53 protein-coding genes (2 of these 53 cut by a window edge) are annotated in these 57671 nt (G+C 36.1%); 18 read left to right on the top strand and 35 right to left on the bottom strand.

All coding sequences use genetic code 11. The features are described from left to right. A protein-coding gene (locus ACMAZI_RS13860) for an NADP-dependent isocitrate dehydrogenase (protein ID WP_412474336.1) crosses the window boundary here: on the bottom strand, window positions 1–2135 show its 5' portion. 82 nt of this gene lie to the left of the window's left edge; the window shows 2135 of its 2217 coding nt (coding positions 1–2135); it begins with the start codon at window positions 2133–2135; its stop codon lies beyond the left edge, outside the window. Between the two features lie 187 nt (window positions 2136–2322). Between ACMAZI_RS13860 and ACMAZI_RS13855 the strand changes: the two genes are divergently transcribed. Beyond that, window positions 2323–3228, top strand: coding sequence for a DUF6607 family protein (locus tag ACMAZI_RS13855; RefSeq protein ID WP_114706472.1), 906 nt, complete (start codon window positions 2323–2325; stop codon window positions 3226–3228). Between the two features lie 124 nt (window positions 3229–3352). After that, window positions 3353–4198 carry a hypothetical protein gene (locus tag ACMAZI_RS13850; protein ID WP_412474335.1) on the top strand — a complete coding sequence of 282 codons (846 nt, stop codon included), beginning with the start codon at window positions 3353–3355 and terminating at the stop codon, window positions 4196–4198. Here ACMAZI_RS13850 and ACMAZI_RS13845 read toward each other — a convergent pair. The 4 genes from ACMAZI_RS13845 to msrB all read right to left on the bottom strand — a co-directional run bounded on the left by ACMAZI_RS13845 (window position 4186) and on the right by msrB (window position 8443). Continuing rightward, the gene (locus ACMAZI_RS13845; RefSeq protein ID WP_114706474.1) at window positions 4186–5424 is read right to left on the bottom strand and encodes a hypothetical protein; all 1239 of its coding nucleotides are present in this window, start codon (window positions 5422–5424) and stop codon (window positions 4186–4188) included. The two genes, ACMAZI_RS13850 and ACMAZI_RS13845, sit on opposite strands and share 13 nt — an antisense overlap. Next, the gene (locus ACMAZI_RS13840; protein ID WP_334679165.1) at window positions 5417–5782 is read right to left on the bottom strand and encodes a DUF333 domain-containing protein; all 366 of its coding nucleotides are present in this window, start codon (window positions 5780–5782) and stop codon (window positions 5417–5419) included. Before ACMAZI_RS13840 ends, ACMAZI_RS13845 begins: the two co-directional genes overlap by 8 nt. Before the next feature lie 4 nt (window positions 5783–5786). Continuing rightward, window positions 5787–7307: a hypothetical protein gene (locus tag ACMAZI_RS13835; RefSeq protein ID WP_412474334.1), complete on the bottom strand. Its 1521-nt coding sequence runs from the start codon at window positions 7305–7307 to the stop codon at window positions 5787–5789. Window positions 7308–7381: 74 nt separating this feature from the next. Then, window positions 7382–8443, bottom strand: a complete 1062-nt coding sequence (msrB, locus tag ACMAZI_RS13830; protein ID WP_412474333.1) for a peptide-methionine (R)-S-oxide reductase MsrB — start codon at window positions 8441–8443, stop codon at window positions 7382–7384. A 125-nt stretch (window positions 8444–8568) separates the two neighbouring features. On the opposite strand from msrB, the gene ACMAZI_RS13825 reads away from it, so the two are divergent. From ACMAZI_RS13825 to ACMAZI_RS13810, 4 genes are all read left to right on the top strand, one after another. After that, entirely contained in the window at window positions 8569–11682 is a 3114-nt protein-coding gene (locus ACMAZI_RS13825) for an efflux RND transporter permease subunit (RefSeq protein WP_412474332.1), read from the top strand. Window positions 11683–11808: 126 nt separating this feature from the next. Next, a complete protein-coding gene (locus ACMAZI_RS13820; RefSeq protein ID WP_412474331.1) occupies window positions 11809–14085 on the top strand; it encodes an outer membrane protein assembly factor in 2277 nt (758 codons plus the stop codon). A gap of 9 nt (window positions 14086–14094) precedes the next feature. Beyond that, window positions 14095–15831 (top strand): phosphatase PAP2 family protein, encoded by a 1737-nt coding sequence (locus ACMAZI_RS13815; protein WP_412474330.1) that lies wholly within the window; start codon window positions 14095–14097, stop codon window positions 15829–15831. Between the two features lie 3 nt (window positions 15832–15834). After that, window positions 15835–17634 carry a hypothetical protein gene (locus ACMAZI_RS13810; protein ID WP_412474329.1) on the top strand — a complete coding sequence of 600 codons (1800 nt, stop codon included), beginning with the start codon at window positions 15835–15837 and terminating at the stop codon, window positions 17632–17634. Here the strand turns inward: ACMAZI_RS13810 and ACMAZI_RS13805 are convergent. Next, window positions 17631–18212 (bottom strand): DNA-3-methyladenine glycosylase I, encoded by a 582-nt coding sequence (locus ACMAZI_RS13805; RefSeq protein ID WP_334679159.1) that lies wholly within the window; start codon window positions 18210–18212, stop codon window positions 17631–17633. The two genes, ACMAZI_RS13810 and ACMAZI_RS13805, sit on opposite strands and share 4 nt — an antisense overlap. Window positions 18213–18288: 76 nt before the next feature. On the opposite strand from ACMAZI_RS13805, the gene ACMAZI_RS13800 reads away from it, so the two are divergent. After that, the gene (locus ACMAZI_RS13800) at window positions 18289–19563 is read left to right on the top strand and encodes a dicarboxylate/amino acid:cation symporter (RefSeq protein WP_114706483.1); all 1275 of its coding nucleotides are present in this window, start codon (window positions 18289–18291) and stop codon (window positions 19561–19563) included. Window positions 19564–19637: 74 nt separating this feature from the next. Here the strand turns inward: ACMAZI_RS13800 and ACMAZI_RS13795 are convergent, their stop codons facing one another. Then, the gene (locus ACMAZI_RS13795; protein ID WP_412474328.1) at window positions 19638–20177 is read right to left on the bottom strand and encodes a YceI family protein; all 540 of its coding nucleotides are present in this window, start codon (window positions 20175–20177) and stop codon (window positions 19638–19640) included. A gap of 112 nt (window positions 20178–20289) precedes the next feature. Between ACMAZI_RS13795 and ACMAZI_RS13790 the strand changes: the two genes are divergently transcribed. From ACMAZI_RS13790 to ACMAZI_RS13775, 4 genes are all read left to right on the top strand, one after another. Beyond that, window positions 20290–21156, top strand: coding sequence for a LysR family transcriptional regulator (locus ACMAZI_RS13790; protein WP_412474327.1), 867 nt, complete (start codon window positions 20290–20292; stop codon window positions 21154–21156). A gap of 98 nt (window positions 21157–21254) precedes the next feature. After that, window positions 21255–21635 (top strand): RNA recognition motif domain-containing protein, encoded by a 381-nt coding sequence (locus tag ACMAZI_RS13785; RefSeq protein WP_114706486.1) that lies wholly within the window; start codon window positions 21255–21257, stop codon window positions 21633–21635. An 8-nt stretch (window positions 21636–21643) separates the two neighbouring features. After that, on the top strand, window positions 21644–22006 hold the full coding sequence (locus ACMAZI_RS13780; RefSeq protein WP_412474326.1) for a DUF1456 family protein: 363 nt from the start codon (window positions 21644–21646) through the stop codon (window positions 22004–22006). After that, window positions 21954–22799 carry a S1 RNA-binding domain-containing protein gene (locus ACMAZI_RS13775; protein WP_412474325.1) on the top strand — a complete coding sequence of 282 codons (846 nt, stop codon included), beginning with the start codon at window positions 21954–21956 and terminating at the stop codon, window positions 22797–22799. Before ACMAZI_RS13780 ends, ACMAZI_RS13775 begins: the two co-directional genes overlap by 53 nt. A 58-nt stretch (window positions 22800–22857) precedes the next feature. Here the strand turns inward: ACMAZI_RS13775 and ACMAZI_RS13770 are convergent, their stop codons facing one another. The 5 genes from ACMAZI_RS13770 to ACMAZI_RS13750 form a co-directional block, all read right to left on the bottom strand. Beyond that, window positions 22858–23052: a cold-shock protein gene (locus tag ACMAZI_RS13770; RefSeq protein ID WP_115360793.1), complete on the bottom strand. Its 195-nt coding sequence runs from the start codon at window positions 23050–23052 to the stop codon at window positions 22858–22860. A 105-nt stretch (window positions 23053–23157) separates the two neighbouring features. Then, complete coding sequence (locus tag ACMAZI_RS13765; protein ID WP_120404497.1) at window positions 23158–23559, bottom strand: HIT domain-containing protein; 402 nt, start codon at window positions 23557–23559, stop codon at window positions 23158–23160. Beyond that, entirely contained in the window at window positions 23552–24769 is a 1218-nt protein-coding gene (locus ACMAZI_RS13760) for an NAD(P)/FAD-dependent oxidoreductase (RefSeq protein ID WP_115360797.1), read from the bottom strand. The genes ACMAZI_RS13765 and ACMAZI_RS13760 overlap by 8 nt, the downstream gene beginning before the upstream one ends. A 36-nt stretch (window positions 24770–24805) precedes the next feature. Then, window positions 24806–25267: a BLUF domain-containing protein gene (locus ACMAZI_RS13755; protein ID WP_120404495.1), complete on the bottom strand. Its 462-nt coding sequence runs from the start codon at window positions 25265–25267 to the stop codon at window positions 24806–24808. A 95-nt stretch (window positions 25268–25362) separates the two neighbouring features. Next, window positions 25363–26328 carry an alpha/beta hydrolase family esterase gene (locus ACMAZI_RS13750; protein WP_412474324.1) on the bottom strand — a complete coding sequence of 322 codons (966 nt, stop codon included), beginning with the start codon at window positions 26326–26328 and terminating at the stop codon, window positions 25363–25365. A gap of 178 nt (window positions 26329–26506) precedes the next feature. Here ACMAZI_RS13750 and ACMAZI_RS13745 point away from each other — a divergent pair, with 178 nt between their 5' ends. Continuing rightward, window positions 26507–28105: an ABC-F family ATP-binding cassette domain-containing protein gene (locus ACMAZI_RS13745; RefSeq protein ID WP_120404493.1), complete on the top strand. Its 1599-nt coding sequence runs from the start codon at window positions 26507–26509 to the stop codon at window positions 28103–28105. Window positions 28106–28320: 215 nt separating this feature from the next. Next, a complete protein-coding gene (locus ACMAZI_RS13740; RefSeq protein ID WP_412474323.1) occupies window positions 28321–29115 on the top strand; it encodes a hypothetical protein in 795 nt (264 codons plus the stop codon). A gap of 43 nt (window positions 29116–29158) precedes the next feature. On the opposite strand, the gene ACMAZI_RS13735 is transcribed toward ACMAZI_RS13740, so the two are convergent. Genes ACMAZI_RS13735 through ACMAZI_RS13725 form a run of 3 tightly spaced genes read right to left on the bottom strand, consistent with a single transcriptional unit; the run spans window position 29159 to window position 32905 of the window. Beyond that, window positions 29159–31648: an ABC transporter permease gene (locus ACMAZI_RS13735; RefSeq protein WP_412474322.1), complete on the bottom strand. Its 2490-nt coding sequence runs from the start codon at window positions 31646–31648 to the stop codon at window positions 29159–29161. Further along, window positions 31638–32315, bottom strand: coding sequence for an ABC transporter ATP-binding protein (locus ACMAZI_RS13730; protein WP_199506625.1), 678 nt, complete (start codon window positions 32313–32315; stop codon window positions 31638–31640). The genes ACMAZI_RS13735 and ACMAZI_RS13730 overlap by 11 nt, the downstream gene beginning before the upstream one ends. Continuing rightward, window positions 32315–32905, bottom strand: a complete 591-nt coding sequence (locus ACMAZI_RS13725; protein WP_334679152.1) for an arylesterase — start codon at window positions 32903–32905, stop codon at window positions 32315–32317. The genes ACMAZI_RS13730 and ACMAZI_RS13725 overlap by 1 nt, the downstream gene beginning before the upstream one ends. 131 nt (window positions 32906–33036) lie before the next feature. Here ACMAZI_RS13725 and recQ point away from each other — a divergent pair, with 131 nt between their 5' ends. After that, window positions 33037–34923 carry a DNA helicase RecQ gene (recQ, locus tag ACMAZI_RS13720; RefSeq protein ID WP_199506626.1) on the top strand — a complete coding sequence of 629 codons (1887 nt, stop codon included), beginning with the start codon at window positions 33037–33039 and terminating at the stop codon, window positions 34921–34923. On the opposite strand, the gene ACMAZI_RS13715 is transcribed toward recQ, so the two are convergent. The 13 genes from ACMAZI_RS13715 to ACMAZI_RS13655 form a co-directional block, all read right to left on the bottom strand. Next, window positions 34907–35422 carry a hypothetical protein gene (locus ACMAZI_RS13715; RefSeq protein ID WP_115360814.1) on the bottom strand — a complete coding sequence of 172 codons (516 nt, stop codon included), beginning with the start codon at window positions 35420–35422 and terminating at the stop codon, window positions 34907–34909. The genes recQ and ACMAZI_RS13715 overlap by 17 nt on opposite strands. Before the next feature lie 33 nt (window positions 35423–35455). Further along, entirely contained in the window at window positions 35456–36565 is a 1110-nt protein-coding gene (locus ACMAZI_RS13710; protein WP_412474321.1) for a hypothetical protein, read from the bottom strand. Window positions 36566–36686: 121 nt separating this feature from the next. Further along, a complete protein-coding gene (locus ACMAZI_RS13705; RefSeq protein WP_334679149.1) occupies window positions 36687–37244 on the bottom strand; it encodes a hypothetical protein in 558 nt (185 codons plus the stop codon). Between the two features lie 134 nt (window positions 37245–37378). After that, window positions 37379–38164, bottom strand: coding sequence for a hypothetical protein (locus ACMAZI_RS13700; RefSeq protein ID WP_412474320.1), 786 nt, complete (start codon window positions 38162–38164; stop codon window positions 37379–37381). A gap of 164 nt (window positions 38165–38328) precedes the next feature. Beyond that, entirely contained in the window at window positions 38329–41448 is a 3120-nt protein-coding gene (locus ACMAZI_RS13695; RefSeq protein WP_412474319.1) for an efflux RND transporter permease subunit, read from the bottom strand. Window positions 41449–41462: 14 nt separating this feature from the next. Further along, window positions 41463–41975 carry a hypothetical protein gene (locus tag ACMAZI_RS13690; protein WP_115360821.1) on the bottom strand — a complete coding sequence of 171 codons (513 nt, stop codon included), beginning with the start codon at window positions 41973–41975 and terminating at the stop codon, window positions 41463–41465. Further along, window positions 41972–43195 carry a TolC family protein gene (locus ACMAZI_RS13685; protein ID WP_412474318.1) on the bottom strand — a complete coding sequence of 408 codons (1224 nt, stop codon included), beginning with the start codon at window positions 43193–43195 and terminating at the stop codon, window positions 41972–41974. Before ACMAZI_RS13685 ends, ACMAZI_RS13690 begins: the two co-directional genes overlap by 4 nt. A 47-nt stretch (window positions 43196–43242) precedes the next feature. Next, the gene (locus ACMAZI_RS13680; protein ID WP_133296909.1) at window positions 43243–43575 is read right to left on the bottom strand and encodes a hypothetical protein; all 333 of its coding nucleotides are present in this window, start codon (window positions 43573–43575) and stop codon (window positions 43243–43245) included. Window positions 43576–43608: 33 nt separating this feature from the next. Beyond that, window positions 43609–43950 (bottom strand): hypothetical protein, encoded by a 342-nt coding sequence (locus tag ACMAZI_RS13675; RefSeq protein WP_158536825.1) that lies wholly within the window; start codon window positions 43948–43950, stop codon window positions 43609–43611. 45 nt (window positions 43951–43995) lie between these two features. After that, window positions 43996–44556 (bottom strand): YceI family protein, encoded by a 561-nt coding sequence (locus tag ACMAZI_RS13670; protein ID WP_412474317.1) that lies wholly within the window; start codon window positions 44554–44556, stop codon window positions 43996–43998. A 12-nt stretch (window positions 44557–44568) separates the two neighbouring features. Then, a complete protein-coding gene (locus ACMAZI_RS13665; RefSeq protein WP_115360832.1) occupies window positions 44569–45723 on the bottom strand; it encodes an NAD(P)/FAD-dependent oxidoreductase in 1155 nt (384 codons plus the stop codon). Continuing rightward, a complete protein-coding gene (locus ACMAZI_RS13660; RefSeq protein ID WP_120404487.1) occupies window positions 45713–47728 on the bottom strand; it encodes a hypothetical protein in 2016 nt (671 codons plus the stop codon). The genes ACMAZI_RS13665 and ACMAZI_RS13660 overlap by 11 nt, the downstream gene beginning before the upstream one ends. Window positions 47729–47734: 6 nt before the next feature. Then, the gene (locus ACMAZI_RS13655; protein ID WP_412474316.1) at window positions 47735–48790 is read right to left on the bottom strand and encodes a type III polyketide synthase; all 1056 of its coding nucleotides are present in this window, start codon (window positions 48788–48790) and stop codon (window positions 47735–47737) included. A gap of 128 nt (window positions 48791–48918) precedes the next feature. Between ACMAZI_RS13655 and ACMAZI_RS13650 the strand changes: the two genes are divergently transcribed. Then, on the top strand, window positions 48919–49428 hold the full coding sequence (locus tag ACMAZI_RS13650) for a helix-turn-helix transcriptional regulator (RefSeq protein ID WP_115360837.1): 510 nt from the start codon (window positions 48919–48921) through the stop codon (window positions 49426–49428). Here the strand turns inward: ACMAZI_RS13650 and ACMAZI_RS13645 are convergent. After that, window positions 49425–49961: a DUF924 family protein gene (locus tag ACMAZI_RS13645; protein WP_120404486.1), complete on the bottom strand. Its 537-nt coding sequence runs from the start codon at window positions 49959–49961 to the stop codon at window positions 49425–49427. The two genes, ACMAZI_RS13650 and ACMAZI_RS13645, sit on opposite strands and share 4 nt — an antisense overlap. 71 nt (window positions 49962–50032) lie before the next feature. On the opposite strand from ACMAZI_RS13645, the gene ACMAZI_RS13640 reads away from it, so the two are divergent. From ACMAZI_RS13640 to ACMAZI_RS13630, 3 genes are all read left to right on the top strand, one after another. Beyond that, window positions 50033–50791, top strand: a complete 759-nt coding sequence (locus ACMAZI_RS13640) for a hypothetical protein (RefSeq protein ID WP_334679143.1) — start codon at window positions 50033–50035, stop codon at window positions 50789–50791. Window positions 50792–50869: 78 nt separating this feature from the next. Further along, complete coding sequence (locus ACMAZI_RS13635; protein WP_334679142.1) at window positions 50870–51475, top strand: FKBP-type peptidyl-prolyl cis-trans isomerase; 606 nt, start codon at window positions 50870–50872, stop codon at window positions 51473–51475. Between the two features lie 119 nt (window positions 51476–51594). Beyond that, window positions 51595–52752 carry a lipocalin family protein gene (locus ACMAZI_RS13630; protein ID WP_412474315.1) on the top strand — a complete coding sequence of 386 codons (1158 nt, stop codon included), beginning with the start codon at window positions 51595–51597 and terminating at the stop codon, window positions 52750–52752. Between the two features lie 44 nt (window positions 52753–52796). Here ACMAZI_RS13630 and ACMAZI_RS13625 read toward each other — a convergent pair whose 3' ends face one another. The 6 genes from ACMAZI_RS13625 to ACMAZI_RS13600 all read right to left on the bottom strand — a co-directional run. Then, window positions 52797–52973, bottom strand: coding sequence for a hypothetical protein (locus ACMAZI_RS13625; protein ID WP_412474314.1), 177 nt, complete (start codon window positions 52971–52973; stop codon window positions 52797–52799). 33 nt (window positions 52974–53006) lie between these two features. Next, window positions 53007–53327, bottom strand: coding sequence for a hypothetical protein (locus ACMAZI_RS13620; protein WP_412474313.1), 321 nt, complete (start codon window positions 53325–53327; stop codon window positions 53007–53009). Continuing rightward, entirely contained in the window at window positions 53317–53868 is a 552-nt protein-coding gene (locus ACMAZI_RS13615; protein ID WP_334679138.1) for a hypothetical protein, read from the bottom strand. Before ACMAZI_RS13615 ends, ACMAZI_RS13620 begins: the two co-directional genes overlap by 11 nt. Before the next feature lie 15 nt (window positions 53869–53883). After that, window positions 53884–54909, bottom strand: coding sequence for a fatty acid desaturase family protein (locus tag ACMAZI_RS13610; RefSeq protein ID WP_412474312.1), 1026 nt, complete (start codon window positions 54907–54909; stop codon window positions 53884–53886). 65 nt (window positions 54910–54974) lie between these two features. Continuing rightward, complete coding sequence (acs, locus tag ACMAZI_RS13605) at window positions 54975–56870, bottom strand: acetate--CoA ligase (RefSeq protein WP_412474311.1); 1896 nt, start codon at window positions 56868–56870, stop codon at window positions 54975–54977. A 63-nt stretch (window positions 56871–56933) separates the two neighbouring features. Then, a protein-coding gene (locus ACMAZI_RS13600) for a serine/threonine protein kinase (protein WP_412474310.1) crosses the window boundary here: on the bottom strand, window positions 56934–57671 show its 3' portion. 294 nt of this gene lie beyond the right edge of the window; the window shows 738 of its 1032 coding nt (coding positions 295–1032); the start codon falls outside the window, past its right edge; its stop codon occupies window positions 56934–56936.

Here is a 57671-nt window from a genome sequence, read left to right as displayed (position 1 = left end):
CCACCCATATCAACGGCAACACCTTGTGCACTATTTAATTCTTCAACGATCTTAGCTTCATTTTCAACTAGGTTTGAAGCAATTGGAGTAAAGATCTCTTTAAGCTCAGCATCGTCATTTTGATCAGCAAGTGCCTTTGCCCAGTACTGAGCTAAATAGTAATGAGAACCACGGTTATCGAGTTCACCAACTTTTCTTGATGGAGACTTATCATTCTTAAGGAATGCACTATTTGCTTCATCAAGAGTTTTAGCAAGAACCTTAGCTTTTGAGTTACCAGTTTTAATTGCAAGATCTTCAAGAGAAACACCAAGTGCTAAGAACTCCCCTAGAGAGTCCCATCTTAGGTGATTTTCAGCTGTGAATTGTTGAACATGCTTTGGAGCTGATCCACCAGCACCAGTTTCAAATAATCCACCACCAGCAAGAAGAGGAACAATTGAAAGCATCTTTGCAGAAGTTCCAAGCTCTAAAATTGGGAAAAGATCTGTTAGGTAATCACGTAATACGTTACCTGTTACAGAAATTGTATCTTCACCCTTAATGATTCTCTCCATTGAGTAACGAATTGCTTTAACTGGATCAAGAATCTTAATTTCAAGCCCATCTGTATTGTGATCTTTTAAGTACTCATTAACTTTCTTTATTAAGTTAGCATCATGGCCACGGTTTTCATCAAGCCAGAATACGGCCGGAGTATTTGTTAGACGAGCACGTGTAACACCAAGCTTAACCCAGTCACGAACTGCAACGTCTTTAGTTTGACACATTCTCCAAATATCACCTTCTTCTACTGTGTGAGTAAAGATAGTGTTCCCTTCAGAGTCAGTAACAACGACTTCACCTGCTGCAGGGATTTTGAAAGTTTTATCATGTGATCCATATTCTTCAGCTTTCTTTGCCATAAGACCAACGTTAGGAACTGTTCCCATTGTCTTTGGATCAAAGGCACCATTTTCTTTACAGAAAGTAATAACTTCTTGGTACATCTGAGCATAACTTCTATCTGGGATACAGAATTTAGTATCTTCAGTTTTATTATCTTTATTCCACATTTGTCCTGAAGTTCTAATTGCTGCAGGCATAGATGCATCGATAATAACATCAGATGGTACGTGAAGGTTTGTAATACCTTTATCTGAATCAACCATAGCTAGACGAGGTCCATTTGCAATGGCTGCGTCTAATGCACCTTCGATCTCTGCTTTCTTTTCAGCTGGAAGGCCAGCAAGTTTTGCATAAACTGAACCTAGTCCGTTTGCCGAATTAACACCAAGTTCTTTAAACTCAGCTGCATATTTTTCGAAAACATCTTTGAAATATACTTCTACACAGTGACCAAACATAATTGGATCACTAACTTTCATCATTGTTGCTTTTAAGTGAACAGAGAAAAGAATGTCTTTCTCTTTTGCATCTTGAATATTCTTTGCAAAGTATTCTCTAAGTGCTTTTGCACTCATTACACCTGCATCAATGATTTCATCTTTAAGAAGTGAAACTTTTTCTTTTAAAACAACTTCTGAACCATCATTTTGCTTAAGTGTGATTTTTACATCAGTAGCATTTGGCATAATTGCTGACTTTTCAGAACCATAAAAGTCATTTGCTTCCATGTGTGCAACATGTGACTTTGAATCACTCTTCCACTCACCCATTCTATGTGGATTAGCTTTTGCATATTCCTTTACAGGACCAGCAACACGACGATCAGAATTTCCTTCACGTAAAACAGGGTTAACGGCAGAACCAAGAACTTTTGCATAACGAGCTTGAATATCTTTTTCTTCATCAGTTGAAGGTGAATCTGGGTAATTAGGAACTTTAAAACCGTGATCTTGAAGCTCTTTAATTGCAGCAGATAATTGTGGAATAGATGCTGAGATATTTGGAAGCTTAATAATATTAGCTTCTGCCTTCTTTGCTAACTCACCTAAGTAAGCAAGGTCATCTGATTGCTTTTGCTCATCTGTTAAAAACTCTGGAAAATGAGCTAAGATTCTTCCAGCAAGAGAGATATCACGAGTCGTAACATCGATACCTGCATGCTTTGTAAAAGCTTTTACGATTGGAAGAAGTGACTGTGTAGCAAGAGCTGGCGCTTCATCAGTAATAGTGTAAATAATTTGTGACATTTTACATCCCGTGTTATTTGTTATGAAGTGATTATAAAACGCCTTATCCTATAATAAAACCAGCTACTTCGTCCACGATCTATGCGTCACACCCATAAAACTAGACTTGTTTACTTTATTTTAGTTTGACACTTCAAACATTATTTCCAACAATCAACCTAATGAAAATTACTAAGGGAGATAAATAATGAAAGTATTTTTACTTCTCGCACTTGCACTTCCAGCATTTGCAGGAATTACTATCGATAAAAATAAAGACATCCAAGAAATTAAGAAAATGACAGGGTGTTACGAGATTAAGTTTCAGTCGGCCGAGACTTTTGCTTACAACAGTGGCTATGACTTTTATGACCGCTACGCTTCTGGAGCTCTTGAGTGGATCTTTGTTGATTCTGAAGATAAAGACTCAGTTAATATTCAACACATTCTTGTTACTCCACACGCTATTGTAAAGCATTGGCGACAGCAATGGGATTGGGAAGCTTCAAATGCACTAGATTATAGAGGCTTTTCAAACTGGAATAACCGTACAGTAAAGAACCCACAAGGTAATTGGGTACAAAGAGTATATCAAGTGGATGACTCTCCAAGATATGAGTGCTCTGCACCTTGGATTCATACTGATAAGAAATCATTTTGGGAATGTACGGCCAACGCACCTCTACCAAGAAGAGAATTCTCTATTCGTTCAGATTACAATGTACTTAGGAGAACAAATCGTCACGAGCAAACTTCATACGGGCACGTTCATGATCAAGATAATGTAAAAGTTAATATGCTTGAAAATGGAATGGAGCTGAAACTTGCTATGGAAAAGAGCTACAATACTTATGTAAAAGTTGATGATAAGAGATGTCAGCCAGCACGTGATTGGTGGAAAGAGCATAAATTATTTTGGCGTGACGTAGTCAAAGTATGGGATGCTACACTTTACTCTCGCCCATCAATTCGTTTTGACTTCAAAAAAACAGGGGCACCAATGTGGTCAAGACTTTTCGCCCTTGATGATAAGTTCTCTACAATGCCTGGTTATAATTCAGAACTTGCGACTCAAGAAATCAAGGACTTAATTGAGTCTCATATCGTAGAATAATTTAATTACAATATTATCGAATAAAAAAGGGCCTGTTTTTCACAGGCCTTTTTATTTACTCTCCCCGTGGTATAATTAGTTTATCTTATTAATCACCTTAATCACCGATACTTTACGGGAAAATATGCTTAAAAACGTTTATCTTTTAGTCTTTTTAACTTCATCAATGGCCCATGCTTCTACATACCAAGCTTCAAATGGGATTGAATTTGAAATTGATCAATGTTTAAAAGACTCAGATTGTAAGCAGCAACTTATAAAAGAGTCTCCCGTAAAAATTGCAAAAATTTTGAATGATTCAAAAAACCAGGGACAAACGAAGTTAGTATTAACTTCATTATTAGATGAAGAAAACTTAGCTAAATTTGATTCTCTTTATCGTTTAAGAACAGTAAATGATCAAAACCTTTTAAATAAACGAGACGCTAAGAAAGTCGAAATAAGTCTAAATAGGATGTCAGACACATATAAGTTTAACTATGCGACAGACTATATCCGCAATAACCATGACCAATTTAAAAACAATTCATATATTAATATCTTAATTAATAATGTAATTAGAGATGAAATTAAGAATTCATCACCCCTATCAGATCAGAAAAAAGAAAAATTAAATCAACTTCATAAAGAAGGCCTAATAAACCTTTCTCATTACTCTCAAGATATCGATTTAGAAGATAATAAATCAGATGAATGTTACGACTGTAGTGTACAAACAGCTTCAACAAGTGAGTATATGTCAGTTACAAATCTTGTAAAGGTTGCAGAGCAAATGATAAAAGTTACAAGTACATGGTCTTCTGAATGTAATCTCGATGCAAAGAAAATAGAAGATGATGTCTTCTTCTATAATAAAACACGTAGGGCCAAAAGAGACTTACAACGTTACAAGAATACAACTTATATTAATCAAGAAACGTTTGAAGATGGTTGTACTAAAAAGATTGAGGCAAAAACTTATCGCAAGTAACAACGATGTCCTGCTCGTTGCATTTTATTTGCCCAAACATTATCACCGGCACCCCTAACACCATCACAATAGTATATTCCTGACCTTGAGAAATCACTTCTTTCTATTTTCTTAGGTTCGCTTTCCACATAAGTGACAAGTTGATTGCTGAAGTCTTTATAGGCATCAAAAAGAGGGCCTTCTTCTACCCAACCATTATCATTGAATACATTAAAATGAGTCCCCCAACTATTGTGGACTTTATATTGATTACGACATTCACCATTGCTATCACAGATAGTTCTAAATCCGCTTAAAAGATAGGCATGACCGCCACACGAACGCTTTCTCTTCTCTTGAGGACACATTGACATATCACTAATATCATCCTCTCCTTCACAATAGCGTTGCCAAGTACAGCTTGATATCGCAGCTGATTGGTCATTCTCAAATAACTCAATCATTTTCTTTCTAAATTTATCTTTATCAGAAATATGTTCTTGATGAAACTTTACTCCTGGTATCTTAACCTTCTCTTTTTCATCTCGACATTTTTTAGGTATCAGTACTTCATTTAAGAACTCTTCAAAAGCGTTGATTGAAGCGATTTTAGTAGCTGCCCTCGATAAGTTTTCAATCATATCCGTACTAAATGGATAGTACTTCTTAAAAAACTCTTCATTACAAGGCCTACAAAACCCATCACTCTCAGTTTCTTTTTTTACCTGATAATAAATATCATTCATGGCCTTTAATTGGGGATGCTCTTCGATATCAAAGTCCCCATTTGCTTGGCCATTGTAGTTTTCAATTTGTTGATAAGGTGCACATTCTTCAGTTGAAAATGATAAATCAACTTTTTTACCATTTGTTAATGATCTAGTAACTTGAGGAATATTTCCACCATTTAGTCCTAAGAATTCTTTAGAATTACCATTTTGTAATTGAGTCTTCCCAAGTACATCTAGAACGGAAATTTGTTTGTCCTCATCACAAGCTCCACTTTTAATACAAGCCTGATCTAATAAAGAAGTGGTAGCAAATAAGTAACATGAACCAAATCCATCTTGATCACGAATGATTGGCTTACTCTTCACCTCTAGCTGACTTGTCACTCTTTCACTCCCCATAGGAGGAAGTTGTTGATAAGCAGCATGATTATATTCATTCCACTTCATTTCTTCAGTAATTTCAAGCTTTGCAAAGGTTGTTAATGAAAGAATAGAAAAGATAAATATTTTAATCACGTAGCAAACTCCACGCACTAATCATACTTCCATCTGAAAAGCGGCAAAAGCCGATTTGATTACCATTTTCCATTTTTAAAATTTTATATTCAGAATTACCTATTGCTTTACATGCTTTTGAGCCAGGGTGGCCCGCTAGTCCACGAGTTTTCTTTTGCTTTACCCTTCGCTTAAGACAGTCTTTTGATTTCTTACAAGTATCATTCATAAATACGGTATTTTTACCGCTGCCTTCTTTATAGATTTTTACTTCTTTGAATTTATCTTTTTCATAAATTTTCATAATTTGAAAATCTTTTGCAAAGAGATCAAAGGTAAAGAAAATTGTAAATGTAGATAGTATTATCATCTTAAACATCGACCTATCCTTTGGCCTTGAAAAATTGTTTGATACGATAAAAGAACTTCTCTACCCAATTACCCTGTACAGATGAAGGATCACGAGTAGTATCACTTGTTTCTTGTGCAATAACTTCAGCTACTTCTTCTAATGTTTTATCCATTTCATCGCCGTGCTCAATTTCTACAATAACCTCTTCAACCTCAACACTTCCATCATCATTTGATTCGATAACTTCACCATCTTCATTTACTTCTTCAACAGTTGCCCTTTCTTCAAGCTTTGATCTTTGATAGAGGTAAATAGGAGTTGAAGCTGGTATAAATTGTACAAGTTGTCCAATTACAGAACGACGATGAGTGATACTAATATCACCACGTGCATATGCCTTCTCTTCAGCGGCCAGCATTCTCTCATAAAATTTAGGATCATTTTCTTTTGCATACTGCTTGAGAAGCTTATACTTCTTCACAGCAAGAGCATCAACCATTCGAGCAAAAGTCACGAGAAGTTCATCTTTAGGAATTGTCGTATTTACTGTTTTTAAATTTGAATAACTCTTTACTAAGTCATTACTGAAACTTTTTACAATATTATTAATCTTTGGAAAGTGTAGTCTTCTTGCTCTAGCATTATAGAAAGCTTGGAATAAGCGTACTGCACGATACTTACCGATATGTTTTGACTTATAAATAAGGCCCATAAAGGTATCAACTATTTCTGGTTGTAATAATAGTGAATATAGCCAATTGACAACTTCAGAGTTTCTTTCCTTCTTTAGTTTTGTAATTAAGGCCATTGGATTTTCGTGAACAATTCGAGTTATATCATCTAACTCTGGACGACTCTCTCCTTTGAAAAATATTGGAAGAGTACTTTTTTCTCTATCACTTGCAACACCAAGGTTTGCCATAAGTTTTTTAAGCTCTACTTGGCATTCCTTATTACATAGATCACTATTTTCAAGGTCTCTAATATGCTCACGAACTAAGCGGTATTCATAGTAATCATTACCTATATTAATAATATTTCTTTCTGCTTCCTTATCAACTTCAATCTTAAATAAGTCGGCATTCGGTGAATTATCAAACTTTGATAAAATAAACTCATTGAATTCATCCGAGTACTCTTTTTCTTTCAAATATTTTTTAAGCTTTGTTTTTGTGACATCAGTAGATGAAAGAAAGTCAGATATATCTTTCATACGTTTAAAAGAGATAAAGTTTACTTCAAAGTCTCTAAAGAATACTCTCCAGTCTCTTACATTCACTGAATAATGCTTAGTAAATAAGTTATTATCGAGTTTCTCAATCTTCTTCCATACAGAAAGAGACATTGCAGGCTCTTTGTGTTCACTAGTATTACGAAGACGACGATTTAAGGTCTCTAGTTTGTTAATCTTCTCCTTTAATTCAAATTCAGGAGTGTCATAGAATGAGTTTTTCTTTATACCAAGAAACGATTTAAATGCTCCTCCACAAGAAGCATAAATCTGAAAGTGAATAATTGAAGATAGAATTATTAAAGTATTTAGTCTTTTCATAGGCCCTCGTCCTCATATCGGATACTTGGGCCTAATCTTTAGAGTGTTTAGCTAAAGAATATATGTAATTTTAGCTATTTAAACAGTTTTTGATACTCACCATAACCTTCTTTCTCTAAATCTTGTTTAGGAATAAAGCGCAAAGATGCTGAGTTGATACAATAGCGCTTCCCTTCAGGGCCTGGGCCATCATCAAAAACGTGACCGAGGTGGGCATCTCCAGACTTCGATCGTACCTCGATTCGAGTCATAAAGAGTTTATTATCCTCTTTCGTTTTAACTAAGTCTTTATCTATTGGTTTAGTAAAGGCTGGCCATCCTGAACCAGAATCATATTTATCAAGAGAACTAAAAAGTGGCTCACCTGTTGTTATATCAACATAGATTCCTTCTTCTTTATGATCCCAATACTTATTAGCAAATGGACGCTCAGTCCCTTCTTTTTGAGTTACTTCATATTCTAATGAAGATAGCTTTTCCTTTAATTCTTTTTCGCTTGGTTTCTTATACACTTTATTATCCTTTTTTGTTTCTTCGCATTTCAGAGGTTTTGAAGAATTGTTTCGAATAAATTGTCCTCGGCCAGATAGCTCTTTATAAGTCTTATATCTAATTGGGTTTTTCTTGTAATAGTCTTGATGATACTCTTCAGCTGGATAGAAAGTCGATCCCTTTTCTATTGCCGTAACTATTGGTGAATCATACTTCTTACATGCTTCAAGATTATTCTTCGAGTTTTGCGCTATATTCTTTTGTTTTTCATTTTCATAAAAGATCACAGTACGATATTGATTTCCCCTATCTGCAAATTGTCCTCCTTCGTCAGTTGGATTTATATTATTCCAATAGATATCTAAGATTTGTTCGAGTTGAACTTTGTTATCATCATAAACAATTTGGACAACTTCAACATACTCGCTTTTACCTGATGATACGATTTGGTAAGTAGGCTTAACTAATTCTTTAGTCTTATCAGGGGCCATGTAACCAGAGGTAACACTTTTTACTCCCTTAATTTTTTCAAATGGAGCTTCCATACACCAGAAACAGCCACCACCGAGAGTAATCTTGGCAGCATTAATATTATTAGCGAAAAGAAGGCCGATAAATAGGTATACAGCTGTAATAATCTTCATTTATACCTCCATGAAACTATTATAACAGGTTCTCGTATAAGTATTCGTAGCTGATGGCCTAATTGTTACATAATATTATCAATGAAAGGTTTGACCTCCTGATTACGGCCACTTAAAATTGTCTTATGAAAAAACTCATTCAATACTTTATCGATAACCTACTTATCTCAAACGTTCTTTTCTTCAGTGTATTTGTTATTGCCATTTTTGCTTGGACAAAAATTCCAAAAGAAGAAATGCCAGAGTTTGAGTCACCTTATGTTCGTGTTTCCACAATTTATCCTGGAGCAAGTGCTGAGGATATTGAATTCTTTATTACAAAACCCATTGAAGAAGAATTAAAAAATGTAGCAGGCCTAGATGAAGTGCGATCTGTTTCCTCAACTGGCTCAAGTTCAATTACTGTTGTTATGCTTGAGAACTACCCTAATCCAAGAGAAGTCTACCTCGACATTCAAGATGCCGTACTTAGGGCCGATCTACCTAGTGAAGCAGAGATTCCAACATTTAGACAATTTAAATCATCTGAAAAAGCCTATATCGATGTTGGGTTTTACCTAGAGGGAAAGAGAGACTTAACAGTTGAAGACCGAGCAAGACTGCAACAGCTTGTTAGAAACTTTGAAACACAAGTTAAAGCGCTACCTGCAGTATCGTCAGTTACTCGAAGTGGTTACCTTGATCCAGAAAATCATGTCCTTCTTGACCCATATAAAATCAAGCAAAACAGAATCTCAATTCACAACGTTGTAAGAAGTTTAAGAGAAAGTCATATTCGAGCACCGATTGGTGTATTAGAAGATACACAACAATCAAAGGTAACCTCTATTAATGAATTAGTTGATGAATCAGACTTTAAAGACTTGATGGTAACAGGTAATTACGAAGGCGATGGTGTCAGCCTCGATCAAATCGCAAGTTTTAAAAAGTCTTTTGAAAAAACGAATTCAATTTATAAAATCAATGGCCACGAAGGGATAATGCTCAACCTTAAAAAGAGTCATAATGTTGATATTCTAGCGGCCAATAAAGCAACACTTGCCTTTATTGAAAAGTATAAGAAGGGTCAACTTGATGATTTAAGGATTGTGACTCTCGATGATGAATCATATGATGTAAAAAACCGCCTATCAATTGTAGCAAGTAATGGGCTTCTAGGGTTTGGTCTTATTGTTCTCGTTCTCTTCCTATTCCTTGATTTCAAATCGGGGATTTGGGTAAGTATGGGGATTCCTTTTACTCTATGCTTTACCCTAATTTGTATGCTCATCTTTGATTTCACAATCAATAATATGACTCTGGCCGCTATTATTATTGTAATGGGAATCGTGGTTGATGATGCAATTATTGTTGCAGAAAATGTTGGCCGAATTACAGAAGATCATAAAGGCACATTAAAAGAATTAATGGATAAGGTTACAACAGAAGTGACTAAGTTACTAATGCCAATTACTAGTGCCATCGCCACAACATGCGTTGCCTTTGTTCCTCTTCTTTTCTTCGGTGGATGGTTTGGAAAGTTTGTGGCCGTACTTCCATTTATTATTACAATGATGTTAGTGGCTTCACTTATAGAGTCATTCTCTGTTTTACCGGCCCACGTTTATCAAAGAAAGCCAAAGAAGAAACATGAAGTAAGTTGGTTTAGAAAATACGAACAAGTCTATGCAAACTTCTTAGAGAAGGCACTAAACTTTAGATTTTTAATAATCTTATTCTTTATTTGTTCAACCTTTTTATCAGGATATCTTTTTACGACAAAATTAAAATTTGTCATGTTTCCGCGAGAAGAAAGTAAAGAGCTTAGCCTAAGTGTATATACAGAGAAAGGTACATCTAAAGCTGAAATCAATGAGTACCTAAAACCTCTTGAAGATATCTTACTTGAAGAATCACAACGACTAAGTATTGTTGGTTTTCGCTCTAACGTAGGTCAATCTCGTCGTGGAGGAGCTGTAAACTATAATCGAGCAAGTATCACTGTAGAGATTTTACCTGCCGATGAAAGAGAATTATCAGCAAATGATATCGTTGATATCTTAAAAGAGAGAACTAAAGACCTTCCAAATATAAAAGAAATTCGCTTCTTTAAATCACGCTGGGGAAGTGGCTCAGGTTCAACAATTGAGGCGCAAATTCAAGATAATGATGACGAAGTTAGAGAGAAAATTGCCAATCTTATTGCCGATCATCAAAAGAATAATAAGAAGTTAAAAAATGTTGAAATTGAAAGACCAATAAATACAAAAGAATTCAACTTTAAAATTAACCAAAATGAGATCCTACGCTTTGGCCTTACTCCTAGTGATGTAACCACTTCTCTACGTACATTTGTCCAAGGTACTATTCTCTATACTCTTAAGAGTACTGATGAAGAGGTTGAGGTAAGACTAACTGTCGCAAAGAATTACAAAGTTGATATTGAAAAGCTAAAACAGTTAAGAATTGATAATGGAAAAGGTGGTTACGTACCAATTTCACGATTTATTACAATTGAAGAGGTTGTAAAACCATCAAATATTGAGCGCGTTGATTTCAAACGAACAACAATGGTTTATTCGGATATAGAAGAAGGTGCAAATACTACACCACTTGAGATTGCTGAATATTACGAGAACGAAGTTTTCCCAGAGATTTTAAAAGAATATCCATCTGCAATTATAAACTTTGTTGGAGAAATTGAAGAAACAAGAGAATCGACTGGTGATTTTAAGATGGCAGGATTTTTAGTTATCGCTCTTATTTATATGATTTTAACAATTCAATTTAAATCATTGTCTGCACCTCTAATTATTATGACAATTATACCTATTGGGATTTCAGGAGTTATCTATATTCTCATGGCCCACGGCATGGAGATCTTCGGCTTCTTCGCAGTTATTGGGGCCCTTGGAATGGTTGGGGTTGTTGTAAACGACTCGATTGTCCTCATTGATAAACTTATTAGAGAGACAAAGTATACAACGCACAAGACTCAACTTTATAAGCAGATCGCTCAAATCTCTTCCACAAGACTTAGAGCAATTATCTTAACTACATTAACGACAGTTATTGGAGTACTTCCTACCGCCTATGGGTTTGCTGGTTATGATTCAATGTTAGCAGAAATGATGCTTACAATGGGATGGGGTCTGGCCATTTCCACAATCATTACACTTTTTCTAACACCATCAATCTTCTCTCTTTTATCAAGATTTCTTGTGACGAAAGAAGAGCAACAAGAAGAAGCATTCTTATAATATTACCCCTTGGAAACAAATACTTTCAAGGGGTTACATATTGATTTAACTTGTTCAAATTTTATACATATGGCCATAATTTTCAAAATAGACTTAACAGTTAATAAATAATGTTAGTTTTGTCATATGACAAAGCTCTCTTTGAAAACAGGTATATTCACTATACTCCTCACCTACTTGTACCTAAGTATGGCACAGGTCTATGCTCAAGATTCCATGGAAATGGACTTAGTAATCAATGACATTACAATCGAAAATGATTTGGGTGAAGATATTGGAAATAATCTCTTATTCGGAATTGAAGAGCTTGAAAGTAAGACAGGTGAAACTCTTGATATCATCAAAGTAACAAATGATCTTGAAAATTTAAAAAAGAATAATGATGAAACATATGAAAATGTTGAACTTGAAGTACTGCCAATAGATTCAAGTAGCATTTCAATCAAATTTGAAATGCAAAAGAAAAGAATTATCAAAAGAATTCTAATAAGTATTGAAAGTATAGAAAAAGACAAGAATGACATTGATAATGACTTAAGGAAGGAGCTTAAATTAAGACGAGGAGGAATTTTTAAGTCCAAGGATATGATGCTTGATATCTCCTCTATTGAAAACTTCTATAAGAAAAAAGGATATCCTCTTGTTAAAGTTAAAAAGAAACTTGAGCTAAATAGTGATTCCGAAATTATCATCGACTTTAAAGTTCTCCTAAATACAGCTGAAGTTACAATTGATGACATTAAAATTTCTGGAAATAATTATTTCACTGATAAAGATTTAAATAAAATTATCAAATCTAAAGAGTCTTCTTTCTTCTCAAAGAATCTCTTTATTGAAGAAGAATACTTGAATGATATCGAAATCATTAAACGTCATTATATGGAAAGTGGTTTCATCAACATTGAAGTAGAAGCAGATTATAAAGTTAAAAAAGATGAAGCAGATATTTACTTTAAAATCAGTGAAAACAAGCAATTAAAATTAAACAAATTATCAATTGAAGGTAATTCTTTTTTAGAAACTCAAGAAATTCTTAATGTTTTAAACACAAAGTTACCCACGGCCTTTTCAATAAAGAAGCAAAGAGAGGCCATTCAAAGAGTGCGAGAACTATACGGAAATAATGGTTACATCTTCACACAAATAACGATGAATTATGACGATAAGAGTGAGAGCGCAACACTAGTTATCAATGAAGGTAAGCCGCAAAAGATTATTAAAATTGAAATAATTGGTAATACAAAAACAGTACCAGAAGTTATTTATGAAAAGTTAAATTTTAATATCGGAGAAATGGCAAATACGAGCAAGATTAATGAGTCTATATTGAACCTTTATAAAACTGGTTTCTTTAAAGATGTAAAAATTGACTTCTTCCCAATGACAACAAGTGCTGGGAAAGTAGTCATTCAGCTACAAGAAAACAGTACTCAAACAATCCAATTCTCACTTGGCTCAGCCTATGGTGGAGCAGGTTTTGGGGTTTCTTTAAGTGACAACAATCTCTTTGGGACAGGAACATCGCTTGCCCTATCAACAATGATCTCAAAAGAAATAAATCGTGTTGGTCTTGTTTATAATAATGAGAATATATTTGGATCTGAAATTGATCTTAATATCAGTGCTAATCATGACTTTGAGAGAAGTTACCATTATAAAGAAAAGAAAACAGCTCTTAGAATAATGTTTGAAAAACAAATAAACAAGAATATAAGTCTAGGGCTAGGAACTCGCCTCGAGTTTGTTTCCATTGATAGCTTATCACAACAGTACTCAGATAATATCGACTTATCTGACACAAAAGATGTTGTAAGTGGCCTCATTGGTTCTTTCGCATATCGAATTCAAGATAAAGAAGAGAAAACTAATGGTGTAATATCTGTACATCTTCTACCTTCATTTCATAATCAGGAATTATTCTTTAAAGGAGTCGTTAATGCTCAAGTAACAAGAGATATTTATGAAAATGATGAAGGCGGTAAACATCAAATTTCAGGAAGAGTAACCCTAGGATATGCATCTCAAAGTACTCCTTTTTATGAAAGACTACAAGGTGGAGGAAATGGAACTATTCGTGGGTTTGAGTATGGATCAATAAATAAGGATGGCCAACTCGGATCTAACTCAATGATCTCAGCGAACCTTACATATAGTCTTCCAATATATAAGGATATCTTTAGCGGTGTACTCTTTTTAGATGCATTTGCTCCAGGTAGTAGTGACTTCGCATTTGATGACTTTAGAGTAGTTGGTGGTCTTGGGCTACGCGCTCACATGAACGCAGGCTTTGTACAAGAGACATTTGAAGCAGGTGTCACTATCCCACTCATAGGCAGACAAAATGATATAACAAAACCTTTTTATTTTATAATTGGAGATTATGATCCAGCTTACAACTTATAGGAGATTGTAATGAAGAAGAATCAATTACCTCAGCTCATAATGGCACTTACCATTATAAGTGGAGTTAGTGTCCAGGCACAAAATTTAAAAGTATGTGACAGATTAAAGAAAGACTTTGATATTAAAGATGTTTCATTTGAAGATTCACTTGATAAGGCCGAGCGATATGCTAATTCAGATAAGCATTGCAAAGCGGCTCGAAGCTTTCAATTAGCAATGGTTAAGGATCAATCTAAAGCTCTTGAGCAAGGGCTAGATATCAAATTACTAAATGAGCTTTATGAAGGTAATTTTCTTAATGATTATGTAAACTTCTCATTATCTCTAAAAAAACTAATAAAGGATCATCCACAGTCAGAGTTAATGCATTTTCAAATGGCAAACCTCTATAATCAGAATCTACCTAAAGACATTAAAAATATGCCAATTGGTAATTTTGTAAAAGCAGATGGTAGTGCTAATAATATCGTTAATGAGTCAATTCTTGTTAACCAAGACTTCTTAAACAATTATCCAAATTCAAGATTTTCAAGAGAAGTTGAAGAAAATCTAGCTAATTCAAAAACGGTAGCTCTAAAAAAAGGGTTGGCCGACTTTAAAAATGAAGTTTGGCTTAATAGAAAGTCTGAAGATAAAGATATTTACGAATATCAAGCTGCAATTCTAATGAATCAGATAATTGAAGCAAATGACGGACGCACAAAATCTCAAGCTCTATTAGAACTATTTGAGCTATTTGCAGACAATCAAAATTTAACAGATGCAAAAGAGAGAATGGCAAACTTAGCATCATTAATTGAAACAAGTGAAGATGTAAAAAGATCGGAGCTAAGAAAAGTAAGAAAAGAGCTTAAAAAAATAGGAAAAGTCCCTCAAACAACGAGTCTTTTGGATTTAAATAATAAAATACAAGAAGCTAGTGAACTTCAACAATCAATGCTTAGCAATGATGACTTAAAAGAATTAATCAAAAGTAAAAAAGGTAATGATCGTTCAATCTTTATGCCTATTGAATTCTCTGATTCTGAAAAATCAATGATGCTAAAAACACTTGGTGTTGTTGGTGTAATGATGGCCTTTGATAAGCCTTTGATGGATTTTGTACAAGATAATAAGAACGATACAATGACAACAATTACTGACTTTACTAACCTCTTTGGAGAAAAAGCAGGACTGCTTCCTGTAGTTGGTGCTTCAATGGCAATCGGACTTGTTTTTAAGAATGATCAATTTAAAAGAGCTGCCGTTAGAAGTGTCGGGGCCGTTCTAATTGGACAATTAGCAACTCAATTACTTAAGTCATTGAGCTCACGTGCAAGACCTCGTGAAGGAAAAGGTCCATATCACTTCGATGGTGTAAACTTTGGACGAAATAACACTTCTTTCTCTTCTGGTCACTCTGCTGGAGCATGGTCAGTTATGACTGTATTTGCAACAGAGTTTAAAGACACAAAAATTGTACCGATTGCAGCCTATTCTCTTGCTGCTTTAACGAGTTTTGCAAGAGTCTACAAGAATGCTCACTGGTTCTCTGACGTTACTCTAGGGGCCCTAATTGGATGGGTATCAGGTAAGATTATGTATCGTTTATTTGATAAAAAAGAAGACGGCCCAGTAAGTTTTACGCCAGTAACTGGAGATCTAAACGGTGCTGCTGTAACTTATAAGGTAGATGGGCAAAAAGACCTTAGAGCTTGGCCTATCGATTATTATCAACTAGTTTTTAATAATAAAGAGTCTGAGTAATACTTGAAAACAGTACTGGTTATCATATTCACTTTAATACTATCAATTGGCGTAAGTTCAAGTACTTATGCCATTGACTATAGTGTTTCTGATAATCAGGATGTTTTATTAGATATTAATAAAACTATAAATAAGCGTTGGCGTGACCTAGAAGAATTACAAGAGAACTCTGACTGGGTTGATACTCAGCTTAAACTCCAATATTTTGGAACAATTTATCAAAAAGGCTGGTTTGGGCCAAAAGTTCAACGTCAAATTATGCCATCTTTAGATGGAAAATACATTGTTGTTGATTCTATATCTGTGGGTGTGCCAATTCTTAAGCAAATGGCCTATTTAGGAACAAACTTTTTAATTAGATCTTCTTTACCATTCATTCAAGGTACTCCAACTGAAGAAAGACATTTCTCTAAGGCAACAGCTGTAGATAGTTATGAAGAAGCTATTGAGCTAAAGCATATGGAAGTAATAGACTTACCGACTTCACGTGAGAGATTCAATTCGTTAAGAGTGGGTCAACAAGTAAATACTGTCCTAACATCTGGTTTTGCTTCAAGAGTAAACCTTCTTTGGCTTGATTTTCTAAATGTTGTTATTCCAGAAGTTACGACTTTTGCACCAAAAGCAAAATTGAAAATTTCAAAATCATTAGATGTAACAATTGAGAAAGAACAAAATGACATTGCAATAATAACAATCAAACATCTCGATGATATGTCTAAAGGTGCAGGACTAGGCTTAAGTTTAATTGTCGATGAGATTATTGATCTTCCAATTTCAATCGGCATTAATGAATCCCAGGGCTACTCACCTATTGTCTTTAATCTAAAAAAGAGTAAACAAGAAATAAATCAACTAATCTACCGCCTTGATTTGAGTACACCAGAAGGACTTAAAGCTTACCTGAGTTTTCTTGACCAGGACTTTTCAGAGATTCAAGATTTAGAAGAAAGTGGAAATGAGAGTGTCGAACTTTTCATGAAAAAAGAAGGCCAAAGAAATAATTCTGAATTTAACTGGGGTTTAAACTTTGTTCTATGGAAGACAGGTGCCCGCTATATAAGTGAAAACGGAAAATATGAAACGAGGTTTAAAGATGGTGAAAACCTAAAGTACGAAGAAATTATTTATTCAAAGGTCAGTGATCATAAAGGATTCTCAGGCAAGGAGAAAAGAAACTATAACTTAAAGGCCGTTGTACCTACAAATGATAATGCGACAAAGTCTTTTAGCCTAACTATCAATTACTCTTATTCTGATGATGACAGTTCAGGAAGAGAGTTAAACAAAGAGGCAGACTTTTTATATGAGCGCTACCTTGATAATGGGATGAGAATTGATTTCGATAAAAACCAAGACTATGGAAAAGTACAAATTTATTCATCACTTATCTTTTCAACAAAGGCAATTGAGGAGCTTATAGAAGTCGATGACTTCACCCTTTGGGAGTCCATTGCATTAGCATTTGAATATACAGATTCTCTAATATGGATAAGTGAAGAAGATCGCAACGACTTTAGAAGAGATAATTATGTCTACGAACATTCTGTCCGTAAGAGAAATCATCTTTCAGCTAATCAAAAGAAGAAACTTAAACAACTTGAAAACTTAAAATTAGCACAAAGAGTATATAAGCTATTTGATAAATTACGTTCAAATATCTCGGTAAAAGAAAAAGCCAAGCTTCTTGTTCATGGACTAAAATCATCAAAGTTAGCACCAGTCGTGCAAAAAGCAATGGTCAATATAATTGGGATTAACGATTTAATGGGACAAGGATATATAAAGGGAAATCTCTACTAATCTTTTAATCGCCTTAATTTCTTTCCATGTAAATAACAATTAGTACTATGATCTTGAACGATTCCACATGCCTGAAGAAATGCATAAACAATAGTACTTCCGACAAAACGAAAACCTCTTTTTTTCAAATCTTTTGATATATCATCACTTAATTGTGTTTTAGAGGGATATTCTTTTAGATTTTTAAATGAGTTATATATAGTTTTTCCCTCTGTAAAAGACCAGATATACTTATCAAAGCTACCAAACTCTTTTTGAATCTTTAAAAAAGCCTTTGCGTTTGAAATAGTTGACTCGATTTTAAGGCGATTTCTAATAATCCCTGGATTATTCATAAGTTTTTCAACTTTAGCAGGGGTAATCTTTGAGACCTTCTTTATATCAAATTGGTAAAAGGCCTTACGATAATTATCACGCTTCTTGAGAACTGTTTCCCAGCTTAGCCCGGCCTGGGCGCCCTCTAAAATGAGGAATTCAAATAATACTTGATCATCATGCACAGGTCTTCCCCATTCACGGTCATGGTACTTCACATATTGATCGTTAGATAATTTAAGCCACGGGCATCTTTCTTTCATAGAAAAAATTATATCTCTTTTTTTAATTACGGTTAAGTATTAAAATATAAGCTAGTGCTTTAAAGAAGGAAAATAAATGAAAAAAGTCGTTAAAAATCTTAGCTTCTGGGTCCTTATCGCTGGGATTCTAGGGTATATATTTGGGTCAATTTTTGGTGACCCATCTTGGGCAACAATGAAGACGCCACCAAACTTCTATCAAATAATCGTTATGATTAAGTCAGTATTTATTAGTGCTCTTAAGATGATGATTGCACCAATGATTTTCTTCTCTCTTATTGGAGGGATTATCAATATTGGTGAAATCACAAAGCTTAAATCAATGGGACTAGTAACTATCACTTACTATGTCTCAACGACTATTATCGCAATTATGATTGGCCTTACTGCTGTTTTCTTTATTCATCCATGGAAGAACTCAGGTGTTACCATAAAGACCAAGGATACAATTACTCAACAAAAGCCTGCTCAGTTTATTGAAGAAGGTTCAAACTCGATTCCTGTAGTTATTAAGAAAGTATTTGAAACAGCTCTTGTTAACCCATTTCACGCTCTTGCAAATAATAATATTTTAGGAATTGTAACTGCGGCACTTCTACTTGGGATGTCATTATTAATTGTTCATCATACTTCAAATCCACTATATCAAATAGTAAAGGACCTCAATATTGTCATAAATAAGGTACTTCATTGGATTATAAATCTCAGTCCAATTGGGATCTTTGCCATCGTCTTTGATTTTAAGGTGAAGGTTTCTGGAGATATCTTTAGTGAACTGCTTTCATTTGCCCTGCTAGTCTTTGGGGCCACCATGGTTCACGGCCTTTTGGTTTTACCATCAATAGCTTGGTTCTTTGGAAAGCTTAATCCAATTGATCTATTTAAAAAGACGGCCCGTCCCCTTCTTCTTGCCCTGTCAACAGCATCAAGTTCAGCAACTCTTCCTGTTACAATGCAAACTTGTGAAGAAGAGTTAGGAGTTACAAAAGGAGTCAGTGGTTTTGTTTTTCCTCTCGGTGCTACAATGAATATGGATGGTACAGCATTATTTGAAGGTATTGCGGCCATCTTTTTGGCAAATCTCTACGGGATTGAATTATCAGGTGTTGCCATGTTCTCAATATTCTTTATGGCAATGCTCTCATCAGTTGGAGCTCCAGGAATGCCATCAGGTTCAATGTCGGGTATGCAAATGGTATTATTAGCGGCCGGGATTCCTCTTGAAGCAATTGGTATCCTCCTTGTGATTGAAAGGCCTCTAGACACATTTAGAACGGCCGTGAATGTGGAAGGTGATATCATTGGTGCTGTCGTCACTCAAAGATACTTAGATAAAAGAGAAGCAACTTAATAGGTACGTCGATACTTTTGGTATGACCAAAAGTATCGACGTACCTAAAACTATTTGAGAGAGTCTTAACCTAACTACTTAAGAACAACATTAAATGCTAGGCTAACTTTATTATCAATTGCCTTATCACCTAAACTTTTGAAGAAGCTTTTAGATCCGTACTTAATTCCAAAATCTGTTCTATCAAACTCAAGTGTTCCAACAAATTTCTTTCCATTATTAGCAGCAAGGAAAGTAACTTCCTTCGTTTTACCCAATATTGTCATATCCGCTATTACTGTAAAACCTTTTACTTCTTTAATTTTTAATGTAGCAGTTGGGTATTTCTTTACGTTGAAGAAGTCTTCATTTTTAAGGTGACCATTTAATTTATCTAGCCACTCACCTTCAAGATCTGTTGCTGTAAAAGAATTCATATCAACGACAACTGTTCCAGATACAAGCTGACCTTTTTCAACTTTAACGTCACCAGATTTAATTTTAACTGTACCAAAGTGGCGACCTGTTACTTTTGTTCCCTGCCAGTAAATCGTTGACTTAGCAGTGTCGATTGTCGCTGCATTTGTTGTTAAAACCGTTAGCGCAGCAAAAGCAAAAACTAATAACTTCTTCATAATATTTTCCTCCATTTGATTATTGAATTATGAAATTTCTTAAAAATATAATAGCAAAACATAGCGGAAAATAAAGATCATTATTGGCGACAAGTTGTGCTATAATTAGTCCATGATTTGGATAACGATAGAACAGATTAAATGTCTTCAGGCCCTTGATGAGGCCGGCAGTTTCACTAAGGCCGCAACAGCACTAGCAAAGGCGAAGTCTGCGGTAATTTACTCAATTAACAATCTCGAAGAGCAAGTAGGGTTCCCTCTTGTGGATCGAACGAGCTACCGACCTCAAATTACTAATAAGGGTAGAGACTTCCTCAATGAAGCGGCCAAGCTAACAGCTCAATATGATCATCTTATTGAAAAAACCAAGCAAATTTCATCTAATGTAGAGACTCGCGTTTCCATTTCAGTATCAGGAATCTACGAACAAGAAAAGCTTTATCCAATTATTAAAAAGGCCATGTCACTTTACCCTTCCACAGAAATTATTCTTGAAAAAGAAATATTAAGTGGAGAGAAAATGCTCATGGAAGGTCGAGTTGATTTAGCAATATTTGAAGATCTTTCTCGTACTAAGAATTTTGAGTTCAAGCCTGTTGGTGAAGTTGATATGTACCTAGTTATTACAAAAGATCATCCTTTTCTTGATTTACCTAAGAAAGAACAGAGTTTCGCTAGTCTTGTGCAATATCCACAAATCATCCAAAGAAGTACCATTCCGGATGACACAATAAAACTTGGTGTAATGGATGAAGCTCTAAAGTGGCGAGTAACGGATACTCCTTCAAAGAAAGAGATAATTCTTAATGGTTTTGGCTGGGGACGTCTGCCCTCAACGATGATTAAAGATGAGCTTAAGAAAGGTAGCTTGGTTCATCTTAAGTCCCTAGAGAAGAAATCACTTGTAAAATTCTGTCTCGGACACAAAAAAGGCCATCAACTAGGAGAAGTGGCCCGATTTATCTGGGATTCTTTCTAGATACCTAAAAGAATTACCTATTTTCAAAGGTTTTCTCCCTTTTTTCAGTGATAAGTGTTAGGTTGGGCCATTATTATTGATTTAAACACAAGGTCCAAATGGAAACTATTTATATTGGAAATCTCAATTACAAGACTTCTGCACAAAACCTTAAGGGAATTTTTTCTCGCTACGGTAAAGTAAGTGATGTGAATCTTCTTAAAATTCCAGGAACTGAAAAGAGTAAAGGTATTGCTTTTGTAAAAATGCAAAAGAAAGATCAGGCACAAAAGGCCATAGATAGTCTAAATGCCACTCAACTTGATGGTAGAACTGTTAAGGTCTCATTTGCAATTGATAATCACGAAGTAAAAAAGCAGCGTGAAGTGGAAGATAAGAAAAAAGTAGCTAAAGAAATAAGCGAAGAAAAAATTATTGTCGCTAAGAAACGTCGCCGTCGTCGTGGCCTACAAGAATTATTTGATAACGTTAGAAAGTAGGCACTGAAATGACGAATAATGATATTTTAAAAAAGCTGCGAATTGCTCTTTCTCTAAAAGATTTTGAAATCATCGAAATCTTAAAACTTGTCGAATTTGAAATGACTAAAACTGAACTTTCAGCTCTATTTCGAAAAGATGATCACCCTAATTATAAGGAATGTGGCGATCAAGTACTAAGAAAGTTTCTAAATGGTTTAATCATTAAAAACCGTGGAACGAGAGAAGAAAGGGCCGAAAAAGCAGCGGCCAATGCAAAGAAGCCTACAGCAAATAAAGCGGCTCCAAAAACAAAGAAACACTCAAAGGTAAAATTCAATGGTTCATATAGGAAAAATAAACCTTCTAAAGGTCCTAAAAAAACTTCATAACGGTTATCGTCTAATTGACCAAGAAGGAACTCAGGAAGTCTTTCTTCCAGAGGACTTCGCACCTTTAAAAATCACGATAGGTGGTGACTTAAAGGTCTTCATCTATCCAGATACTCAGGGAGAGCTAGTGGCCACAACAGAGATGCCATTTGCATGTGTTGGTGAGTATGCTCTATTAAAAGTTGTTGAAGTTCAAGAGTTTGGTGCTTTCTTTGACTTAGGTATTAGTAAAGATCTACTTGTTCCTGGAAATGAACAAAAAATAAAAGTTCGTCCATATGAGTCTCACCTTGTGCGAGTTTGTAAAGAGGACGGTACAGGAAGAATATTTGGTACAACAAAACTTGGTCAATATATTCAAGGCTCAGACTTTGATATAAGTGAAGGAGATCAAGTTGATATTCAAATTGCTTCTCAAACTGAGCTTGGTCATCGTGTAATTGTAAATCGTAAATTTATTGGAATGATCTATAAGAATGAAACATTCCAACGAGTTTTAGTTGGTAATACATATCAAGCATTCGTAAAAAAGATCCGTGAAGACGGACTTGTGGATGTGGCCTTGCAAGAACAAGGAATTAAAAACTTAGTTGATTCAAAAGATGTTATTTTAGACTTTTTAAAACGCAATGGCGGCTCAAGTATTTTACATGACAAAAGTTCACCAGAAGATATTAAGAACTTTCTAGGAATGAGTAAGAAAACATTTAAGAAATCGATTGGTATGCTTTATAAAGACAAGCTTATCGAAATAAATGATAATGGAATAAAATTAGTAGAAGATAATAGATAAAGAAAAGCCTCGCAATAGCGAGGCTTTTTTAATAAGTGAATTTGCAATATTATATATATTAATTAGTTACTTTAACATTAATAGCGCATGGACCTTTTGGACCTTCACCTAATTCGTATTCTACTTTGTCACCATCATTAGGCTCTCCACCTTGAACTGATGAAATGTGAAAGAAAAGATCTCCACCATCATCTTTTGTGATGAAACCGAAACCCTTTGTTGAATTGTAGAACTTAACTGTACCTGTACTCATTTTAATAAACCTCTTAAAAAAATTGTTTTTGTTAAGATAATTTTACCCTACAAGTAGCCAAATACCTACGAAAAAAGGAAAAAAAATTTATTTTGCTGTCCATTGTCAGTTTCGTGAAAAAGCCTCTTTAAGTTTCACTTCTAACTCTTTGATTTTAAAAGATTCTTTTTTTGACTTTGTGCCCCAAATAGCTCCGGGCCACGCTCTATCACTAGAGTAACGAGCGATAATATGAACATGTAATTGCGCAACCATATTCCCTAGAGCGCCAATATTTATCTTTTCAGGCCCAAAATTCTTATCAAAAAATAATGAAACCTCGTTAATTTCATCCATCAATTGTATTTGATCCTGACGTGATAATTCATGCACTTCTCTTATGTCTTCAAGACGTGGAATTAAAACGGCCCATGGGTTTTCAGTATCGGGAAGGAGCATGAGCTTACAAAGTTTTAAGTCACAAATCTCTACTAAGTCTTTCTTTAAAGTTGGGTGTAAACTAAACATTGAGTTTTCCTTTTATCGATTTCGCAACTTGAAAAGCTGTCGAAAAACATCCTTGTAAGAGATATCCTCCAGTAGGTGCTTCAAAGTCTAACATCTCACCTATAAAGTAATATCGATCATTAATTTTCATACTTAGGTCTTCGTTTAATGAAGAAAAACAAACTCCACCAGATGTTGAAATGGCCTCATCCATTGGACGAGTTCTTCGAGCAGTAATTAAACAGTCCTTAATAACATGTGCAAGATATTCCTTATCAACTTGTGCCTTCTTGCGATCAAGAACTTCATACAAAAGAGCAAGTGCCACTTTATCTAAACCTAATCCTTTCCTTAATCGATTTGTAAGAGAGTCTTTTCCCCTCTTAGTAACTTTCTCAAGGACTTCTTTAAAAGTGAGATCAGGCTTTAGGTCAATACTAATGACTCCTTCACCTACTTCATCAATTTCATCACGAACAAAGTTAGAGATAGCATAGATAGCGCCACCTTCTAGGCCATATGGAGTTAGCATAATCTCACCTCGAGCAGACTCTCCTCGACTAGTCACAATGACATTCTTTACAAAGCCTCGGTCAACTTTTTCTAAAAAGTGCGATGACCATTCAACTTCAAAGCCACAATTCATGGCCTTTAGCTTACGAGTTTCAACTCCAAGTTTTTCGATATAATCGATCCACTTACCATCACTACCTGTCTTTTTCCAACTTCCGCCTCCAAGAGCGAAAATATAGTAATCAGCTCTAACTATTTTTTGGGCATGCTCATGACGAAAGACAAGATCGCCATCATCAAGAATATATTCTAATTCGTGTTTTAAATGGAGATGAAAATTAGGATGATCTTTTAGGGCCTTCATCCATTGATAGAGAATATCAGCGGCCTTCATTTTCTTTGGAAAAATACGTCCGCTTGAACCAATAAACGTTTCTGTACCAAGCTCTTTTGCCCAATTAACAAGATCCATCGGAGTAAAGTCTTCAATATACTTTTTAAATCGCGCTTCATTAACACCATAGCGTTTAACAAAGCTTGATAACTCTTCACCGTGGGTAAGATTTAAGCCGCTATTTCCAGCAACTAAGAACTTCTTTCCAACTCCACCTGTTTTTTCATAGAGGTGAACTTCAATATTATTTTTTAACAGCTCATATGCGCAGAAGAGGCCGGCCGGGCCTCCTCCAACGATGGCAACCTTTACTTGTTTTGACATGTTCAAATTTTAACATGCTAGCAAGTGACAGGAAAGTTATGCAGCTTTTGAGGAAATAGTATCCATATCAATTTTATATCTCAAAGCCTCGATTAATCGATCAATCTTATCTTCAGAGATGGGCTCATGTTTACGAGAATCATTAATTAGGTCATTCCAAGCAACCACATGGTCAATGACATCCAGATCAACATCACTTAATTTAATAAGTGCCATTGGCCAATTCTCAAAACTTCTGTGCTCAATCTCACGATCTGATAAGAGATTAACATTTTGATGTCTAGGATCGAGAATAATCTTATTATAGGTATAGATAACGTCTTCTTTTTTTCCTTCAATCACTTGAAAGAAGAAACCGCCGTTGTACATGAGAACACCGGTGACATCACGGGCATTATTATTTCGAAAGGATGCAGAAGTAATTTTATTCAAGTCGCGATCTGCCTCAAATTCACTAGTCTTCTCACTAATGTAGATAATTTGATATTCATTACTCATTATGAACCACCTTGCTCGTCTATTTCTTCCATTATAGATGTCCAAATGGATTCTTTTGAAGACAAGAATACTTAAATTGCTACTTAATAATGAATCTATTCAATGCTTGATTTTTGATACTTCAAAAAGAACTTGAGCATCTTTTTGTAAAAACGATACCGCAGCAGCTCGATATGCCTTCCTCTTCTAACGGTTGCTAATTTCACAGTTGCTTGGTTTTCACAGTTGCTAAAGGTTTCAACTCTTGTTTCTTTGCCCCAAATAAACAAGCTCGCATTTGTTCTTTTCTGATCCCCTTGCATGTCACAACGATTATGATAGAGCCATCGCTCAACAGCTTCCCTTGCTCCAATATGGCCAAAGTCATACTCAGGCATATAATCCTTTCCTGCATATGGAATTGATTTATCCTTGGTACCATGAATATGAAAAATAGGAATCGCACTGGCCTGTGGACATGGATCCTGCTCAACGATAATTTCTCCATTTTCATCTCGAAGATCTAGAGATGCTCCCAAGGTGCCAACGGCCGTTACATAATTGGGATAAGCACAGGCCATCTTATAGGCAAAGAAGCCGCCGTTTGAATGGCCGAAGTAATAAATTCTTCTGGTATCGACTCGATTAAAGTCTGGATGTGAAGCTATATAGTCGATAAGATTTTTCATATAGAGCGTATCATCCACTCCAGTTTCGTAGAAATCACAACAGAAGTTTCCACCATTCCAAAATGTATTACCGTCGCGATCAGTTCTCCCTTGAGGAGTAAGAATCATAAACCCAAGAATATCTTTATAATTCGAAAGTCTCGTTAGTATATACTGGAGAAAGATATTACCGGTATAGCCATGTATATTGACCACAAGTGGCCATTTTTCCCTTTCTTTATATCGTCTTGGTAGCTCTAGAAGGGCCTTTGGGTGGCCATCTTTTGAGATCTTTATATAGTGAGTTGTCTTAATTGCCTTAAAGCGATGATGCTTTGAGTAATAGTCTGATGGACCAGCGTAAGCATTTAGAGCAATAAGAAGGAACGCCACTATTGTGGCCCAAGCTTTCACGACAGACTCCTTTTGATGAGACAAATTTTATCACAATCAAAAAAATCTTTTGATGAAGTTAGTTGTCTTTGGCCCTAAAATAATTTTGCTTTAAGAACCAAGTAAATCCGTAGACTAAACGCATTAAATATATTAAGCTATGCCTCGTTAAGCATCTATTTAAAATGAAGGACAATTTATGATTTCAACTTCCAATGTTGGTTTAAGCTTTGGTGGAAAGAAGCTATTTGAAGACGTTAATATTAAATTTACTCCAGGTAATTGCTACGGGCTAATTGGTGCCAATGGTGCTGGAAAATCAACGTTTATAAAAATTCTTTCAGGAGAAATTGAACCTAATAATGGTACAGTTAATATCACTCCAGGTGAGCGCCTCTCAATTCTTAAGCAGGATCACTTTGCATATGAAGAAGAACAAGTTCTTCAAGCTGTTCTTATGGGTAACGAAAAGCTTTACTCAATTATGAAAGAAAAAGATGCCATCTACATGAAAGAAGACTTTAGTGATGAAGATGGAATGAAGGCAGCAGAGCTTGAAAGTGAATTTGCCGAAATGAATGGTTACGAAGCAGAATCTGAAGCAGGTATCCTTCTTTCTGGTCTAGGGATCGGAACTGAATACCATTATAAGACGATGAAAGAACTTACTGGTCCAGAAAAAGTAAAGGTCTTACTTGCTCAAGCATTATTTGGATCTCCAGATATTCTTCTTCTGGATGAGCCGACAAACAACCTTGATATCAAGGCCATTCAGTGGCTTGAGAACTTCCTATTAAATTATGAAAAGACTGTGATCGTTGTATCCCACGATCGTCACTTCTTAAATAAAGTCTGTACACACATTGCAGATATCGACTTTGGTAAAATCACAACTTACGCTGGAAACTATGACTTCTGGAGAAAGTCTTCAGAGATTGCAGCAAAGCTTCGTGCCGATCAGAATAAGAAAGCAGAAGAGAAGGCAAAAGAGCTTAAGGCCTTCATTCAACGATTCTCTGCCAATGCTTCTAAGTCTTCTCAGGCGACTTCTCGTCAAAAGCAATTAGAAAGACTAGAGCTAAACGATCTTCCAAAATCAACTCGTAAGTATCCATTTGTTCATTTTGAACCAAAGCGTGAAGCTGGAAAAGAGATCCTACGAGTTAATAATATTTCTAAGACAATTGATGGTGTTAAGCTGCTTGATAATATTTCATTTATGCTCAATAAAGATGACAAGATTGTTCTTCTTGGTGAGAACGATGTTGCTAAGTCAACTCTTATGAAAATCCTTATGGGTGAAATGGAGCCGGATTCAGGTGACGTTGAATGGGGTGTGACAATAACGAAGTCATACTTTCCAAAAGATAACTCAAGCTACTTCATGGATGGAAAGAACGATCTTGTGAACTGGCTGAGACAATACTCAGAAGATAAGGATGAGACATTTATCCGCGGCTTCCTTGGTAAGATGCTTTTCTCAGGAGAGGAAGCTCTTAAAAAGACGAATGTTCTTTCAGGGGGAGAAAAAGTTCGTTGTATGATGTCTAAGCTTATGCTCTCAGGGGCAAATGTTCTTCTAGTCGATGGACCAACAGATCACCTAGACCTAGAAAGTATCACATCAGTTAACGAAGGTTTCACTAGATTTAAAGGTAATCTAATCTTTACTTCTCATGACCACGAGTTCATTCAGACGGTTGCAAACCGTATTATCGACCTAGATCATAAAACTGGGAAAATGATCGAAGATAAGTACATCAGCTACGATGACTACCTAAAAACAAAAATTAAATAATTTGAAATACCAAGGCCTCTTAACTGAGGCCTTTTTGCTACTTAGTTCTCACTTTTGACTTTGTGCAATGTAAGAAATCCTTCCAAATACCTATAATATCGTAACAATAAATGTAAGAAAGTTAATTTAATCGGCCAAATAAAATTTTTATTTCAAATCTCCTTTTTCCCAAGCTAGAAGAAAGAATATTTTAATAAACTCTAGGGAGATTCTTCATGAGAAAATTAGTTCTTTTTGCTGTTCTAGCAGCACTTACGGCCACAACTTTTGCAGCTGGTAGACGTGATGACCGCGATCGTCGATCACGTGGAAATAGTGGAAAATACGACAATAGCCGTACACGTGGTAATAACCAATCAGATAGAAGTCGTTCAAGAAATACAAGAGATGACAGACGTTATGATAACTCAAGAACTCGTAATGATCGTCGCTATGATGACTCTCGTACGAGAAGAACAGATGATAGAAGATACGACAATTCTCGCACAAGAAGAACTGACGATAGAAGATACGATGATTCTCGCACAAGAAGAACTGACGATAGAAGATACGATGATTCTCGCACAAGAAGAACGACTGATAGAAGATACGATGATTCTCGTACAAGAAGACCAGATCCAACAAGAGCATATCGTCGATATCGCCACACACCATATCGCGATCATGTAAGACACAATCGTCGTTGGTACACGACTCGTGACTACCACAGAACAATTAGACCAATTTACGTATATAACAACCGTTGGCTAAGAGTAAGAGTTTCATATAGTGATGGTTATTGGTATGGATCAGATTACCCATACTTCATTTATAATGGTTACCGTCACCGTTACAGTTCATATGATACATGTAATTACGAGTTAGTTGATAGCTATACTGATCACGTTGAGCAAACATTTTACTCATATACTTGTTCTGTTGGTTATGACATCTGTGCTGACCTTAGAGATGATCTAAATTACTACCAAAACGATTACCGTTATTTCTGTGCCGAAAGATATAACTGGTAAATTTCAATACTTACTCCAAGGCGGCCTATATACCGGGCCGCCTTTACTTTCTAATAAAGCGATTAAAAGAAGCAAAAGAAATGATAATTGAAAGAACAATTATCAGCATACCAAAGCCAATAATTTCAACTCCACTAAAGATATAGCGCAGATCAAATTGTAATTCAGCAATTGCAAAAGTTACCAGTTGACCAAGGACAATACCCACTAAAACAGAGCTTATGGCCATCAATGCCATCTCTTTCATAACAGACTTTCTGATCTCACTAAATCGAATTCCAATTATATTTAAAAGAGAGATATCCTCTCTTCGTGACTCTAATTGATGTGAGATTAGAGAATAGATCACTAAGAGCCCAACTAAGAAAACAATGAAGCTCATAGTGACTAGAATCTTTGTGATACTCTCCATTATTGTTGCGATCCTCTTTAGAGAACTTTGAATATCGATAAGTGATACGTTTTGAAATTTAGCGGCGAAATTTGATTGTAGCTCATCATTTACAACGCCCTCACCTTTACCAACTGCTGCGATAAAAGTTTTTGGTGCATCCTCAAGAACACCAGGGCCAAAAGAGATAAAGAAGTTTGGAAGAAAGCTTGTCCAACGAATTGATCTAAGAGCAACAACCTTAGCTAGAATTGGCATTCCCAAAACATTGAATTCTAACTCATCACCTAAATCAACTCCAAGTCGATTTGCATATCGATACTCTAGGCCGACTTCTGCAACTTCATCAGTTTCAAAGTCGAACTTCTTAGGCAGGCGTCCTTCTATAATCTCCTCACCGCGTACGAGGTGATCACGATAACTTAGATTCGTGGAGCGGTTACGACTCCTTCTCTCTCTTTGTTCTTCCCTTGTAAGATCTTCTCCTTCACTAGGTTTATAACCTTCACCATTAATTTTAACAAGTCGTCCTCGAACGATTGGAGAGATATTTAAGAGCTCTAATTTTTTTTCTTTAACAAAAGACTTTAAATCATCGACTTGTTCGGGTTGGATATCAAAAAGAAAATACACAGGTCTTTCTTCTGCGGGAAGCGAAAGCTCTGCACTTAGAATGTTTTTCACTGATGGGATGAGAGTCATAAGTGAAGTCGATATAAATAGGCACAGAAAAATAAATAAAGTGGAAATTTTATGTCGAGTTACATACTTATAGGCCATACTCGATGAGAGATTAAGATTTAATCTAAGTTTACCAAGCCTATCTAAGATAAAGCTTCCCAACGGAAAGAATATACCGACAATAACAAGGAAGACGGCGATAAATGCACTTCCAACTTTTATACTTTCACTTAAGTAAATGGCCATTACCCAGTAAAAAAGAATAATTGGAATATATAATAAATAATCATAAATATTACGTGAAAGCGTTGTATCGTGATCAAATAGTGCCTTCTGGTCTAGTCTTAAATAAGGAATAATTAAAGCTGGAGCTAAGACAATTGTTGAAGCAACACCAACGGCCATTGTGACGAAGAATGTTGTTAATTCAAATTGTAATTTAATATCAATACCTAGGTTCTTACTAACCATAGTTTGAATAACAGGACTAAAGGCCGAACCAATTGTAATACCTAATAGAGAACCAATAAGACCTAGAAAGAAAAGCTTTAATGTATAGATTTTAAAGATATCTTTCTTACGCATTCCTATGAAACTTAGGATTGCAAGATCTTTTCTACGTTTTAATAAGAAGCCTCTAAAAAGGTAGATTAGGCCAAGTCCTGCTAGAAAAAGACCACAAAGAGATACTAGGCCAAGAAAGTCTCCAAGATAATCCATCGATCGACCAACTCTTTGAGAATTAGACTGTGGTGATCTCACTCGAATGGATGAGTCCACAATTTTACTTTCTAAATTCTTTTCGACTTCTCTTAAATTCTTATCTGAGAGTTCACCTGCAATTTTAAAATGAACACTTCTCCAAATTGTACTCCCAGGCTTAATTAGCTGGGTTGAATTTAAAACTTCATTTTTAAGATATAACCTTGGGGCAAGCTGACCCATCGAAAATCCGGCCGCGCCATCCTCTTCAACAATACCTGCTACAACAAAGGACTTCTCCCCTATTTTTACATTATCACCAACTTCTAAACCTAGTTGCCCAACAAGCTCTGGATAAATAAAAACTTCATTATCTTTTATATCTTTAAAGTGTTTTCCACTTTTTGCAATGATATCTCCATAAAATGGAAAGCCTGCACCAAGTCCTCTAACATTAACTAAACGAGACTTATCACCGTTAAAGAGCATGGAATAAAGAGAGCGATTCTTAGTCATCTCAGTATAATCGAGATTTTCCTTGGCCGTATCAAGACTGTCTTTTGTGATGGCAATTCTTGAACTGATAGAAATATCAGAACCAAGAAGAGTTTTAGACTTTGCACTTAAAGCATTATCAAAAGAAGATTTAAATACTTCAATTGTTGAAAGCCCAACCATTCCAATTGATAAATTTAAAATAAAAATAAGAAAGAATACAGGAGAGCTTCTTAGCTCTCGCATTACCATTTTAATCTTCAAGACTAAGAACTCCATTCTCAAGATGATATATTTTTTCACATCTCTTAGCTAAGTCCTTATCGTGAGTCACAAGAACAAGACTCATCCTTTCATCGCGAACGATATCAAATATAAGATCCATAACTTCACCACCTGTATTCTCATCAAGAGAGCCACTTGGCTCATCTGCCAATAAAACACCAGGATGAGTAACGAGAGCTCGGGCAATAGCAATCCTTTGCTTTTCTCCGCCACTTAGTTGGTTTGGAAAGTGACTTTTTCGATGAGACATTCCGACTTTTTCTAAGAAGTAGTCCACTCGCTCACTTTTATCACTATTACCATTGACCTCTAAAGGTAGCAGAACATTTTCATATGCGTTTAGATGTTCTAATAGGTGAAATTGTTGAAATACAACACCAATATGTTTTGCTCGAAGATCAGTTATCTCTTCACTATTTAAGTTCTTGAGAGAATTAGAACGATAAGAAATATTGCCGGAAGTTGCATCATCAATTCCACAAAGAAGTGAAAGCAGAGTTGATTTACCACTTCCTGACTTACCTAGAATGGCAATGGTTTCCCCTTCACTAACATTTAGGTCAACGCCCTTTAGAACGTTTAATACTTCTTCCCCTTGAGAAAAGTCTTTTTTTACTTCATCTAAAGTTAAAACAATTTCAGTCATTAAAGTGCTCCCTTAATAAATGGGGCAACAGTTTTTGCAATGATCTTATGCCCTTCTTCATTTGGATGAATTCCATCATCTAAATTTAGTTTTCTTTGTCCTGCTACGTCTTTTAAGAGAAAAGGAAGTAAGGTTACTCCTTCTTCTTTTTTTAAATCAGGAAACATTTTCTTAAACTCTTTTGTATACTCAGGCCCATAATTTGGTGGAATCTGCATTCCTGCAAGAATCACTTTTACACCTTTTGATTTTGCTAACTTAATGGCCTTTTTAAGATTATCTTTTGTCGAGTGAAGCTTAATTCCTCTTAGACCGTCATTTGCACCAAGAGCTAATAACATCACATCTGGCTTACCTCGTAGTGACCACTTTAGACGGGAAACAGCTGAAGCTGAAGTTGAGCCACTGATACTAGCATTCATAACAGTGATCTCAATCCCTTCTTTCTTTAGAATATCTCTAACGAGATTCGGATAGGCTTTTTCCGGGTCAATTCCATAACCAGCAGTCAGAGAATCTCCTAGAAATAAGACTTTATTTGATGCAAATGCACTAAAGCTGATTAATAGAACTAATAATAATTTATTCATATAAAACCCCATTTTAAATATTCTATGGCATCACAGCAAAAATAGCGAAGTTCATTTCGCTTTTTTACAAAGATTTAACATTACAGCTTTTAAAGCTTTGCCGACCCTTTTTGATCAGTTAAACTATAGTAGTGAGTCAGGGAATTGAAATACTTCAAAATATATTCAAATATGATGCGTTTCGCGGCAAACAGGAGCAAATTGTGGAAAGCGTTATCGCTGGAAACAACGCACTGGTCCTAATGCCAACAGGTGGCGGTAAGTCATTATGCTATCAGATTCCTGCCTTGGCCCGCTTTGGGACGGCCATTGTAATCTCTCCTCTTATCGCTTTGATGAAAGATCAAGTCGATGCACTTATCGAAAAAGGTGTTGAAGCTGCTTATCTTAATTCATCAATATCTCATAGTGAACAAGATGATATTGTTGGTAATCTTCTAAATGGAAATATTAAAATTCTCTACGTCTCACCTGAGCGTATGATGAATGAATACTTTCAACGTATCCTAGAGCGAGTTGAGATTTCTCTCTTTGCAATTGATGAGGCCCACTGTGTTTCTCAATGGGGCCATGATTTCAGACCTGAGTATATGCAACTTGGAATGATTACAAAGAAATTCCCAGATGTTCCAAGAATGGCCTTAACTGCAACTGCGGGAGAGGCAACTCGCGGAGAAATTATCCGCTGTCTAAACCTTCATGGTGCAGGTATATTCATTAGTTCATTTGATCGTCCTAATATCACTTACGCCGTTAATAAAAAAACCACAAAAGAAAAAGACTTTTATAAGCTTGAAGAATTCATTAGTGAAAATCTCAATGGCCAATCTGGTATCGTTTACTGCCTCTCTCGCCGTGGTGTTGAAGAATGTGCAGATAAACTTGTTAAGGCGGGCTTCAAGGCCTATGCCTATCATGCCGGGATGAGTGCTCCTTACCGAGAAAAAGTGCAAGAAAAGTTTATTAACGATAGTAACGTCATCGTTGTAGCAACCATTGCATTTGGAATGGGAATTGATAAAGCAGACGTTCGTTTTGTTGCCCATATGGATATGCCAAAATGTCTTGAATCATACTACCAAGAAACAGGACGAGCTGGACGTGACGGACTTCCTTCAAAAGTCCTTATGTTCTATGGACTAAGAGACCTTGTTCTTCTTAAACGAATTGCCACTAAAGGCGTAAGCTCTGCTGCTAGAAGACGAGTTACAGAAGAAAAACTTGATGCAATCCTAGGCTTTAGTGAAGCAACAACTTGTCGTAGAGAGGTCCTTCTAAACTATTTTAATGATCCATACATTGGCCCATGTGGAAATTGTGATATTTGCTTAAACGATCAGACGAAACATAAGCGTATCAATGCAACAGAACTAGCTAAGGCAGTTCTTACTTGTGTTTATGAAACAGATCAACGCTACAACGTTCATTATATTGTGGATGTTCTTAAAGGTAATATCTCGGGAGTTATACAAAAGAATGGCCACCACCATATAACAAGTTTTTCTTATGCATCTAATGAAGATGAAGGCTTTCTCTATTCGCTTTGTCGCCAACTCATTGCTCAAGGCCATCTTAAGATGATCATGGATGGAACCTCTCAGATAAAACTCACTCAATCTGCCATTGAAGTCATCGAAGGCCGAAAAGAGGTCTTTATTCGTGCAGATTTTAAAAAAGGTGCGCCAGCTGCAAAAGTAAAAGCAGCAAAGAAAGCAGCTAAGGCAACAAAGAAAAAAACGACGAAAAAGAAAACGACTCGCAAAAAGTCAGCAGCAACTTATAAGCCTAACGACGGAACAGATAAGACTCTTTATGAGAACTTAAGAGTCCTGCGCTCCAAGCTTGCCAAGCAAAAACGCACTCAAGCCTTCAAGATCTTTCCAGATAAGACACTAATGGAGATGGCCGCGCAACGTCCACAAACCCTTACCGACCTAGAAGATATCTATGGTGTTGGGCCAAAGAAATTAAAGAGATTTGGAAAAATCTTTTTAGAAGCAGTTAATAGCGATTCTTAAATCTTACAATTAGAGATGGCTTTATATGGAGATTTCCGCGACGGTAATCAATGAATTTTGCACGCATAAGATTTTTAATGGCGTGAGAAAAGTCTTGATCACCAAGAGCAAACTCCTTGTACTGCGGCTGAGTCCAAAGACTTTTAAGTTCATCATGGAGATCTTTTTCTCTCTTTCTAAACTTTCCAAGATCTCTTAAGTGATAAATAATGAAAAGCTCTTCATCATCTAATTCAAAGCCTAACTCGTCAGTAATAGCACGAAGAACATGAGTTCCTGCAAGATACTTCTTATCTTTACCAAATTCATTTTGAAAATTAGGCATTCCTTTAAAGAATTCATCGAGTTTAAAAACCATATTATTGTACATTGCGTACGTACTCTTAGACGAATCGTTAGAGACGTGGATAAGCTTAGGTAAGAATTCAGCAAATTGCTGATGCTTCTTAAACTCAATTTTTTCTAAGATATTTTCAAATGCTTCTGATAATTCATCCATAGCGTCATTTTTAGCACAAAAGATCTGAAGATTCTATTGTGAAATACCTCGTACTTTATAATCTTTTCTAGGTTTTGAGCGCCAATTGAATTCTTTTTCACCTGAAGATCGCGAATTATTATAGACATCTTGAGCTGAATAAGAGTTATTAAGCATACATGCATTTAATTGAGCAACACGATCACAGCTTGCTTTAACTTTACTATCGTACTTCTGCTTCACTGTTGTGGCCATATTTGCTCGGCGATAACTATCACCTTCTGCATATTGAGTAATAAGATGCTTTTTGCCTGGAAAAATTTCATCTTTATAAATATCAAAGACTAGAGACTCACATGTTACATCTTTTAACTCTCTTTCAATTTGAGGAAAGTAATTCTTGAGATTAGCAGCTGAAGTCATTCTAAAACCGCCCTCATCATCACGACCTTCAAAATATGAAATATTACTGTAAACATCTTCAATTCCAGCAGATTCATTTTCACATGCGACTATTTTTTCATCTACTTTTGAAAGTAGTTTTTCAAAGTTTTTCTTAGTGACTACCTTATTTTCATCTGAGCATGATACGCACCACTCTCTCTCAGCAAAGTCAGAGTTTAAGTATAGTAGTGTTGCTAACATCGCATTTTCTAACCCTGTATTTGCATCTGCAAAAGCGGGACTTACAATAAGGTCTAGGATTGTTACCCTCTTTTGTGTATTAACCTTATCCTTAAGCTTATTAAATGCTTGATTAAAACTTAATTTCTCAAACTCATAGGCCCTACCATTGACAAGGATTTCATTTTTAACAAGTGTTGCAATCGAATATTGAATCTTATGTTCACCTACTTGAATTGTTGCAACACCTTCTTCAATTTTTGCCTCTGGTAATTTCTTTATACCAACTTTCTTGGCCCAACGATAAAACTTATGTTGTTCTTTAACGTCTTTGAAAGAAGTTGCAAATGTCTCAGGATCGAGACGATTATCATTATATGTATCAGTAATATCAAGGAAGCGTTGATAGAAGTTTTCAAGAGCATACTCTTTGATAATGGCCTGAGCATTATATTCTTCTTTTTCAACAATCATTTTTGATTGAGCGGGTATTGAAACTAATGAAATTAGTGTAAATGTCGCAATAAATGATTTCCTCATATAATTCTCCCATTACACTTAACGGAGTAATTATATCAGAAATTAAATATTTATCTTATATTTATAATGATATCAAAGACTTGACCAACTTAATAAGCTAAGCTGGTCAAATTAGTGCCAATTAGAATTGGACAGACATATTAAATACGAAAGAAGAACGACACTCTAATTCATTCTTCTCTACTTCATTACATTCCATAGCTGAAACTTTATAGTCCATAGAGAAAGAGCCCTCATCTGTTTTCATATGAAAACCTTTAGCAAGGTCTAATCCTTGTGCATCTAAAACAGGCTTAAGCGCAGCTTCTAATTCTTCAGAACTTACATAAACAGACTTCACACGTCCAAATAGAGACTTTTTAACGTCTGCTTTAACGATTGTGTTAATACCTGATTCATCATCAATTAGACGAACTTCATCTTTTGATACCACTTCAATTCTCATATTATTAGAATCTACTTGTACAGGAACTACTTGAGAAACTTCTTGGCTTTGACCTTCAACAACGATTAACATATCAACCTGTCCATTAATGCTTGATCGATCACCTTGCAGAACATTTTTTTCTACTTTATATGTATCAACTCCATTTAACTCAACAGATGCTTGGATACCGTTTGCAGCAAAAGTAGGAGCACTAAGAAGTGCCAACATAGAAATAATAAGTTTCTTTTTCATATTTTCTCTCCCTAAAGTTTATATTTAATTAATTTAACAACTAAACATTAAACTTTGGGTGTAATTGAAAATTAGATAGGGCCTGTTAGAAAATTTGACACAAAAAAAGCCCTTATATATTAAGGGCTTAGTGATTATTTGAATTGAACTGACATTTTAAAAATAAATGCGCTGGAGCATTTAAAAACACCTTTTAGATCTTTTCCACAATCCATGGCCGACACTTCATAATCCATGGCAAAACTTAAATCCTGAGTATTCATATTAAGGCCTTTGGCCAAAGAGATTCCTTGTTCATCAAGGACAGGCTTTAAAAAGGCTTCTAAGTCTTTAGAAAGTACAGAAAATGATTTTATCTCACCTTTTTCATCCTTAGTGATAATTGCATTTACATTGGCATCGAGATCATTTTCTTTGCTACTAATATTAATCTTCTTATCGGAAAGAACTTTAATTATGAATGAATTGCTTCCCACATCAGTTGGGATACCTTGAGAAATTTCATTTCGCTTACCATTAACACTAACCATCATGTCGAAGTCACCATCAATGATAGAATTAGTACCCGTGTAAGTCGTCCCATTGACGACATACTCATCAATACCTTTTAAAAGTATTGTTGCTTCGATTCCGTTATCAAATAACTTCTTAGAAGTATCAACGTTATTGATAATATCTTCGTATTTATAACCTTCTTTTAGAGCCATAGTCATAGCAGTCGAACACGAATCGACTTGAGCAAGATCAGCAGTGCTAATTCGGGCCGCTGCAACAACAGAGCCATCAAGTGCCTTTGCAAAATTTCGTGCTTCATACTTACTTGAGAAGCGACAACTTGATAGTCCCTCTATATTAGAAAGGCTGGCCGAAGCTGATAGATTCAAAAGTACAAGTAATGCAATAATTGAAATTTTCCTCATTTTCTCCCCTATTAAATATTTAAGAATAAATTATCATTTATTGAATAAAATATTCTAAAATTGAAAAATTTAAAGCTAGTGAACTAAGATTAAACACCATATTGTGACAGAATAAAGAAAGCCTTAAAACTTAAGATTTCTCTTAAATTTTAAGGCTTTATAGATTATTGCGGACGCATTTTATGAATAAAGAGTCGATAGAGAGATGGTAAGACAATTAATGTTAAAATTGTTGCCGACAATATTCCCCCAACAACAACTGTTGCAAGAGGGCGCTGAACTTCGCCACCAAGTCCCGTTGAAAAAACCATTGGTAAAAAACCAAAAATATCAGTTAGTGCCGTCATTAGAACAGGCCTTAGTCTAATCATCGTCCCTTCTCGAACGACATCATCTGGAGACTTACCATCTTTTAGAAGACGATTAAAATACGTTACTAAAACCACACCATTTAAAATACTAATACCACAAAGAGCAATAAAGCCGACTCCAGCTGAAATACTAAATGGTAGGCCAAGTAATTTAAGTGAAAGAACTCCACCAATTAAGGCCATTGGTGCGCATAAGAAAATAAGAAACACTTGTGCATAATTTCTAAAAGCACCATAGAGCATAACGAGAATTAGTAAAAGAGCTAGAGGAACAAGAATACTTAAGCGCTTCTTAGCAGAAATGAGATTCCTAAAACTTCCACCCCATTCAACATAGTAGCCATCAGGAAGGTTAAGCTTCTCAACTTCCTTAGATGCATTCTTTACAAAGTTTTCAATATCACGAGTTTTTGGATTGATAAGAATAGCAAGTCTTCGAACAGAGTTTTCACGATTCACAGAAGAATAGGTTTCAGAAAAATCAATATGGGCAACGTCACTTATTTTTACAGTATACCCATCTGAAATTCCGACAGGTAGATTGGAGATCGTTTCAACATCACGCCTTTCTTCACCAGAGAGTCTTGTGACAATTGGATACTTCTTAACACCATCATAAATGCTACCAACTTGAGCGCCACCAATGGCCGTTGAAATGACATCTAATACTGGTTTACTACTAACACCAAGTTTTGCAAGTTCATCGAGTTTAGGAGTGTATTGAATCATTGGAGACATTCCCTTTGATTCGACTTCTACTTCTCCTGCACCATCGACTTTCTTAATTGCGGACGCAACCTTATTTGCAACATCAGTTATGACGGCCAGATCTTCACCGTAGACCTTAGCTGAAACTTCAGATCGAGTCCCTTCAAGAATCTCATTAAAACGAAGTTCAACTGGTTGTGAAAACATCATCACTTGGGCCGGAATATTATTGGCCAAGGCCTTGCGAATCTCCTCCATCAAATCCTTCTTCGTTTTAATATCTCCTTTAGGCCACATACTTTTAGGATTTAGCATGACATAGGTGTCTGAGATATTAACTCCCATAGGATCAGTACTAATTTCACTTGCACCAGTACGGCCAAAAGCATTTTTAACATGAGGGAATTCTTTAATGACATCTTCACTTAAGCGTTGAAGTTTAATTGAGTTTTCAATACTGATATTTGCAGGACGAATAAATTGGACAGCAAAGTCTCCTTCATCAAGTTGTGGGATAAATTCTGATCCAAGAGAAGAAAAAAGTAAGACACCAAGAGCGATACTTGCTAATCCAAAACCAAGAACAACTTTTTTAAACCTTAATGCTAGATTTAAAATAGGCGCAAAAGACCGCTTTGCCATTGTCATAAGTCTTGGTTCCACATCTTTTGTATTTGAACTTAAGAACGTTGCGGCCAGGGCCGGAACAAGAGTGAATGAGAGAACAAGGGCACTTGCTAAGGCCATAATAAAAGTCATGGCCATAGGCCCAAACATCTTTCCTTCAATACCTGTTAAAGCAAAGAGAGGAATGAAAACGACGATAACGATGAGCTCACCAAAACCTGCAGCTGAGCGAATTTCGATAGCACTTTGAATCACAAGACTTTTAATCTCATCTCTTGATAAAGACCTTCCTAACTCCTTAGTTCGCTTTTGTAGACGATGAACACAATTTTCAATAACAATAACAGCACCATCAACAATAATACCAAAGTCTAAAGCACCAAGGCTCATGAGATTCCCTGAAACATTTTGCCAGTGCATTAGAATAAAAGTAATAAGAAGAGAAATTGGAATTGTTGCTGCGACAATGATAGCTGCTCTAAAATTTCCAACAAGAAGCATGAGAAAGGCCATGACAAGACCCGCTCCAACAATTAAGTTATGCTCGACAGTACTTAAAGTAGCATTAACCATGTCAGAACGATTATAGACAACTTCTAACTCCACCCATTCTGGTAAGTTCTTCTTAATCTCATCAATCTTATCTTTTAAGCGTAGAGAGACGGCACGAGAGTTTTCACCAAGAAGCATAAAGGCCGTCCCAAGAACAGCCTCTTGGCCATTATGAGTTGCTGCACCTGTGCGAATCTCTTTATCAAACTTAACTTGGGCCACATCTTTGACACGAATAATATCAAGAGAGCCAAGACGCTTAATAACAATATTTTCAATATCAGAAATAGACTTTAATAGTCCTACACCTCGAACAAGTAATTGTTCTCCAGTTTGTGGGATATAGCCACCACCCACATTAATATTTGTACTGCGAATTGCTTCTTCAATATCATCAAAGTGAATTCCGAAGCGGGCCATTTTATCAATATCTGGTTGAATGAAATATTGCTTCTCATAACCGCCAGTTGTATTGACTTCGGTTACCCCTTTTACAGTTAAAAGACGTGGCTTGATAAACCAATCTTGAATTGAGCGAAGCTCCATTAAAGAGAGAAGTTTCTCCTCTTCGTTAACATATTCTTTCTTAGACTTTAGAGAGTAGTGAAAAATCTCCCCTAATCCTGTGGATATAGGTCCCATCTCAGGTTTTATTCCTTGAGGGAGCTCCAAATTAACAAGTTTCTCTGACGTTAACTGACGAGCCTTGTAAATATCTGTCTCTTCACTAAAGATTACTGTAACTTGTGAAATTCCATACTTTGAAACTGAGCGTGTTTGTTCCACACCAGGCATACCTGTTAAGGCCGACTCAATTGGGAAAGTCACCATTCGCTCAACTTCTTCGGGTGTTAGACCTTTAACTCCGGTATTAACTTGTACTTGAGTATTTGTTATATCTGGAACAGCATCAATTGCTAGTCGATCAAATGAATAGATCCCACCAATAATGAGAATAACCGTTGCGATAAAGACAAAGAGTCGATTGTGAACACTAAATTCAATAAGCTTATTAATTAAATTCATCTTATCCCCCAATCCTAATGTGCGTGGCCATATTCTGACTTATCAGTTGAGAAGATATCGCTTATTCTAAGTAGCTCTATTCCTTCAATGACAATTTCATCTGAGGGTTTAAATGCAGTGGAAAAATCATGCTCATCAATAAGCTTATAAAAACCATTTCTTTTACGATAAAGAGCGCGCTCTTTTCCGATGATCACATATGATGACTTATTTAGATCACTTAAATTATAAGAAAAAGGAATGGTTTTAATCTTTAAGCGTGCTGTTGCTTGAGGTGAAAGCTTTAAGCCCAAGTGCTCGTCAATTTCTGTGATGGCCTTATTTTTTCCTGATTTTTCATTTCCGTGTCCATGATGATCGTCATGATCGTCATGATCGTCATGATCGTCATGATGTTCTCCATGCTCACCTTTGTGTTCACCATTGTGTTCTTCATGGTGGTCCTCGTGGTGATTATCGTGGTGATCGTCTCCACTAGCAAAAATGCTTAGAGAGAAGACTAAGACTATTAACTTAATATATTTCATATTCTTTCCTTTAAAATTGATCCGCGTAACAGATAGATATTCCATAAAGCTTCAACGGCTCCAAGTTCATAATCGTTACGACGATTAGTGAAATCAACGAGTTGCCTATGAGCCTCAATAACAAGGCCAGTAGAAATGACTCCTCGTTGAAAGAGAGTTTCAATACGCTTATGTTTCTTCTCAAGTGAACTTCTTGAAACCATACGCTGATAAACTGACTTATACCTTTTGTACTTTGCTAACCAATTATTTAAGTCCATCTTCAAGTCAATCTCTTGGTAGCGCATATCAAATTCGGCTCTCTTAACTTGCGCTAGAGCTTTCGCCTTTGGCCCATCATTGGTATTAAAAACAGGTATATCGAAAGAGAGACTTAATCCAAAAGCATGATCCTTTTGGTTATCGGCCTTTGCAAACTCATACATCGGCCCGATTTTTAAATCACTATAGGCATTAGACTTTGCCAGATCATAACTAGACCTTGCGGCCAAAAGCTTTGCCTTATTCTTTTGATACTCAGTACTTTCTTCTAAGTTAAGCTCGTGCATGGAAATATTCTTAAAACGAAATTCTCTTGGTAAAGAAGTTAGCCTAACACTACAACCTCCTCCTGCATTTAATTTCAAATGAGTTAAAAGCGTTGCTCTCTTAGCAGTTAATTCAGAAAGCTTTAGGTAGTAATCATCAATGGCAAGTGAAAGAGTTTCATATTCAACCTCCTGTGAAGGAGAGAGAGATTTCTTGATACGGCCCTTCTTCTTTAAAAGACTCTGTAGAGACTCATAAGCTTCTTTATAAATCGGTATCAATTCATTAATTTGTCTTAAGCGGTAAAGACTCAAAACATTTTCTAAAATAACATTCTCTTTGTTATTCTTTATTTCTAATTCACCCAGTACCATTTGATTTTTCGCAAGACTTTCACGGGCCCCACGCTTTCCACCAAGCTCAAATGTTTGAGTAACCTTAATCATGGAGTTTAATTCACCACTGCCACCAGAAACAATCTCAGATTCAAATTCTGGATTATAAACAGCATTAGCAGATTCAATTTCTCCTGCTAGAGACTCTCTTGTTGATTCGGCCAAGAGATTGACTTGATGGTTTTCTTTAATGAGCCTTAAGAACTCATTGGCGTCTTTAATCTGACAAGTACTCTTTGTAGCAAACACTACTTGTGAGAGTACAAGCGTTAAGACGCAAGTGTATAAGCATTTCATGCAACTATCCTTCTAATATTCTTTGATAAAAGTCGTGTTAAATTTAGTTAAGAATAAGAAGGTGGTTTTATTGTGGGATCTAGGAATGGAGACTTAAAGAAATTATCTCCAGAAGTTAATAATTGAGATTCAATTTTAACTGGCACATCTAACTGGTGTACTTGGTGTATATCGGCCACGAAATGGAGTCCTGTACAATGAATATGACAGTGGTCTGGGTTACTATCATGGCCATCGCAGTGATTAGCAGGAGTAATATCGTGTGAGGAATTAATTTTCTCTACTTTAACTTGTAGTTCAGTCATAACTTCGTGGGCCTCGTGAGAGAAGCTCACAAAAATCATGGCAATTGTGAATAGAGAAAGAAGAATTCTTAACATGATAAAAATATTAGCACGCAAATATTTGATAGTCTAGCCTCCAGTCTGCTTCCACTTCAAATTCTTTTTATCGAGTAGCGCCTTCACTTCTTCAAGTTTTTCACCATGAACTTCGATATAATCATTCTTATAAGCACCGCCTACACCTAGGGACTTCTTGCATTCTTTTGCTAGTTTTTGGCACCATTTCTTATTATTTGGAAGGCTTGAGATCTCCACAATAGCACGGCCCTTACCTGAGGTAAGTCGTCTAATACTTAGAACAAGTTCAGATTCGTTAACTTCTTCGTTGGCATTTTTATTTGAGTTCTTCTTTGAATTTTTTTGGCGTAAATCACCGGCCTCGTCAGACCATACTAATTTTGCATCTTTCAAGATTTATCCTTTTCAAACTTTTGTATTGCAATGCATGTTAACAAATTAAAGGACAAATGTGAATTTTATCTCAACGAGATCTCTGACAGAGGCAATCCAAATTGATGGATCTGGTATCTTTAACGCCTTAATTGATACATTTGAATGCCCTGAAATCAAGGTTTGTTTTTCATTATGACTTTCGCTCATAAAGATATTTATTGGAAACTCTTCTCCTCTAAGTTTAATGATACCAAGATTTTCTTGATTAAATTTGATAGGACCATTTAGAGAAACAATGATTTCAGGATACTTCTTAACAGTTAATGTCTCCTCATACATTTTTTCATTTCTTGCATCGTTATCAGTATCCAAGCTCATTGCCTTTATCCTAATAACAACATCTCGATATTGCCCTTTTTCCTCTTTATATACAATACTTCCTTCTTTAACGACACCATCAAAACTGGTTGTAATAAGCCCCGCCTTAGTGGACTCCATATGAAAGATGATTTTCTTATCTCCACTATGTGCACTGTCATAATCGTTATAATTTAAGCTCAGCTCCTTTGCATAAAGAGACTGAAAAAATAGAATTGTCATGAATCCAATAAGTATATTCTTCATATAAACCTCGATTTAAAAAATCATTTTCATTACACCACGAAATGGTGTGTAGATATTTCCAATAATGCCGATGAAAGCATCTCTTTTTTTCTGACTTAAATTAATAAAGGCCGCAACGATCTCAACAAGGAGCTTAGAACGAATGAGCCATTGAAATCCCTTATTAAGTCTTGTCTTTTCTTTAAAGTAGAGTTCTTTTTTTTGTTTATAATTCAGAAGGCCCTGCTCAAAACTCACAAGAGATGGGTAATCCTCTAAAGACTGCACTAACATATGGGCAGTCTTGATGGCATTAAAGATCCCTTCACCTGTAATAGGATCAACGAATCCAGCGGCATCACCTATTAAGGCGACATTTGTTTTTATGATATCGCTTACAGAGTGCTCGATAGGAAAACTGGTATGAACCTTTATCTCTTTTGTGATAGAGACTCCTATTTGATCTTTTATTTTATTAAGATAGAATTCAAACGTATCATTTGCCGAGCCGTATTTCTTTATATGCTTTGCCTGACACACAAGAGAGATATTAACTTCTTTGTCATTGATTGGATCAACACCAATATAGCAACCTTCATCAAAAATAAACATTTGTCCTTTTCGAGGAAGTTTTCTTTTACAAGGAAGCCAAGCATGTAGAGCAATATTCTTCTTTTCGTTTTCAAGCTTTAGATTAAGACTTTTAGCAACAAATGAATTTCTGCCATCAGCACCAATTAAGAGACGGCAATAAAACTCTCCTCCATCAAAAGTTTTAATCTGCCAGAAAGAACTATTAAATTTAATCTCGACAACTGTTGTTCCCATTTTTACTTGTGCCCCACTCTCCATTGCTTGAGAGAGGAGACGGTTATCAAAGACTTCACGATTAACACTGACTCCATAATTAGAACGGCCATGACTAGCTGGAAAATTTGAATCGACAACCGCTCCTTTCGGAGAATGGATAATCATTCCATTTAGATGTTTAAAGCCAGATAAGACATGATTTAAATCTAATTCTCTAAGGGATTTAACTCCTTCAGGACAAAGATATTCTCCACAAACCTTCCTCTTTATTTCTGATTGTCTTTCCAAAATTAAAATCTTATTTCCTTGTTTTGCCATAAGGTGTGAAAAGATGCACCCAGCTGGGCCGGCTCCAATAACAATTGCATCATAAATCATGACTTCCCCCAGTGTTAAAATCAGATCGTCCTAAGTAAAGAGTTGGTAGAACAAAGAGATCAAATATCATCCCACAAAGTAAAATAAATGAAAGATTGAGCCCAAATTCCTTTATTGGTAGAAAATCGTAGGCGCCAAATAAGAGGAATGCGACAATCAATGTAATTGAACTTGTTAAGACGGGTTTAACAATTGTCTCGAGGTATTCTTCCATGGAAAACTTATGACTACCTAGATAATGAAGAATATGGAATGTGCTATCCACCACAATTCCAAGACCTACACTATAAGTCATAACAGTAGCAATATTAAGTGACATATCACTAAGGTTTAAAAAACCAAGAGAGAGCCCTAAAGGTAGTGTATTAACGAGAATAAAAATAATAAATAACTTAAGCTCCTTAAGTGTTATCACTGCTATCAATGCCATAATGATAAGACTAATAAGAAAGCTTTTTGATAGCGTATGAACCATCTCTTTTTGAGAAATCATTAAATTATAATAAAGGCCATCAATTGTGTAATTCTGCCCTTTTAGAATCTGATGCACTTTTTTTATAAGACTTTCATACTTATCAACATTTAGAGGAGCACCGAGTAAAGTGATCTTATATTCGCCATCAATAGAATAGGCTTCCCTTAAGGCCTCTGGTGCTTTTGAATACAGCGTAGTATAGGCAAAACGATTTTCAGGTATTGAGAGGCTTCCACTATAGTCTTTATTAATTCTTTGAATCATCTGATTTCGTGAAAAGACCTTAAGACCTGTTACTTCTTTCAACTCATTTTCTAATTTAAGAATATGTTTTAAAGACTCATAGTCCTTTGTGTTAATACCAATTTCAACGATGGGCACTCCACCTGCAAGCTTCGTTACTTCTTCAAAACTTGCATGTATATCACTTTCTTTAGGAAAGTACTTTGTGGCATCAGTGATAACCTTCACATTATTTCCACCCCACATCCCTGCCAGGAGAGCAATTACAACAAGAGAAATAATCCCAAAAAAAGAAAGGCTCTTTTTAGGATAGAGTCTTAACTTATATTCTCGATCTCTACGGTAGTGAAGGAGCCCTTCAACAGATATTAGCCATATAATTGCTAAGATCGATGAGATAAGAATGAGAAAGCTACTGAGTAGACCAAAGCTTCTAATGACAAAAATCTCACTAATATATAAAGACAAGAAGCCTATAAAGGTTGTGATAAGCATTAAGACAATAGGCTTTAATTTTACTTTTAAGGCAAGCTTTAGGGATCCCATATCTCTTGCAGTAAAATAAAGATGTTGTCCAAGAGATAAAGTAATCACAAAAGTCATCAAGGGCACTATTGAATTCACCATATTCATATGATGAAAGAAATACTTAATGACACTAAGAGAGAGTATAGAAGAGAGGACACATGGAAAGAATAAGAGAATCGAATCTACGATATTTCTAATAAAGACAAAGAGTAGAAATAAAGAGAAGGCAAAGAGAAATGGAAAGATCTTTTCTTGCACGACCTCAGAAGACTTATCCAATTGGTAATTTGTATAGTCATGACCTGCACAATGAAAGCGAACTTGTTTCTCCACTTCCCTAACAATATTTTTTAACTGCCCCTTCTCCCCTTTATTAAAGACGATAAAGCCGACACTTTCTGAAGATGTTAACTCAAGACTTTTGAAGTCTCTTTCCTTTAATCTGTCTAAGTAGTCCTGGCGTTTCCTAACTAATTCATGTGGATAGAGAAAGTAACATTCATCATCACATGCCTCCTCTAGCTTCTTTCCAAATACCTCAAGATCTTCGTAGGTATTCACGGTAGGCATACCATGAGAGTAGATCACTAATGACTCGACTTCTGGAAAATCCTCTTGGAATTTTTCAAACTTTTCCATTCCTTCATCAGTTAGAAAGATAGATTCTGGATTCTTCTGGGCCAGCTCTCTTGTGTAAGAGAACATGGCACCAAAGGCTGCAAGAAAGATGAGAATGAGGGCGGCGCGATTGAAGTTCAAGGTGGGCTACCTCCACTCGAGCAAAATACTCTGGGCCATAAATCCAGGGCCAAAGGCGAGCATATAACCACGTTCACCTTCTTTAATTGTGCGCTCACTCGTTACCTTATGAAGAATATGCATAATAGTAGCACTGGACATATTGCCATGATTTTCTAAGACCCAACGAGACTCAGAGATATCCTTTTGGTAGTCTGAAATATAATTTTCCACCATTTGAATAATCTTCTTTCCTCCTGGGTGAAACATATAATTTTCAATATCTTCAATCTCAAGTCCATTGCGTTTTAAAAAAGGTAGGAATATATCTTCAAAATTTCCTTCAATTGCGGAAGGTACATCCTTATCAAGCACAATCTTTAAACCTGAGTTAACAAGCTCAAAGCCCATGAGATACTCACCGTGACTAAAGTGGTACATATCACTATCAATGATATGGGCGCCCTTTCCTTCCCCACCTTTTAAGACAGCACAAGCAAAGCCGTCTGAGAAAATTGCCGTTGAAACAAGGTTGGCCCCATCAAGATCATCCTTTTGAAATGTGATACTTGGTATCTCCATTGTTAAGACAAGGGCCGTTTTATCAGGATTTGATTTTAAAAAGTTATCTGCATAAATAAGGGCCGAAGTTCCACCTGCACAACCCATTTCAGTAACAGGTAGCCTAACCACCCCCGGCTTCATTCCAAACTCATTTACCAAGTAGGCATCCACTGATGGAATCATAAAACCAGTGCAACTTGTGGTTATGATATAATCCACCTCCGATGGATCCACATCACTATTTTCAAATGTTTGCTTTAATAACCTCTTTCCGTACTCAATCATTTTCTCTTTGTAGATATTATTCTTCTCTTCAAAGCTTAAGTCTGAGAAAACTGTCTCTAAATCCACCACAATACTTCTTTGGTCAATATTTGCACCCTCAAGAATCTTTAGGGCCTTTCTTCTTGTTAACTTATCTACATCTTTCAACCACATACGATCAGCAGTATCCATAATCTCCTGTGTTGAATAAGTGTAGTCTGGTCTAAGCGTTTCCATATGAACAATACGAGTCATTTGTTCCTCCTTCGTGCATATAGATTCGCTCCAAAAGTAAATTTTTGTAACTGGACTTACGTCCTATTTCCAAATAAAATATGTAAAAACAAGACGTTACAAATATATAAGACCAAGGTCCTAATCCAATGTTAAATAAACGTGAACGCCTTATAACAGGGCTTCTTTTCCTAACCATTTCAATTTTTCTTATCTTTGACATTTACGAGGACCTCCATGAAGGGGCAAGTTTTGAACATGTCTTTGAAGAGGCCATCATCATGATCATTGGCTTCATCGGAGCTGCATATTTGTGGTTTAAGTTATTATTTATTAAGAAAGAGAATATTAGGATAAGTGCAAACGTATCAAAGTTGAAAACTGACTTACAAAACTTTAAAGAACAAACAAAGAATCTCTCAGAAGGAATTTCTGACAAAATCAATGAACAATTGGATGACTGGAATCTGACCAAGTCAGAAAAAGATATCGCCCTACTTTTGTTAAAAGGCTTAAGTATCAAGGAGATCGCAGATATTCGCTCCACAGCAGAAAAAACAATCAAGCAACATTGTACAAAAATCTATCAAAAGTCGAATCTCAGTGGACGAAGTGAACTATCGGCATTCTTCCTTGAAGATATTTTGGTTATACGTTAAAAACTTGAGCCAGGTGTTTTTAAAAACTTCTTTTCTTCATCTGTTGAGCGTCGACCTAAGACCTTATTTCGATGTGGGTAGCGACCAAAGCGTTCGATAATGGCCATATGCTGATGCATATAATTAAGGGCCTGCTCACTTCCTAGTTCCTCAAAATACTTCAGTCCTTCTTTTTGAACCACTAAGGATTCACTGTGCATAAAGGGCATATAGAGAAAGTGTTTCTTTCTTTGCGTGAAGCCTTCATGGGTTTTCTGGGCCACGGCCTCCTGGGCCAATACTAAGGCCATGTCATCACTGGCAAATGCGCGAGGATCGTCGCGGTAAATATTACGAGAAAATTGATCTAAGAGAATGATTTCAGCAAGACGCCCTAAGTGCTCATGGCGCCACTCAAAGAGCTCCCCTTTAGCGGCCATAGTGTGAAGACGACCAAAGCGCTTCTCTATTTCATGATCAACTTTAGGATCTTTGACCCATTTTTGTTCATCACTTAATTCATCGAACCAAAAATCAAGTACTTCGTGATACATCACTCCTCCTAATACTCTACTTTTTTACCATCTCACTTGCTCTAATTCTTAGATCTTAGTACATAGCATATATGAAAAATTTCATTCTCTTAGTGGCCATAATCTTTTTAGCAAGCTCATCTTTTGCAAGTGTGACAAGAGATGAATTTCTACAAGTAAAAGAGGCCCTCTACCAAGCATATAGCGAATTGGCCCCCTCGCAAAATGAAGTTTTAAAAATTAACTTACCAATCCCAGGTATCCCCAATGCTGACACCTATTGGTGGGATATCGACATGGTTCACGCTTCATATGTAAAAGTTGAAAGTGATCAGAATCAAATAGAGCATCGCATTTACTTAATGGGTGGTTTTGCTCGTCTCTCAGGCATGACTCCTGATGGACTTGCCCTTACTGGCTGTCATGAAATCGGACACGGTATTGGAGGAGAACCCTTTAAGAGCTCAGGTAGTACAACAGAGGGACAATCTGACTACTTTGCCACAAAGGTGTGTTTACCAATAGTTTTTAAGTATTTAAATGAGTTACGTGAGATCAATAGTAATCCAACGTATGAAGCAATTTGCTCAAATCAGATTATGCACAACTCAAATACATGCCTTAGATTATTAACGGCCATGGAAGCCGATCAGGCATTTTTTAAGACCACAGGAGATGAAGTCGACTTCGATCAATTCTCTAATAAAGTTGCAACTGAGCTTAATACCGATGCATCCTATTACCCAGATTCACAATGCCGTTTTGACACAATGATCCATGGGGTTCTAAATATTGAGCGACCAATTTGTTGGTATCCTGGTGGTGCTGCAAACGGAACAATGCGACAATAGCTCAAATTTTCGACACATCCTCCATTAAGTGCTATGGTGCTTTTTCAATACTGTCAATTAAACAAACAAAGGGTGTTTATGGAAACTCATATGGAAAAAGTTAGCTACATTATCGGTCGTCAAATTGGATCTGATTTTGTTGCTCAAGGAATAGAAATCAATTCTGAAATCTTCGCAAATGCTGTTACGTCAGCAATGAAAGGTGAAGAAAGCCAACTTTCAGCAGAAGAAACACAAAAAACAATGAATGAATTTCAAGAGCATATGGCAAGACAACTTGCTGAAGCTGCAAATAAGCTAGCGGAAGAAGGTCGTGCTTACCTTGAAAAGAATAAGAGTGAAGAAGGTGTAACAACAACGGCATCAGGTCTTCAATACAAAGTTCTAGAAAGCGGAAGCGGTGCAACTCCGAGTGCAGACTCAACTGTAGAAGTTCACTATGAAGGTAAATTAATTGATGGTACTGTTTTTGATTCATCAATCCAAAGAGGTCAAACAATCCAATTCCCAGTAGGTGGAGTTATTAAGGGTTGGACTGAAGCACTTCAACTAATGAAAGAAGGTGACACTTGGGAATTAACAATTCCATCAGAGCTTGCTTACGGTGAGCACGGTGCAGGAGCGAAAATTCCTCCACACTCAACTTTAGTCTTTAAAGTTCAACTAATTAAAGCAAACGTATAGAGTAAATAAGGGGCCAGCTTCGGCCCCTTAACTTTTACTAACCTTTCTTAACCAATCTTAAACATCAAAAGTATTAATAAAAAGCTACATTTCCTTTCATTAACTTATGGGAGGATTCAATGAAAAAACTCGTACTACTATTAACAGTACTACCTTTCTTTTTTAACTCGGCCACTGCTAAGCAAACAAAAAGAAATTCAAACACGAAATTATCAAAAACAGAAACAATGACTGCAATGAAGCACACGAGACGTTTTAGAAACTTCATCAGTGCAGCTCAATTAGCAGGTCTAGATGATCTTGTTAATGCAGACGAAGATATCACAATCTTTGCACCTAACGACCAGGCCTTTGCAAAGCTTCCACCTGATACAGTAGAGTACCTACTTGCCAATCCACTAGAGCTAAGAAAAGTTCTAATGTATCACGTTGGCTATGGGCGCTTAACAAAGAAGGATCTAAGAGCTGATAAGCAAGTAAAGACTTATAATGGCCGTGTCATTCTTGTGGATCAAGATAGCGAAGAATTTATTCTTAATAATCTTGCCATTCGTTTTAGTACTCTAAAGGGATTTGATAAGAATATTATTGTTCACGAAATTAATGAAGTTTTAGTTCCATCAGAAGAGCTTCCTCTTAATAATTTTCAAACAGTAGAATATGTTAATCTTGAGCAATATTTAGGAACTTGGTACCAACAAGGTGCATACGATGCTTTCTTTAACTTAAGATGTAAGGGAACTAAAGCACAATACAAGTTTAAGCATAACCGCGTTAGAGTAAAGAACTCTTGCCAGCTAGCAAATGGTGAAGAGAAAGTTGACAAGGCCTATGCAAAAGTCGCTGATAAGATTTCAAATGCGAAACTTAAGGTTAGCTTTGTTCCTCTTCTTGGATACTTTGGAGTTGGAGCTGGAGACTATCAGATCATTCATCTTGATGAGAATTATACAGAAGCTATCGTAGGAGATAGAGATCGTAATACTCTTTTCATCTTAACTCGCGACAGAGAAATTGATGAAACAAAGTATGAAGAGCTAGTTCAAATTGCAGTTGAGAATGGGTTTAGACCTGAATATATCAACAGAACACCAGTATATGAGATCGAAGAACCAACTGAACCAACTGAGCCAACGGAACCAACTGAGCCAACTGAGCCGACAGATCCAACTGACGATCAGGATCAAACTGATCAAGACCAAACTGATCAAGATGATGACCTCATCATGGATCCAAATAAGGATCAAGATGAAGATGCAATTCTTATTTTCAAATAATAAAAAAGGGCCATTAACTGGCCCTTTCTTCTTATCTATCTTTTCTATCCATACATTTGAAAAAAGATCACTGCAAAGAAGACGACAATAAAGAGAGTAAGAATTAGATATAGGCCTATATCACTTCCCCCTTCATTTATATACTCCTTCCCTTCAGGAATTTTACCTTCATAATCAAATCTCTTAACTTCCGAAGAAGTGCTATTTGTCGTATTTTCCATACGTCCTCCAAAAAAATTAAATAATAAAAAAACTTATGAATTTGGATTACTTGGAGGGCTTAGTCCTGAGTGACCACCAAGATGCTCTTGGCTAAAATAGGTTTGAGAAAAATCAATTCTATACGTGGTAGGCTTCTTAGATAATTTGAAGCTATATGAAGAAATGAATAAAGAATGGTCAAAGTCGAAATCTTCTTCTACTAACTCAGCTTGTTCACTGACCTGATCAAAAGTAATTGAAAAAGGAGATTGGCCATAGTGGCCGTGGCCTTTATAGAGATCACCATCATGGTCAGCGTAAAGACTACCAAATAGAAATAAAGATAATAGAAGATAGAGACAATTAATTTTCAAAACGCCACAGTCCTCTTACGTTATTGACTCCTGCAACACGCCACTTATCTTTCTTTCTTAATGTAAAAGTAATTTCTACTGGCTTTAGAGTATACTCTCCATCATTTATATTTTTTAAAATAGTTGCATTGGCCTGAGCTCTCTTAGAAATAAGAGGTGGCCTTGTTAAGCTTAAAAGAGCTATTTGCATATCAAATTTATTATCAAACTCTGGTACGATTACAACGGCCTTTACTGTAGCTGTTCTGGCCTCCTCTTTTACCTCAACAATTTTAAATGAAAGTAGGCCTTGGATTGCTTCTAAGACTTCTTTCTTTGTCTTCTTAATATTCTTTTCCCAAATGACCACATCTTTGACGAAGCCACGATAATCAGCGATTTGCTGACTTGAGCTGAATCCGGGATCATAGTGATTAAATGTCTCTTCAAAATTTACTAAGAAAGTCTCACGAATTACTGTTTCCACAGTCTCTTTTGGTGTTGGCTTTGAGCATCCAAAGAGAAGTAATCCGAAAACTAGAAGAATAAAAGTCTTTTTCATGACTCATATTATACACTAAACAAGCTCAGTCTTAATGATTTCTTTTTTACTACGCTCAATAGAAGTTGAAGTCGCTAAAACGTCAAAAATACTAGAGAAAGTATTATGTTTATAGATGTGATCATCGGGAAGTTTTTGCATTAGCTCACGATGGGCCTTGGCCAAATTAGTATAAGGTAGCTCTGGAAAAAGATGATGAATTGCATGGTAATTAAGGCCATTAACAAAGATAAAAAATGAACTCGGCCCTGATTCTATTGTCACAGTATCAAGAAGATGATCTTCCCAACCCATTGGAGTCAGGCTTTCATTTGTATAGAGGTGATTAAATAGCGCTCGATACATATTAAGAGTTGATGAGATGACTACAACACTATACCAAACCCAAATTATCTCAAATGGAAGAATACTAAGATAGATAGCGCACCCAATGACAAATTTATAAAGCATACACATGAGATCATTTCTAATCATTCGACTAATCTCCTCTTCCTTCCTATATGGCCTTTTATAATCCATAGAAAAAGCGAGAGTTGAGATATTCTGATAAGTCCAAATTCTTTGTTCTTTATTAAGAAATAGATATGAAAGTGGATAGATGCCGAACCTAATAATTTGAATGAATGGTAAAAGTAGCGATGACAAAAATGGCCTAATAAGAGTCAAAGAATCAAAGCTTGAAATATACTTATACTCCGGATCGCGAGTGGTTCCATAGGTCCTCTTTCCGTGATGAAAGAGGTGGGCATCACCAAGATATACGGGATAAGCATTTGGCCATCCAAATAATAAATTAAAAGCTAAGCGATAGCCTTTAATCTTTTTAGCAATATGTGAAACCTCATGAACAAGGAGTGTTCCACGATAGATAAAAAATATAGCAAGTAAGAAAGAGATTATATTAAAGTGAAAGCACGTATAAAAGAATGCACTCCAACCAATAACTGCATTAATAATAAGATCAAACCATACCCTAGACTTATTAAGGGTGTGATGCTTTTTAAGAATGTCACGCATTAGCTCAAGGCCTTCCTCTCTCATGCACTATTTCTAGCACATAAGAGAGGAATCAATAATACTTATGTAAAATGTTTACTTAATTTAACTTACTTAACACCATTTTTTATTTCTTCAACAACCTCTGGATCTAGAAGAGTTGACGTATCACCAAAATTATTAAAGTCATGTGCAGCAATTTTTCTAAGAATTCTTCTCATAATTTTACCACTTCGTGTTTTTGGAAGACCTGAAACAATCTGAATCTTATCAGGACGAGCAACGGCACCAATTTCTTTAATAATTGTATCGTTGATATGCTTTGTAACTTCTGCCTCATCTTTTAAATCAGTCACAACATAAGCATAGATCCCCTCACCTTTTACATCGTGCGGGTAACCAACAACGGCACTTTCAGCGATGGCCGTATTCTTACCGATAGCATTTTCAATCTCGGCCGTTCCAAAACGGTGACCAGACACATTGATAACATCATCCACGCGTCCTGTGATTCGCATATAACCTTCGATATCGCGTTTGGCACCATCACCAGAGAAATAATAACCCTTATAAGTTCTAAGATAGGCATTCATGAAACGCTCATGATTCTTATAAACAGTTCTAAGCATTCCTGGCCATGGGTGCTTAATACATAGCTTTCCTTCGGCCATTGTTTCACCAATTTCACGGCCATCATCATCAACAAGAACAGGAATAATTCCAGGAAGAGGAAGTGTTGCTTTACAAGGCTTTGTCTTTGTCAGCCCTGCTAGTGGAGAAATAAGAATCCCACCTGTTTCAGTTTGCCACCAAGTATCGACAATTGGACATTTCTTCTTTCCAATATACTCATTATACCAATGCCAAGCTTCAGCATTAATAGGTTCACCAACAGAGCCTAGAACCTTTAAAGTTGAAAGATCATACTTTGCAGGAACATCGTCTCCACACGCCATTAAAGCACGAACCGCAGTTGGCGCAGTATAAAAATGTGTCACCTTATTCTTTTCAACGATATCCCAAAAGCGTCCCGCATCTGGATAAGTTGGTACACCTTCAAACATCATTGTTGTGGCACCATTTAAAAGTGGCCCATAAGTAATATAAGTGTGTCCAGTGATCCAACCGATATCGGCAGTACACCAATAAGTGTCATCTTCATCAACTTGAAAGACATTGGCAAAAGTATAAGCGGCCCAAACCATATAACCAGCTTGCGTATGAACAACACCCTTAGGCGTTCCAGTTGACCCCGAAGTATAGAGTATAAATAATGGATCTTCTGCATCTAGTTGAGGAGCTGTGTGCTTATCGGAAGCTTTATCAAAGAGATCGTGCCACCAAAGATCACGCCCTTCTTGCATAGTTACTTCATTATTTGCACGCTTGTGTACAATTACATTCTTAACACAAGAGCAGTCTTTTTCTTCTAGGGCCTCATCGACAATAGACTTAAGTTCAGTGACCTTAGTTCCGCGAAGTCCTCCATCATTTGTGACAAGAACACTACACTCTGCATCTACAATTCTTCCGGCCAGGGCCTGAGCTGAGAAGCCACCAAAAACAACAGAGTGAATCGCACCAATTCTGGCACAAGCAAGAACTGTAAACATCAGCTCTGGTACCATAGACATATAGATACAAACACGGTCACCTTTTTTTACACCAAGCTCTTCTAACATATTTGCCGTTTTACAAACTTGAGCGTGAAGTTCTTTATAAGTGAATTCTTGATTTTTCTCACTAGGATCATTAGCAACATAGACCAGTGCTTTCTTATCACCTCTTGTTTCAAGATGACGATCGAGACAATTTTCAGTGATATTTAATTTGGCACCATTAAACCAACGAATTTCCCCATCAGTAAAATCACCTAACGTAACATCTTGCCATTTTTTAGAAAATTGAAAATTCTCTGCGATCTTTCCCCAGTATTCACTCGGGTTATTCTTTGCCTGCTCATAAGCGACTTCATATTCTTCGAAAGTTTTAAGACGAATATCCATATTCTTTACCTCATAAAATTTTAGTGATTAGAACTAAATTTTCTCGCAAAGATATGAATTCGTCTAGTAAACGTATGGATTCTTAACTTCTATAATCTTACTTAGTAAGGCCCTTAAATCATTCATTTGGCCGTACCAATAATTAGGCGACTCAAAGTAGCCAAAAGTATATTTAAATGACGGATCGTCCCATCGCTTCGCAATCCATGCACTAAAGTGAATGAGGCGTAGTGCACGAAGAGAAGGAATTAATTTTAGCTGCTCATAAGGAAATGAGCGAATGCTATCATATGCCTCTAGAAATATATTTCGATCGATAATGGATTGTTGATCATCCCCTGGACAAATTGGCCATACATCCTGTACGACTGGGCCCATTACCATATCATCAAAGTCAACAAAGTATGAATCATCACCTCTTAAAATGATATTTCCTTTATGAAAGTCACCATGAACTCTTTGAAAGTTCATATTCTCAAAGAGAGGCTTTGATTCACGAATGATCTGATCACAGATTGTAATGAAGCTTTCTCTGATATCTGCAGGAATATAGTCCGTAGACTTTAAGTAGTTAAGATTAGCTTCTCCGTAAGATTCAGGAGTGAGCTTTATTCGATGTTTGGCCGCCTTAAGAGCACCAACACTATGAATACGAGCAAGTGAGCGCCCCATTATTTCAAGTTGCTCTTCATTCATTTCTTCAGGGTTTCTTCCCCCTCTCTTTTCATAAAGGCAATACAAAATCTTATGATCAGGCATTTCAAATAGAGTTTCACCATCGATATTTAGTGGTGGAATCAC

This window comes from Halobacteriovorax sp. YZS-3-1 (genome assembly GCF_047084945.1).
Taxonomy (GTDB): Bacteria; Bdellovibrionota; Bacteriovoracia; order Bacteriovoracales; family Bacteriovoracaceae; genus Halobacteriovorax_A; species Halobacteriovorax_A vibrionivorans.
The sequence above is the reverse complement of the archived record's forward strand: the minus strand, read 5'-3'. Positions and strand labels throughout refer to the sequence as shown.

What these genes read in the sequence shown, in the direction of transcription:
- ACMAZI_RS13855 (WP_114706472.1), top strand. Translation starts at nt 2,323, where the DNA reads ATGAAAGTATTTTTACTTCTCGCACTTGCACTTCCAGCATTTGCAGGA.
- ACMAZI_RS13850 (WP_412474335.1), top strand. Translation starts at nt 3,353, where the DNA reads ATGCTTAAAAACGTTTATCTTTTAGTCTTTTTAACTTCATCAATGGCC.
- ACMAZI_RS13840 (WP_334679165.1), bottom strand. Translation starts at nt 5,782, where the DNA reads ATGTTTAAGATGATAATACTATCTACATTTACAATTTTCTTTACCTTT.
- ACMAZI_RS13835 (WP_412474334.1), bottom strand. Translation starts at nt 7,307, where the DNA reads ATGAAAAGACTAAATACTTTAATAATTCTATCTTCAATTATTCACTTT.
- msrB (WP_412474333.1), bottom strand. Translation starts at nt 8,443, where the DNA reads ATGAAGATTATTACAGCTGTATACCTATTTATCGGCCTTCTTTTCGCT.
- ACMAZI_RS13825 (WP_412474332.1), top strand. Translation starts at nt 8,569, where the DNA reads ATGAAAAAACTCATTCAATACTTTATCGATAACCTACTTATCTCAAAC.
- ACMAZI_RS13820 (WP_412474331.1), top strand. Translation starts at nt 11,809, where the DNA reads ATGACAAAGCTCTCTTTGAAAACAGGTATATTCACTATACTCCTCACC.
- ACMAZI_RS13815 (WP_412474330.1), top strand. Translation starts at nt 14,095, where the DNA reads ATGAAGAAGAATCAATTACCTCAGCTCATAATGGCACTTACCATTATA.
- ACMAZI_RS13805 (WP_334679159.1), bottom strand. Translation starts at nt 18,212, where the DNA reads ATGAAAGAAAGATGCCCGTGGCTTAAATTATCTAACGATCAATATGTG.
- ACMAZI_RS13800 (WP_114706483.1), top strand. Translation starts at nt 18,289, where the DNA reads ATGAAAAAAGTCGTTAAAAATCTTAGCTTCTGGGTCCTTATCGCTGGG.
- ACMAZI_RS13795 (WP_412474328.1), bottom strand. Translation starts at nt 20,177, where the DNA reads ATGAAGAAGTTATTAGTTTTTGCTTTTGCTGCGCTAACGGTTTTAACA.
- ACMAZI_RS13790 (WP_412474327.1), top strand. Translation starts at nt 20,290, where the DNA reads ATGATTTGGATAACGATAGAACAGATTAAATGTCTTCAGGCCCTTGAT.
- ACMAZI_RS13785 (WP_114706486.1), top strand. Translation starts at nt 21,255, where the DNA reads ATGGAAACTATTTATATTGGAAATCTCAATTACAAGACTTCTGCACAA.
- ACMAZI_RS13780 (WP_412474326.1), top strand. Translation starts at nt 21,644, where the DNA reads ATGACGAATAATGATATTTTAAAAAAGCTGCGAATTGCTCTTTCTCTA.
- ACMAZI_RS13775 (WP_412474325.1), top strand. Translation starts at nt 21,954, where the DNA reads ATGGTTCATATAGGAAAAATAAACCTTCTAAAGGTCCTAAAAAAACTT.
- ACMAZI_RS13770 (WP_115360793.1), bottom strand. Translation starts at nt 23,052, where the DNA reads ATGAGTACAGGTACAGTTAAGTTCTACAATTCAACAAAGGGTTTCGGT.
- ACMAZI_RS13765 (WP_120404497.1), bottom strand. Translation starts at nt 23,559, where the DNA reads ATGTTTAGTTTACACCCAACTTTAAAGAAAGACTTAGTAGAGATTTGT.
- ACMAZI_RS13760 (WP_115360797.1), bottom strand. Translation starts at nt 24,769, where the DNA reads ATGTCAAAACAAGTAAAGGTTGCCATCGTTGGAGGAGGCCCGGCCGGC.
- ACMAZI_RS13755 (WP_120404495.1), bottom strand. Translation starts at nt 25,267, where the DNA reads ATGAGTAATGAATATCAAATTATCTACATTAGTGAGAAGACTAGTGAA.
- ACMAZI_RS13745 (WP_120404493.1), top strand. Translation starts at nt 26,507, where the DNA reads ATGATTTCAACTTCCAATGTTGGTTTAAGCTTTGGTGGAAAGAAGCTA.
- ACMAZI_RS13740 (WP_412474323.1), top strand. Translation starts at nt 28,321, where the DNA reads ATGAGAAAATTAGTTCTTTTTGCTGTTCTAGCAGCACTTACGGCCACA.
- ACMAZI_RS13730 (WP_199506625.1), bottom strand. Translation starts at nt 32,315, where the DNA reads ATGACTGAAATTGTTTTAACTTTAGATGAAGTAAAAAAAGACTTTTCT.
- ACMAZI_RS13725 (WP_334679152.1), bottom strand. Translation starts at nt 32,905, where the DNA reads ATGAATAAATTATTATTAGTTCTATTAATCAGCTTTAGTGCATTTGCA.
- ACMAZI_RS13715 (WP_115360814.1), bottom strand. Translation starts at nt 35,422, where the DNA reads ATGGATGAATTATCAGAAGCATTTGAAAATATCTTAGAAAAAATTGAG.
- ACMAZI_RS13710 (WP_412474321.1), bottom strand. Translation starts at nt 36,565, where the DNA reads ATGAGGAAATCATTTATTGCGACATTTACACTAATTTCATTAGTTTCA.
- ACMAZI_RS13705 (WP_334679149.1), bottom strand. Translation starts at nt 37,244, where the DNA reads ATGAAAAAGAAACTTATTATTTCTATGTTGGCACTTCTTAGTGCTCCT.
- ACMAZI_RS13700 (WP_412474320.1), bottom strand. Translation starts at nt 38,164, where the DNA reads ATGAGGAAAATTTCAATTATTGCATTACTTGTACTTTTGAATCTATCA.
- ACMAZI_RS13695 (WP_412474319.1), bottom strand. Translation starts at nt 41,448, where the DNA reads ATGAATTTAATTAATAAGCTTATTGAATTTAGTGTTCACAATCGACTC.
- ACMAZI_RS13690 (WP_115360821.1), bottom strand. Translation starts at nt 41,975, where the DNA reads ATGAAATATATTAAGTTAATAGTCTTAGTCTTCTCTCTAAGCATTTTT.
- ACMAZI_RS13685 (WP_412474318.1), bottom strand. Translation starts at nt 43,195, where the DNA reads ATGAAATGCTTATACACTTGCGTCTTAACGCTTGTACTCTCACAAGTA.
- ACMAZI_RS13680 (WP_133296909.1), bottom strand. Translation starts at nt 43,575, where the DNA reads ATGTTAAGAATTCTTCTTTCTCTATTCACAATTGCCATGATTTTTGTG.
- ACMAZI_RS13670 (WP_412474317.1), bottom strand. Translation starts at nt 44,556, where the DNA reads ATGAAGAATATACTTATTGGATTCATGACAATTCTATTTTTTCAGTCT.
- ACMAZI_RS13665 (WP_115360832.1), bottom strand. Translation starts at nt 45,723, where the DNA reads ATGATTTATGATGCAATTGTTATTGGAGCCGGCCCAGCTGGGTGCATC.
- ACMAZI_RS13655 (WP_412474316.1), bottom strand. Translation starts at nt 48,790, where the DNA reads ATGACTCGTATTGTTCATATGGAAACGCTTAGACCAGACTACACTTAT.
- ACMAZI_RS13650 (WP_115360837.1), top strand. Translation starts at nt 48,919, where the DNA reads ATGTTAAATAAACGTGAACGCCTTATAACAGGGCTTCTTTTCCTAACC.
- ACMAZI_RS13645 (WP_120404486.1), bottom strand. Translation starts at nt 49,961, where the DNA reads ATGTATCACGAAGTACTTGATTTTTGGTTCGATGAATTAAGTGATGAA.
- ACMAZI_RS13640 (WP_334679143.1), top strand. Translation starts at nt 50,033, where the DNA reads ATGAAAAATTTCATTCTCTTAGTGGCCATAATCTTTTTAGCAAGCTCA.
- ACMAZI_RS13635 (WP_334679142.1), top strand. Translation starts at nt 50,870, where the DNA reads ATGGAAACTCATATGGAAAAAGTTAGCTACATTATCGGTCGTCAAATT.
- ACMAZI_RS13630 (WP_412474315.1), top strand. Translation starts at nt 51,595, where the DNA reads ATGAAAAAACTCGTACTACTATTAACAGTACTACCTTTCTTTTTTAAC.
- ACMAZI_RS13625 (WP_412474314.1), bottom strand. Translation starts at nt 52,973, where the DNA reads ATGGAAAATACGACAAATAGCACTTCTTCGGAAGTTAAGAGATTTGAT.
- ACMAZI_RS13615 (WP_334679138.1), bottom strand. Translation starts at nt 53,868, where the DNA reads ATGAAAAAGACTTTTATTCTTCTAGTTTTCGGATTACTTCTCTTTGGA.
- ACMAZI_RS13610 (WP_412474312.1), bottom strand. Translation starts at nt 54,909, where the DNA reads ATGAGAGAGGAAGGCCTTGAGCTAATGCGTGACATTCTTAAAAAGCAT.
- acs (WP_412474311.1), bottom strand. Translation starts at nt 56,870, where the DNA reads ATGGATATTCGTCTTAAAACTTTCGAAGAATATGAAGTCGCTTATGAG.